This is a genomic window from Vibrio sp. A2-1, from assembly GCF_021728355.1.
Classification (GTDB): Bacteria; Pseudomonadota; Gammaproteobacteria; order Enterobacterales; family Vibrionaceae; genus Vibrio; species Vibrio splendidus_K.
In genome coordinates this window covers 1-57671 of record NZ_JAKKCO010000014.1, presented here as the reverse complement: position 1 = coordinate 57671, position 57671 = coordinate 1, and the positions used below count along the sequence as shown (strand labels likewise).

The following is a 57671-nucleotide window of genomic DNA, read 5'->3' as shown; positions in this document are numbered from 1 at the left end:
ATGCCGCTGAAGGTGGCATGGACATCGATGCCGAGCTAACAGAAGTACCCGATCCAGGCCCAACCATTAAGTCTGGTTTACATTTCCTATTGCCTATCGTGGTGCTTGTTTGGTGTCTGACTGTAGAGCGATTCTCTCCAGGTCTTTCTGCCTTCTGGGCAACGGTATTCATGATCTTCATTTTGATCACACAGCGTCCTTTGATGACTCTGATGAACAAATCGGACGATCTTGCAGAGCAAACTAAAGCCGGTTTCGTTGATCTATTAGAGAGCTTGGTTTCAGGCGCGCGCAACATGATCGGTATCGGTGTAGCAACAGCTGCAGCGGGTACGGTTGTCGGCGTGGTGACTCTGACGGGTATCGGCTTGGTAATGACGGACTTCGTTGAGTTCATCTCAGGCGGTAGCATCATTCTTATGCTGCTGTTCACTGCGGTAATCAGCTTAATCTTAGGTATGGGCTTACCAACAACGGCGAACTACATCGTTGTATCAACGCTGATGGCTCCGGTAATTGTTACCTTAGGCGCGGCGCATGGCCTGATCATCCCTCTGATTGCAGTTCACTTATTCGTGTTCTACTTCGGTATTTTAGCCGATGATACGCCTCCAGTTGGTTTGGCAGCTTTTGCGGCCGCCGCGATTGCAAAATCAGACCCGATTCGAACCGGTATTCAAGGCTTTACCTATGATATCCGGACCGCGATCTTGCCATTCATGTTCATTTTCAATACTCAACTACTATTGATGGGCATTGATTCTTGGTGGCATCTATTCCTCACTATTTTCTCTTCTGTAACTGCGGTACTTATCTTTGCCGCTGCAACGCAAGGTTGGTGGTTTACCAAGAACAAATGGTGGGAAACGATCCTATTATTGGTTCTAACTTTCTCTTTCTTCCGCCCTGGCTTCTGGTGGGACATGATTTATCCAGAGAAAGTTCTTTCACCTGGAGTTGAGATCGCTCAAATCACAGAAGGTCTATCTGTGGGACAATCTCTTGAGTTAAGAGTGGGTGGCGAAAACTTAGAAGGTGACTATTCTGAGAAGACGGTTCGCCTTCCATTTGAAGATTCTGCGACAACAAGTGAAGACCGCATTGCTTCAATGGGCTTAATGCTGACGAAATCTGAAGGCAAGATGATTGTCGACATGGTTGAGTTCGGTAGCCCAGCAGAAGCGGCTGGCATTGACTTTGATTGGGAAATTAAATCAGTTATCCAAGACGCAGAAAGACCAATGAAAGAGTGGGTATTCTTACCATCCCTACTGATTCTAATTGGCTTAGCGATGAACCAAAGAAGGCGTGCTCGTAAGGATGAGATTAGCGCGTAATGGATAGAGCCAAGTAGTGCTCACTCTATTTGGCTTTATTACATGGAAAGGATAATCACAGCGCTTGGTCAATACTAAGCGCTGATAAAAAAGAGAAAAACACATGTATAAACAAATCCTTGTTCCTGTTGATCTTAACGACAAAGGCTTTTCTGACAAAGCTGTTGAATTAGCGGTATGGCACGCAAAGCACAGTAATGCTGAAATCCACATCTTGAACGTATTGCCGGGCATTCACATGTCGATGGTTGCGTCTTACTTCCCGAAAGATGCAGCAAACCAAATGAAGCTCGATGTGAAAAATCAGCTGAAAGAGTTTGCAGACAAGTACATCGACGATGAAGTAGTTTATAAGGTTCACGTTGCAGAAGGTAAAACCTACACAACGATTCTAGATTACGCAGAAAAGCTTGGGGCAGACCTGATTGTGATGCCTAGTCATAAGCGCTCGAAAATCGACAAAGTGGTACTGGGTTCAGTGGCGAGTAAAGTCGTACAGAATTCACCAATCAATGTATTGGTCATCAAACCTCAAGGCTAATGGCTTCTGGCAGATAAGCTAAGTCGAACTACAGACAAAACATCTAAAAAGGTTGGCTCAAAGCCAACCTTTTTTATGTCTGAAGCTGAGTGTATAACCGCTTACTGCGAATTAACTGACGAGATTCTGCGGCTTACCAGAAACAAAGGCATCAATGTTATCGATTAAGATATCAGACAGCTTTTGAATTGAGCTATCACTGCCCCACGCCACATGTGGCGTTAATAGTAAATTTGGCAAATGACTGTTAGCCAGTAATGGATTCGAGTTGTCAGCCGGTTCTTGTGTGAACACATCCATACCCGCGCCCGCAATCTCTTGATTTGTCAAAGCTTCAACTAAGGCTTGTTCATCCACGAGTCCACCACGACCAGCATTAATTAACACCGCATTTGGTTTCATCATGGTTAGCTCCCGCTCTGAAATCAGATCTCGAGTCGCTTTGGTCAATGGGCAATGTAAGCTGATTGCATCGGCTTGTTGTAACAACGTATCAAAAGGCAGATACCCTTCTCGACAAGAGTCAGCCCCTTTACGCTCAGCAAAGATAACATTCATACCAATCGCTTTAGCCAATGCCGCCGTTGCTTGTCCTAAGCCACCACTACCGATTAAGCCTAATGTACTGCCTGCAACATCTTGAATAGGATGAGTAAAGAAGCAGAATTGTTGATCCTTTTGCCACTCGCCGGCTTCGATGTCTTGATGGTAACCAACGAGATTACGCTTTAACGCAAATAGCATCGCGATAACATGTTCAGGTACCGATTGAGTCGCGTAGCCTTGTACGTTTGACACCGCGATGTTGTTACTCTTACAGTAGCCAACATCGACATTGTTCACACCTGTAGCTGAAACGGCTATTAGCTTAAGCTGTTGTGCTTGAGCTAAATTCGATTCGTTGAGCACCACCTTATTGGTAATAATCACATCAGCGCCTTCAATTCGTTCAGACACTTGCTCCGGCGAAGTAAAATCATACTCAACCCACTGATGTTCAAAGCTGATAGGTTTTAAATGAATTTGAGATGGGATGGTGGCTCGGTCGAGAAAGACCACTTTCAACTTCGGCATTGTACGTCCTTGTATTGGTGTTGATTTAACCATTCTAAGCTTTTAGCTTGTTGTAGTCTGGAAGCTCTGGCGCAATTTCAAAGTGCTGTTCAATTTGCGGTGATGCTTGAGGATAAAATTCACACGGAACAAAGGCTTTGAAAAGCTGATTATTAGCCGGATGATAAAAGCTCAGTTCACACGCGTGCAGAGCTAACCTATCACTATAGTTAAACGCATCTGGCGTTGCATAAAACTCGTCGCCAACGATTGGATTCCCTAGTTCCATGCAGTGAACACGTAACTGATGAGAGCGGCCAGTGATCGGCAGCAACTTCAACAATGCCGTTTGAGCCTCTTGTCGCTCCACCACATAGCGAGTCTGTGATGGCTTGCCATCCTCGAAGCACACCTTTTGTCTTGGTCGATTTGGCCAATCACAAATGAGCGGCAGATCAATCAAACCTTCTACTTCTTCTACTTCTTCTACTGAACCCCATACTCGGGCGTAATAGAGTTTGTGTGTCAGTCGATATTGAAATTGCTTCTTCAAATGACGCTCAGCTTGTTTGTGTTTAGCGAGCAGCATCAAGCCCGATGTCGACATGTCCAGTCGATGCACCACCTGAATCTCCGCAAATTCGACAACCAACCGACTCCACATACTGTCGTAATGCTCTGGCAATCTCCCTGGCACCGAAAGCAGGCCTGCAGGCTTGTTCACCACAAGAATATCGTCATCTTGATAAACAATATCAATCCACGGTTCACGCGGTGGTGTGTACTGTTCTAACGCCATTAAAGCCTCTTAATTACTGGTTAATAAATAATTTACGGTTAATTCGTTTATTAATAAATACAATTTTCAACATTTCCGTACATAAAAGTTGACGACCTTGCAAAACATGGTATTGATAGGGTAACGGATTATAAGAAGTCAGCATCAAAGGAAAAATGATGGAAAGTACGGTTAAAGCCACCACAGAAAAAACACCAACCTCAACTCCCCTATCAAGTTTAATTAAGTCTCTTGGCCCAGGTATTATGATGGCCGCAGCAGCTGTTGGTGGCTCTCACTTAGTCGCCTCAACCAAGGCTGGTGCGATTTATGGTTGGCAGCTTGCCGCGCTCATTATCCTCGTTAATATCTTCAAATACCCATTCTTCAGAGCCGGTATCCAATACACACTGGGAACAGGTCAAAGCTTGGTGGAAGGTTACTCTAACCTAGGCCGCCCATACCTTGTGATCTTTTCGATACTGAGTGCTATTTCCGCAGTCGTGAATACCGCAGCCCTGTTGTTATTCAGTGCGAGCCTACTCAGTTATTTTATTCCTTTCGATTTAGCCACCAGCACCTTGTGCATGATCGTTTTAGCGACCTGTTTGATCATTCTTTTTGCGGGCCATTACCGCGCGCTCGACACTCTATCTAAAGCGATCATGGCGATCCTGACCATCACAACCTTAGCCGCTGTTGCGATTGCTATCGGCTCTCCAGTCGAACCTGACGCCGCTTTTGTGCCACCATCACCTTGGTCATTGGCTGCTATCGGATTTATCGTGGTGACTATGGGTTGGATGCCTGCGCCTATCGAGATCTCAAGCATCACCTCTATGTGGCTAAAAAGCCAAAAAGAGAAACAAGACGTGACCGCTCAATCAGCACTGTTCGATTTCAATGTAGGCTACATTGGTACGGCACTGCTTGCATTGGTATTCGTTGCTTTAGGTGCGCTGGTACTTCACGGCTCGGGAGTTGAATTGTCTCGCTCTGGCGTTGGCTTCACTCATCAGTTGGTCGGTATTTACGCCTCAACAATTGGTGAATGGTCTCGTCCACTGATCGCAATCGTCGCCTTCTTCTGTATTTTTGGCAGTACCATTACCGTTATCGATGGCTACTCACGCGTACTTGCTGAATCACAGCGTCTACTGCTTAAAAAAGAGAGCAGCCCAAGAATGCTACAAGGGTGGATAATCATTGTATCTATCGCTGCGCTAGCAATCGTAATGTTCTTTAGTGCAGCCTTGATGCCAATGCTCGATTTCGCGATGATACTCGCCTTTATCACGACCCCATTCTTCGCATTACTGAATTTCATTTTGGTGAGCAAAGCAGAGCTACCTAAAGCGCTTGCGATTGGCACTAAGCTAAAATGGTTGTCTGTAGCAGGTCTGGTTTACCTATTTGGCTTCTTAGCTCTGTTCGTTTGGTGGAAATGGTTGATGTAATCAGCTATCCAAATTATTAGCCAAACTCTTAAACGAACTATTAACCAAACGGTTAACCAAGCTACAGATACAAATAAGGCCTTCGTGATGAAGGCCTTATTTCGTTAAAGCGTCAAGCTAGCGATATTCTAGTTCTGGCTTAGTTGTGAGAAACCACAATCAAGCGTAACGAATCCAGCTGAACCTGAGCTTTACTGATGTAACCCGTCAGTTCATTGATTTGAGCTTCGATAACTTCTAGCTCTTCATCACGAATGTTAGGGTTCACCGCTTTAAGCGCTTGTAGACGCTCTAGTTCACCGTTCAAGTTGGTTTGCATATCTTTCTGGGCTTGCTGACGAACTTCTTCAACCTTCGGCAGTACATGCGTCTCACCAGCTTCAATTAGCTTGTGAATTTCACCCTGTACTGAATTCACCAACTTGCTTGCCAAGTGACGGTTCACAGGGCTTAGCTGACGGTTAAAGCTATCGAACTCAACCTGAGCAGATAAATCGTTACCACGACCATCCATCATCAAACGAATCGGCGTCTTAGGTAAGAACTGGCTGATACCGCTGCGCTTTGGCGCTTGTGCATCAACAAGGTAAACCAGCTCAAGCAGGATAGTACCAACAGGTAACGCTTTGTTTTTCAATAGCGATACCGCAGACGCACCCACACCTTCGCTCAATAGCAGATCAATACCGCCCTGAATCATTGGGTGTTCCCAGCTAATGAAGTTCATGTCTTCACGAGACAGCGCAGTTTCACGATCAAACGTGATGGTTGCACCTTCATAAGGTAGGCCTGGGTAGCTTGGAACCATCATGTGCTCAGATGGCGTTACAACTAGCGCATTTTCACCCTTATCGTCTTGGTTCAAACCAATGGTATCGAACAGACTCAGTGCAAAAGACACTAGATTAGTATCACCGTCAGTCGACGCGATCTTTTCTGCAATCTCATGCGCTTTTTCGCCGCCATTGGAGTGCATTTCTAGTAGGCGATCTCGGCCTTTTTCTAGATCCGATTTCAGGCTTTGGTTTAGCTTCGCTGATTCTTCAATCACTTCATCAAGCTGCTCGGTATTACCAGATGCCAGCATTTCGATCAGTACATCAGAATACTTATCGTAAACTGTGCGACCTGTAGGGCACGTCTCTGCAAATGCGTTCAGACCTTCATCGAACCAACGCGCTAGAATCGCTTGCGATGTGCCTTTTAGGTAAGGAACGTGAATGTCGATATCACGCAGCTGACCGATACGGTCCAAACGACCAATACGTTGCTCAAGCAAATCTGGGTTGAACGGTAAGTCGAACATCACTAACTGGTTTGCAAACTGGAAGTTACGACCTTCAGAACCGATCTCGCTACAGATAAGAACCTGAGCACCGCCCTCTTCTTGAGCAAAGTAAGCCGCCGCTTTATCACGCTCTAAAATAGACATGCCTTCGTGGAATACCGTCGCACGCACGCCTTCACGCTCACGTAGAGCTTGTTCCAGTTGCAGAGCCGTACTCGCACGTGAAGCGATCACTAGGATCTTTTCGCTGCGCTTGTCTTGGATCTTTTCAATCAACCAGTTCACTCGTGAATCGAACTGCCACCAGCTTGAATCTTCACCTTCAAACTCTTGGAAAATCTCTTCTGGGTACAGCATCTTCATCGCACGAGCTTCAGGGGCCATTTTGCCACCGATCATGCCTGATACACGCATAGAGGTTGTGTACTGCGTTGGAATGTCCATCGGCAGTAGGTTTACATTACGCTTAGGGAATCCTTTGATTGCTGCACGTGTGTTTCTAAATAGAACACGACCCGTACCATGGCGGTCCATCAGGTTATCAATTAGCTCTTGGCGCGCTAACGCTTGTTCTTCTTCGCTGCTATCACCTTCGATGATACGGAACAAAGGCTCAACATCTTGCTCAGAAAGAAGCTCTGTAATCTGATTTTTGGCGCTATTTTCAAGCTTCACGCCTGAGAACAATGCCGTGACTGCATCAGCAACGGGCGCGTATTGATCTTCTTCTTCAACGAATGCTTCGTAATCATAGAAACGGTCAGGATCAAGCAGACGCAGACGCGCAAAGTGACTCTCACGACCCAGCTGTTCCGGTGTTGCGGTTAACAGTAGTACACCAGAGGTATTTTCAGCCAAACCTTCAACCACTTGGTATTCGCGACTTGGTTTGTCTTGGCTCCACTCAAGGTGGTGCGCTTCATCGACAACCAACAGATCCCACTCGCCTTCAAGTGCTTGTTCGTAGCGCTTACGGCTCTTACGTAGGAAATCTAAAGAACACAGAACGTATTGCTGTGTATCAAATGGGTTATCTGACTCCGCGAAGGCTTCAATACAACGCTCTTCGTCAAAGATAGAGAAGTGCAGGTTGAAACGGCGCATCATCTCTACTAACCATTGGTGTTGCAGAGTTTCAGGTACCACAATCAGAATGCGTTCAGCACGGCCAGACAACACCTGTTGGTGAATGATCATGCCTGCTTCAATGGTTTTACCTAGACCCACTTCATCAGCTAGTAAAACACGTGGAGCGTGACGACGACCCACTTCATGAGCAATGTACAACTGATGAGGAATCAAACCAGCGCGCATACCACACAAGCCACGCATCGGGCTCTTATGTTGCTGGTATTGATTGCTTAACGCACGGTAACGCAGTACGAAGTTATCCATACGGTCGATTTGACCTGCATACAGCTTATCTTGTGGTTTGTTAAAGCGGATCTGGTTGCTTAAGAATATTTCACGCAGAGTCACCTCTGTCTCTTGAGTGTCTTCACGAGTGCCCAAATAAGTCAGTAGCCCCTTATCTTCGATAACTTCTTCGACAGATAGAGACCAACCTTCTTGGCATTCGATGACATCGCCAACATTAAACGTTACTCGGGTTACGGGAGCATCAGTGCGTGCATAGACACGATTCTCTTCTGATGCTGCAAACATTACTGTCACTGTTCGAGCGTCCATTGCTACAACGGTACCTAAACCTAAATCGCTCTCCGTATCGCTTATCCAGCGTTGCCCCAAAGCAAATGTCATGAATCGACTACCTCAATCTTATAGTTGGAATTTGGTCATTTGAACTGCAATTTTAAACAAGAACGTTTTCGCTCCTGAATTAAAAATATAGCCAAAGATGCCTAGTTTGCAGCCACTTTTTAAGTGCGCTCTCGATAATAAATATCTTGAGGAAATGGTGCAGAAAAAGGTCGCTAATCTTACTCGATGCTGTGATTTAGGTCACGCCTAAAGGACATGATTTCATACTTTTTTTCTGTTTTCGCTAATGCAATCAAACTGTCAAAAAATCATGGTTAATCTACAGGTAGCAGATTGCTGCTCTCAAATGAATACTCGATATCCACCCACAACGATATGGCGATATTTCTCTAGATGAAGTTTAGGTGAGTAGTTGACTATCACCGGAATGAGATACTAATCTTTATATGAGCTTTATCTACGTTCAATGAATGCAAGGCAAGCCGCACGTCGGCAAGGAGATGCTATGGGCGAGACCAACCGGAAGCTATTTGTTTTAGACACTAATATCCTACTTCACGAACCCTTCGCTATATTTTCTTTCCAAGAGCACGATGTCGTTATCCCCATGACGGTGCTAGAAGAACTCGACAGAATCAAAGACAGTAAAAGAGACGTTGCTCGAGATGCGAGAATTGCGATTCGAACGCTCGAAGACTTGTTCAGGGAAGCCACACCAGACCAAATATCGGAAGGCATTCCTTTTTCTAAAGACATAAACGCATCTGGCAGTATTTCAATACTCGCTGATTACGAACTTCAAGAAAGCATCAAAGCCTTCGCCGATGACAAGGCAGGCGATAACCGAATCCTCAACGCAGTCCTCTACCTTCAAAACAAACGCGCGCCACGCGAAGTGGTTCTTATCACTAAAGACATCAACATGCGCTTACGAGCCAAAGGCGCTGGGGTCCGCTTTGTTGAAGACTATCAAACTGATCAATTGATTGATGACATCCAATACCTCACTAAAGGCTTTCAACAACTCGAAGGCTCATTCTGGGATGGCGTCGATAACGTCGAGAGTAGAAGTTTAGGCGGAAAAACGCTGCACACGCTAGCAAGAGCACCTTTCGATCCAACCTTCCTCAACCAATATGTGATTGACGAAGAAAGTGACTTTGCTGGTCGTGTAGAAGAGATTGAGGCCGAACGCATTACGCTCAGAGATCTCAGTCGAGAAAGGTTAATGAACCGCAAGACATGGGACATTACACCTAAGAATGTCTATCAAGGGATGGCGATTGATGCACTGCTCGACCCTGATATTGATTTGGTGATTCTCACCGGCGCTGCAGGTAGTGGTAAAACACTGTTAGCCATGGCTGCCGCACTTGAGCAAACCATAGAGCGTAAACAATTCGATAAGGTCATCGTAACCCGAAACACGCCCGATATCGGTGAGTCGATTGGGTTCCTTCCCGGCACCGAGGAAGAAAAAATGCTGCCTTGGTTAGCGGCAGTGACCGATACACTGGAAGCTCTGCACAAGAACGATCACTGCACCGAAGGGTCAATGAAGTACATCTGTGACAAAGCCAATATCCAGTTCAAATCGATTAACTTCATGCGAGGCCGCTCAATTCAAAATGCCTTTGTCCTTTTGGATGAGTGTCAGAACCTCACCGCTTCACAAATCAAAACCATCATCACCCGTTGTGGTGAGGGTACTAAAATCGTCTGTTCAGGTAACCTAGCTCAGATAGATTCTTCTTACTTAACCCCTGTAACTTCAGGCTTAACCTACATGGTCGAGCGTTTTAAAGACTTCGAAGGCAGTGCCAATATTCACCTCAATGGTGTAGTACGAAGCCGACTGGCAGAATTTGCTGAAGAGAACATGTAACGATTCGGTTTAGTAAATAGCGATCCAGCAACAGAAAGCCCAGAAACAGAAAAGCGCCTCACATTGGAGGCGCTTTTAGCTTTTAACTTCTAGCTTCTAAGAAACTGAAACTCTAATCAAACGAGGTTAGCCTGAGTTACTCAGTACCACCTACTGTAAGAGAATCTAGTTTCAATGTTGGTTGACCAACACCGACTGGAACGCTTTGGCCGGCTTTACCACACACACCAACACCACGGTCAAGGCTAAGGTCGTTACCTACCATAGACACTTGCTGCATCGCTTCTATACCAGAACCAATGAGCGTTGCACCCTTCACTGGGTGAGTGATTTTGCCGTTTTCAATCATGTACGCTTCAGAAGCGGAGAACACGAACTTACCAGAAGTAATATCAACCTGACCGCCACCAAAGTTTGGTGCGTAGATGCCTCTTTCAACCGTTGAGATAATCTCTTCAGGAGTATGCTCACCTGGCAGCATATAAGTGTTGGTCATGCGCGGCATAGGAAGGTGTGCATAAGACTCACGACGACCATTACCTGTAGGCGCTACACCCATTAGACGAGCATTAAGCTTGTCTTGCATGTAACCTTTTAGGATGCCGTTTTCGATGAGCGTGTTGTACTGACCGTTTACACCTTCATCATCAACGTTTAATGAACCACGAAGATCTGTCAATGTACCATCATCAACGATCGTACATAGGCTTGATGTGACTTGCTCGCCGATCTTACCTGAGAATACTGAAGATTCTTTACGGTTGAAGTCACCTTCTAAACCGTGGCCTACCGCTTCATGCAGAAGAACGCCCGGCCAACCCGAACCAAGAACGACAGGCATAGCACCAGCAGGTGCAGCAACCGCTTCAAGGTTAACTAACGCTTGGCGGATTGCTTCATCAGCAAATTGATAAGCAACCTGAGAACCATTAGCATCACTTAAGAAGAAATCGTAACCAAAACGACCACCGCCACCAGCACTGCCACGTTCACGACGATCGCCTTTCTGAGCAAGTACGCTAATAGACAAGCGAACCAGCGGGCGAATATCACCAGCGTAAGTGCCGTCCGTCGCCGCAACCAGCATCTGCTCATGCACACCGCTTAAACTCACTGATACTTCAGTGACCATCGGCTCTTTAGTACGAATGTAAGCATCAAGCGCTTTAAGCAATTCTGTCTTTTGCTGCTTTTCCCAGCTTGCTAGCGGGTTTACCGCGTCATAATAAGCTTGGTTAGAGTTACGCTTGAAAGCTTGTACCTTGCCGTTTTGGCCTTGCTTAGCGATACCGCGAGCCGCAATTGCACTCTGTTTAAGGCCATCCAATTGGATTTGATCAGAGTAAGCAAAACCGGTTTTTTCACCAGATACCGCTCGTACACCAAGACCACAATCGATATTGAAAGAACCGTCTTTAATGATGCTATCTTCTAGCACCAAAGATTCATGCCAGCTTGACTGAAAGTAGATATCAGCATAATCAATTTGGCGGGTAGCAATGCTCGCCAATGTATCTGCGATATTTTGCTCCGTCAGCCCTGTGGGGTTCAGTAGTGCTTCTTCAATTTGATTAATGCTCATAAATGGCTCTTGTTTGTAATTAAAATTGATTGGTAAATCGAGAGTGTTGCGCGATTGGCATATTTTGCCTGATTGATTCGCAACTGAATGTGTCTATCTCAACCACCATACTTTTAGGATCTTGGTCTAGTTGTGCGACCACTCGTCCCCATGGATCAACCACCATTGAGTGTCCCCATGTTTCTCTTTGGCAAGGATGTTTGCCACCTTGCCCTACCGCTACAATCCACGATTGTGTTTCGATCGCACGGCACCTTAATAAGGCTTCCCAATGCGCTTGACCAGTCACTGCTGTAAACGCCGCTGGAACGATAATGATCTGCGCACCTTGCTTACGTAACTCTGAATACAAGTGTGGAAAGCGCACATCATAACAAATACTCAAACCTAAGCGACCAAAAGGCGTTTCTGTCGTCACAACTCGGTCACCCGGAGTGAAAATATCGGACTCTCGATAACACTTATGCGCATCGGCTACATCAACATCAAACATATGTAGCTTGTCGTAATGAGCCACTAAGCTGCCAAAATCATCAATCACCAATGTTGTAGTAGTCACGCCTTTGGTCGTACTTATCGGCATGCTACCGACAATAATCCAGATTCGATGAAGCGTAGCTAACTCAGACAGTTTCTTCTGTAATGGGCCATCATTTAAGGGCTCTGCATACTGGTGATAATCGGCTTTACTGCCAAAAACTAATGCGTTTTCAGGGCAAACAACCCACTTAGCCCCTAACGCTTTGCACTTTGCCACTTCTTGAACAAGGTAGTCAAAGTTCAATTCAGGGCTGGGGCCAGATGTCATTTGAATCAACCCAACACTATCCATGTGTCTCGCTCCTTCATTCATTATGATTCAGAAATCGGCATTTGACCGTATATTAACCGACTGGCTTGTTAACAACTACTCAGCTAATTTTCTCAATTTTTCGGGTAGCTGGAACTCGCCAGAACTACGAGAAAGCTCACTCACCGTAGGTGAATCCAATGGGCCTTTTACCGAGTAATTAACTTGGGTAAAGACCTCAACCACTGGCGAAATAACGGTAGTTACCGCCAATACGTACAGTGCGGTTTGCGGAGTCACAGCAAACGCCGTTAATACCGGAATACCCGAGGTAATATCTGGGGTAAAGTTCACTTCAGCATCAACCTGACGCGTATTCAAGTTAGCGATACCTTTGATCTGCATCTCGCCTGCGACGGCATCCATGTTTAAGTCATTCGTCAGGAATATGCCATTTTGAATTTTACCCGTACCTGTGATGCTGTTGAACGCCATGCCTTTATCAAACACATCAGAGAAATCGAGTTGCATCTTACGAATGATTGAATCTAGGCTAAACAAACCAAGCAATCGAGCAGCACCACTTACGTCTGAAATAATGCCTTTGCCGAATTTGGTTTCAACGTTTCCGTCAAGGGTATCCATTTTAATACCCCAAGGAGATCCATCCCACTGCAGTTGACCTTCCAGCGCGAAAGGCGCTTTTTGAATCCCTGAAGTAATACCAAAACGTTCCATTAATTCACTGTTGTTTTCGCCTTCAACATCAACGGCTAGCGATGAATGACTCTTATCGCCTTTCAACTCCCACCAGCCACTCACATCCGCTTTGTTTCCGCCGCTTCGAACCTGAATCTTCTTCCACTCAATACGATCGTCTTGCCTAGCCAGTTCAACATCGACCTTACCGACCTTATAGCCTTGCAACCAAAAATCGTTAAGGGTCAATTTTAGATTTGGCATCGCATCATGGATCTTTCTATCCAATTCAGAGATCAATGGGGCTTCTTGCTCTTTTCGTTGAAGCAATTGTTCTTGGTTTTTCTTGTCACTCCACTCAGGAACGTACAAATGTAGGCGATCCAGCGAAACCGTTAAATCGTATGGCGGCAGATAATTAATATCCCCTTCGATCTCTTGGCTAGACACTTCCATCTGCCACGCCTGTTTGTTCTTACGAGCGCTAAAATCGACATCATTCCAAGGAATACCACCTAAGATCAGTTCCTTACTCTCGAACGTAATGCGACTTGGTGCAGGGATGGTTGGCGTGTTCATTTGACTGAGCACAGCATCCGAAGGCTTCACAGGTTCCATCACTACCGATAACCAATCATCGGCATTGAACTTGTCAGTGCGAATTAACGCATGATGGCCAACAACAGGACTAATTTTATAACCACCCCGACCAAGCACTAAGTTAGTCGCAGTTAACTTGGGAACATCGCCTGTAATATCAATTTCAGCCTGATATTTGGTGCTAGGGAGCTGTAAACGTGCAGTAATCGCTTCTTGGTTACCCGATGCTTGTAGCCTTGCTGAGCCACTTTCTAATGATTTTTTCGCCAATGGGTATGGGTAATCACTGGCCAAATACTTAAGATCTGACTGCAAATCCAGTTGGTAGCTAAAACCGATATCGTTGAGCTGAATATCAATCTGACTTTGCCACTGAGCATGACCCGATAAACGGCTTAACCATTGCTCGCCAATATAAGGCTCTAGAGGCTTAACGTCCCAATCGCCCAATACATCGATATCAACGGTATATCCAGGCCCATCATTGAGCCCTTTAAAGTCAACGGAAATACCTTGCTTTAATAAATCGGCAGCGAGACCGTTGGCCGTAATCACATCATTATCAAATTCAATACGTCCTGTCGTGTTTTCAAGCACCATTGGCGGAGCTTCAATCTCTACATGGTTATCTTTGAGATCAGCATAACCCCACGCTCTTGGCTCTTTTTCGGAATCAAAAGGAATATTGAGTTGAAATTCAGACGATACATCGCCACTCACTTGCAGAGCCGTTAAGGCTGCACCGACTGAATCGACTAATGGAGAAGCGGTCATGTAATCGCGTACTGCATTGCCCGACGCGGTGGCCTTCGCTTCAATTTCAATATGACCGCCTTCCCCTAAATAAGGAATGCGTCCTGTGATTCGGTCTGCCGTCACATCCATCAATTGAGCGGAACGAGAATCTAGATGCATCGCATCATTTTCAAATAACAGATCAAGTTGAAGATCGGTAATCAGTGGCCAGCCGGTGTCAAAACTAAATTTCGCGTTCTCTAACCCAACCCAAACTTGGAAAATACCATCGTGGTTGGTGTAGGGGTACTGGGCTAATTCACCATGCCAAAGTAACTTAACAGTGTCGGCTTTACCGGCTTGAATCGCAGTAGAAAGGTAATCAGTTAAATCTTGGCCAAGCGCTAATGTCGGTAAGTAACGCCATGTTTCGCCTACATTGTAAGCGTCCGCTTCACCATAAAAAGACAGGTATGGGCTTGCATCATTCGGGAAATCTAAGCGAAATGCGCCCAAAACTTGTAAATCTGGCGTTGCTGCCGTGATTTTATCGGACCAAAGCTTCCAACCGTTTTCATCTTGTTGCCAAACAATATCAACCTGACCTTGTTTGATATTTAGAGGGGCTTGGAATACATCGCCATAAGGAAACACATCATCGATAACATGCAAACTGGCTTTCGCTTCTGATGCAGAACCAAAAACACTCCCTGAAACTTGACTAAAACCCGGGACTAATTCCCATTGCTCGATAGCCATATCAGAAAAACTCGCAGAATAACGTAAGCTTTCAATACCTGAATCCATTGACACACGAATATCAGAAACCAAACCACCAGGAGCCAACGAGTTAATCATTTGGGTGGACTGTTCAGAATCCGGCAACAACTTAATCAACGGCGTTAGTGTTGCAACATCAAGCTCAGAAACATTGAGTTGCCACGGACCTTTGTTCCACTTAAATGCGACATCAAGTTCAGGCCAAGGCGTGTCATCGGTTCTCAAATTAAGTGAGTGACCATTTACTTGCCAACCATCTTCCAATGGAGAAAGCTTAAACACACCCGATTCAATCATCAAATCGTGGCGGCCACCCTCGTTCCAAGTCAGTTCAGAAGGTAATACCTCAACATAAGCATTAACTGGCTTACTGTTTTTCAACGTTAACCAGCTATTAAGGCTGACCGTACCGGTTTCAACACCTGACTCCGCCTGCATGTAGCGGGTTAACCAAGGCTTCACCGAGATATTATCCGCGCTCACATAGAACTCGCCCGTCATATCGGTCAACGATCCACCATCAACAAAGTTAGCACTCACTGACAAGGAATTTAGGTTGGCGTCTTTAATACTCACCACACCTTCCGCAAGGTGATGTTTACCTGAGTTTTGCCATTTTAAAGTTTCAATGTCGAGTTGACGGTCTTCGTCAGAAATAGTCCGATATGCAAGGGTTGAATTTTTAGCGGTAACATCCACTAACGTTTTCAACAACAAGTTATCCAGCTCTTGCATAATTCGCTTTGAAGAGTTCGATTCTTTGGGTTTATCTTTGCCGTTTTGCCCAGCAAACAAATCAATAGAGCGGATATCAAGGTACATTTGATTCATGACCAGGTCGGCCACAACCGGACGCATCTGAACAAGCGATTGAATCAAGTCAAACTCGACTTCAACACGCTCAACAGAGAAGGTCACATCTTCAGCATTTGGAAGGCTGGCTTTAACACCTTGTAGGGCAATAGAAGGGTGAGTGTTGCGCCAAAAACCACCCACATCTTGAATAGAAAATTCAAAACCGGAATGTTGATTTACCCAAACTTCAATTTCAGATTGATACTTGTTTAAATTGGGTAAGGCTACACGCAGTGTAGTAACGGCAATGGCTAGCGTTACTAAGAGAGTAACCACTAACCATAAACATGCACGAAGAATCAGAGTAACGCTTGAGCTCACAAAATATCCATTACATCATAACAACATCAAACTGCTCTTGTATGTACAGAGGCTCAGCTTGGATTTTAACTTGTTTACCAATAAACACCTCAAGCTCCGCAAGCGCATGAGATTCATCGCCCTCTAGCGCCTCGGCAACGGCAGCTGCCGCATAGACCACAAACTTATCAGCGTCATACGCACGATTCACTCGCGTGATCTCTCGAAGGATTTCATAACAAACGGTTTCAACTGTCTTCACACTGCCACGCCCTTCACAGGCAGGACAACTCGAACACAGAATATGCTCAATGCTTTCACGAGTACGTTTACGCGTCATCTCAACCAAGCCAAGCTGTGTGAAGCCATTGATATTGGTTTTCACACGATCTTTGTTTAGCGCCGCCTCTAAAGAAGTTAGTACTCGCTTACGATGTTCCTCAGACAGCATATCGATAAAGTCGATAATGATGATGCCACCTAAGTTACGCAAACGCAGCTGACGAGCAATGGCTTGCGTCGCTTCTACGTTGGTGTTGAAAATCGTCTCTTCTAGATTACGACGACCAACAAAGGCACCAGTATTGATGTCGACTGTCGTCATCGCTTCCGTTTGGTCGATAATCAGATACCCACCAGACTTCAATTCGACTTTACGATCCAAAGAGCGTTGAACTTCGTTCTCGGTATCGTACATATCAAAGATAGGCTTGTCGCCTTCGTACAACTCAAGCTTTTCAGTCAGCTCTGGCACGTACTCAGAAGTAAATTCTTTTAGGTTTTCATATTCTAAACGCGAATCGACCTGAATTCGGCTCAACTCAGTACCAACAAAATCACGCAAGATACGCTGGCTTAAGCAAAGTTCACCGTATAGACGAGTACGAGCTTTGTGTTTACCACGGCGCTCTAACACTTTTAGCCACAATCGCTTCAAGAATGCCGCATCTTGTGCCAACTCATTCGAGTCTGCGCCTTCTGCTGCAGTACGGATAATAAAGCCACCATGTTCGTCACAGTAACGAGACACGACTTTTTTAAGGCGGTTACGTTCAGACTCACTGTCGATACGTTGAGAAACGCCGACATGGCTTGCGCCCGGCATAAAGACCAAATAACGAGACGGTAAAGTAATATCAGTCGTTAAGCGGGCACCTTTGGTACCAAGAGGATCTTTGACGACTTGAACCACAATGTCTTGTCCTTGGCGAACAAGCTCAGAGATGTCACGAACCTGAAATTGCTTCTTTTCGTTTTCAGCGACACATTCAGTGTGTGGAACAATATCAGAGGCGTGTAGAAAAGCTGCTTTCTCAAGGCCTATATCCACAAAAGCTGCCTGCATTCCCGGAAGAACACGGCTTACACGTCCTTTATAGATATTTCCTACGATACCGCGTCGAGCATCTCGTTCGACATGGATCTCTTGAAGAGCCCCCCCTTCAATCATGGCCACGCGAGTTTCACTCGGGGTCACGTTCAGCAACAATTCAGCACTCATGGTGCACCTCAGATTAGTAATTATAAGAATTCTTGCAGTAGCTGGTCCGTTTCATATAAAGGCAAGCCGACAACGGCGTAATAACTACCTTCGATTCGGGTAACAAAGCGCCCACCCAAACCTTGGATCCCATAGCTACCGGCTTTATCGCATGGCTCCCCTGTTTGCCAGTATTGTTCTATTTCTTGTTCACTGAGGGGTTTAAACCATACGTCGGTAATAATGATTTCTGTTCTTTGTTTTTCTTCTGAAACCACAGAAACTGCCGTCATCACTTGGTGACGCTCGTTTGCTAACTGAGTAAGCATGCGCTTAGAGTCGGCAAAATCGGTGGGTTTCTCGAGCACTTGCCCTTGGCTTACGACAACTGTGTCAGAACCAAGAACGACTGTTTCAGAATCAAGAGAAATAGCATCAGAGCCAAGAGCTACGATGCCAGAGCCAACAGCTACATTATCAACACTAGAAACTACATTATCAGAACTAGGAACGACATGCTGCTTTTCAGAAGGGTTATCTTTCAATAAAGACAACGCAGCTAAGGCTTTATCTAAAGATAGTCGCTTAACATACTCTTCGGCGGTTTCTTGGGCGTGTTTACACTCTTCAACATCAGTTACCAGGACAGAAAACTCATAACCAAGTTGAGATAGCAGTTCTTTGCGGCGTGGTGAACCGGATGCCAAAACTAAATGCTTCTTTTCCATTGTCACTCTACCTTACATGCCAATGACGACGTACGCGTCTCATTAATAGAAACATCCAAGGCCAAAGTATACAGTTAATCAATGCGCTCCATAACGATAATGGATTGAAAACGACATCTTGGATCAAATATTCACCAAAGAAGATCAACACCTCAAACAATACCGTTAACGCGGCAATAATCATCGCTTGTTGCCATAGCGCCATATTACGAATGACTAGGAAATTCATCGCAATAATGTACATAACGATTGCCATCATCATGCCTCGAATACCTAACGTCGAGCCTATCAATAAATCCCACAATAAGCCCAGAATCAAAGCGCTACCCACGTTAACACGGTGAGGTAGAGCCAAAACCCAGTAACAGGTAACCAGTAGTAACCAAGATGGTCTAAATAGATCCAAACTACCAGGCCAAGGGATCGTTTGCAGAATTAGTGCTACTAAAAATGAGCAGCCAATGACTACCTTGCTTCTTAAAACGCTATTGGCCATCTTCGCCCTCTAACAATGCTTGTTCTATGCTGGATTGATCCGCTTGCATCTGTTTGTTTTCATCAGGCCATACTAGCAGCAAGTATCTGAGCTTATCGAACTCAACCACAGGCTCCGCTTTGATAACGGCAAACTCACGTTTCGGGTCGTAATCAACGGCAGTAACGTAGGCGACTGGGTAACCTTCTGGATATACTCCACCGAGTCCAGATGTCACCAATAGATCTTCTTCTTGTATATCGGTACTGGTTGGGATGTGCTCTAGTTGGATCTCATCAATCATGCCATTGCCCGAAGCTATCACTCGAATATCGTTACGGATGACTTGAACAGGAATCGCATTGTTTGCGTCAGTCAGTAACAGGACACGACTATTGTGAGCAGCAACAAAAGTCACTTGGCCGACAATGCCTTTTTCGTTGATCACTGGTTGACCTTCATACACCCCATCAATCTGACCTTTGTCGATCACAACTTGATGACGATATGGTGAAGTGTCTACCGCCATAACTTCTGTGACGACTTTCTTCTCATCACGGATAAACGGAGATCCTAACAACTTACGGAGGCGCTTGTTTTCTTCTTGGTATTGCTCAAGTAGAATCAGCTCGCTCTTCAGGCGCAAGACTTCTCGTTTAATATTATGGTTGGATTCGATCAGGCCTTTACGAGTACTAAAACGATCGTAGACACCATCGAACATAGTACGAGGTAAGTTGGCTGCATATTGAATAGGTGCAACCATGCTGTTCAATAGATAGCGTACATTTGAGAAAGCATCTAAACGACTATCAGCCAGCATAAGGCTGGCTGATAAAATTACAGCAAAAAACAGGCGCAATTGTAGAGAGGGACCTCTACCAAAAATTGGCTTCATTCTATATTTGGTCCTAGAGCTACATTTGATCCTATAGACAAGGTCCTAGGCTCTTTACATAAAACTAGATAAGAAAAGAGCCTAACACTAGATATTATTCTTCGCTGAACAGGTCGCCGCCGTGCATGTCGATCATCTCTAGGGCTTTACCGCCACCTAGAGCAACACACGTTAATGGCTCTTCTGCCACAACAACAGGGATCCCCGTTTCTTCAGTAAGCAGACGATCAAGGTCTTTAAGCAGTGCACCACCACCTGTCAGTACCATACCGTTTTCTGAGATATCAGAAGCAAGCTCTGGCGGACACTGTTCAAGTGCAACCATCACTGCAGATACGATGCCAGATAGCGGCTCTTGAAGTGCTTCAAGAATTTCGTTTGAGTTCAGGCTAAAGCTACGAGGTACACCTTCAGCAAGGTTACGACCACGTACTTCGATCTCATCGACTTCATCGCCAGGGTAAGCTGAACCGATTTCGTGTTTGATCTTCTCTGCTGTCGCTTCACCGATCAAGCTGCCGTAGTTACGACGAACGTAGTTGATGATCGCTTCATCAAAACGGTCACCACCGATACGTACAGAAGACGAGTAAACCACACCGTTTAGTGAGATAACCGCAACTTCAGTCGTACCACCACCGATATCAACAACCATTGAACCCGTTGGCTCAGATACACGTAGGCCAGCACCAATCGCAGCAGCCATAGGCTCATCGATTAGGTAAACCTCACGAGCACCAGCACCTAATGCTGATTCACGGATAGCACGACGCTCAACCTGAGTTGAACCACAAGGTACACAAACCAAAACGCGAGGGCTTGGTTTAAGCACACTGTTGTCATGCACTTGCTTAATAAAGTGCTGAAGCATTTTTTCGGTTACGTAAAAGTCAGCAATTACACCGTCTTTCATTGGGCGGATCGCTGAAATGTTACCAGGCGTACGACCAAGCATTTGCTTAGCAGCGTGACCAACAGCAGCTACACTCTTTGCAGACCCCGTACGATCTTGGCGAATAGCGACAACGGAAGGCTCATCAAGAACAATGCCTTGGCCTTTTACATATATAAGGGTATTGGCTGTACCTAAATCAATCGATAGGTCGTTTGAAAACATGCCACGAAGTTTTTTAAACATATTCTTCGCTCATCCTGCAAGAATTAGAAGACAAAAATTGCACTAAATGTACCAATGCCTTGCTGTCACGGCAAGGCATTGAAGTATAAACATGGACTGAAACCCGCAATTTCTTACAGATTCCTAACTTAAGGGGCAAAAATTATATTTTTACTGACCTGTTAACCCACTTTCACCTCGGTAGATCACTCGATCGTTACCGCGGTAGATGCCAAATGTGACGACGGTGGAGGGATCTTCATCACCTAGCTGTCTCCAGTTGTAGCGCAGCCATGGCTGATCTTGATCGCTGCCTGAGCATGCAACAGGATTCTCGCCAGATTTAGCCTGTGGTGTCGACGCATCCATTCTTAACCACAATCGTACCTGCTCACGTGGCGCATCTGCACCAGCAGGCGTATTTTGATTCGCTGTTACTTCTTCTTCGCCATCATCAACACTTCCACTGCCATTGAGTGAAGCTAGTGTAGTTTTGACTGTATTACTGGTCCAAATGACTTGCTTACAGAAATTTGAACCATTAAAGGTGCTGCGATCATCATCGTCATTCACAACAAAGTCACTACCATCCCAAAACTCAGCACGAAGTGGAATCGTCAAAGTACTACCGGAGTTACCGCCAATATCATCAAGCGCCATTCGGCCATATCTAAAATCTGGCTGTTCATCAAAGAGTGCTTCATCATTGAATGAAATACTCCCATCAAAGCCTTCGACCTTAAATTGAACATCATCAACCTTAGTGGTTATTTCCAATCCAAATTCACTATTATCCAAATTGAAGGGACCATCAGGAATTGATGTATATGGATTAATGTTGGTGACTATCTTTTCAAAACTAAAATCAGATAAAGATAATGCAAGCTTGGAGGTATCTACGCCCCCTTCATTACTAAGATTCCAGTCCGATTTATCTCCCCAATGTCCACCATTCCAATTCACTCCAGCTAGAACTCGATTAGACATATCGTCACTTGAGGTCCGTGCTAAATAAGATAAATCTGAAATCAAACCATCATCAAACAAGCCATAATTATATGTCGGAGATCCACTTATGCTTTGAGCTTGAACTTCCAAATGGTGCCCGATAGATTGGCTCATATAAGCAAAACCATCATGGTTTACCATGTACTCCCATTGAGATGATACTTTTCTCATTTTTAAATAAGCTGGGAAAAATCGCCCTACATTGTCTAAAACAGCTGGCTGGATAACAAAACTATGACTACCTAGATACTCTGTTGGTGGAGCTGCAACTAGCTCAAATACCCCCACCTCATCTACTGTTTGAGAAATTTCCATGTTTCCACTAGGTGTCAAAACATGTTCATAATCTGTTTCAGATAAAGATACTGTTGGAGTGTGGTTAGCATTACCAAAAGGGTATTTCACGTTAGCCGTTAAGCTAACTTTTTCGGAAGCATCTGTACGGTAGTTCTTGATAATGCTTGGGGTTGAGTTTTGATCTGACCAAGCAAGGGCTTGGATATTGTAAGTAAATGCTTCTCCAGCAGCTACGAAACCACTGCAAGTTAGGGGATCCTCACAAGAACCAACAGAGGTATTCCCGTCAACCGAGACGTAAGAAGAAAGCTCATAAGGGAAGCTTACAAACGAGTCCGTACCAATTGCTCCCCCATTATTGTAGGAAGCATTCAAGCTGACCAGCCCAGCTTCTGGGTAGTTCAATTTAAAGTCAGCAACCCCTGTACCTTTAAACCACACCGGAATTGTCGTTACTGAATTTTTAACTTCATATTCGTTCCAGTGGCCAAGGTCATCTTTAAATTCCACTACAACAGGTTGATCGTTAAAATAATTTTCAGAATTCGTTGGATCATCATAATGAATTGAAAAATCAATATCTTTGGCGCGACTAAAATCATTATTCTGAGCATTACAAAATTTTAGACTAGAAAGCGGATGAGAGCTATCTGAACCATCAAGCGGTTTATTTGCATATTTATCGCTTACAGTTACAGTTAACCCACTAGTCTCAAATTCAATATTACAATTTGAGGCAGATAACTCCCCATTGACCCGACAAAGCACATTATTCAGTTCAGATGGAGGTGTATCTGTATACCCAATACCGAGCTCAGTTTTAAGCGCCTTATTACTTCCAAGTTTAAGAGCTACTTGACCTGTAAATGTACGTGAATCACCATCAATCCAATATGCTCCGTTTGATGTGGTTATCGGCTTTAAGGTGACTGAGATAGGTTCGTCAAATAAGTTACAACTGTCATCTGCACAAGCTTTTAATATTATATCTTCTGGTTCACACGTGTTACCTACACCCGAGTGTATAAACTCAAAATGATGAAGCCCATCATTAAGCTTTTCATACTGATCGGCACAAACCTGTAAGTTATCAACTTCATGAACGTTGGTAGCTTGTCCTGTCGACCCCGTAAGAGACAATCTAAAGTTATTAGGTACACCGGTTTGCCCATAACCATCCATAACATCAATTCGACTAATAATGGATTCCCAATCGCTACCATTCAGAATATCTATAGAAAAAAACACCTGGCTTTCCGTGCTATCTATAGTTACTCGGTATCGCCTTTTCTGACCATTATCTAACGTGTCGGAATCATAGTACCCTGTAATATATTCGTACCCGCTGCTCCATTGACCTTCAGAAGTCAGTTTCCCAGAACCACGTACAGCAATAGCATCTGAAGTATCATTCGGAATGTTAGATGGTGGATTTACCGCTCCCTCCTTGGAAAAGTTGCCGTACTCATCAATACCAACGCCTAGCCAGCCACCTGCAAAACCTTCAATTCCAGGTTTCAAACCGTAACCTAAAGGGCCACCAAAGGCCCCCGCGCTAGGAGGAACTGAAGCATCAGACAACACAATAGCCATACCGTCACCACCAGAGCCCGGCCGAGCATAATGATCAAACTCTATACTCACGTAATTATTTTTGGCTGGGAATAAATATTGGTAGCTTGCTGCTGTTGATTGTTGACGCTTATTTTGGTTCAACACTAATCGACCACCAGCTATTTCAGGTAAATCACTGGTTCCATAAGAAGTCACAGACCAGTTTTCAAGAGAGCCGTTAAAATCCTCTAGTGGCAAAAGTTCACACTGGTTTGGAACTGGAGAGCCACACTCATGCCGTTGTTGATATAAAAACGCCACTTTTTCATTATTTAAGGTTCGATCAAACACTTGAACTTCATCAATAAAACCATCAAATGAGCGACTAGTAAAACCAACATCGTTACCAATAGTTAATGGGTGACCATTAGTTTTTAGTTTCGGGTTTCCATTATTAGAAAGCTGGGAATCACGTTGACCATTTATATAAAGTTTAGCTTGATTACCTCGCTTCCAATTATAAGTAATTACTACATGAGTCCAAGGAGCATCAGTCCCTACAGGCACAGTGAAGTTACTAGTTAATGTTTGACTATTATCATTACCGTTATTGTTCTCTTCCCAATACCAGAAAATTTTTCCACTACTATTTAAGTGAAACTCGTAGTTTGTATCTTTAGCAACAATTGTATATAAGTCGTTGCCACTTGGCAGGGAGATCGGTTTAATCCAAGCTGATACTGTTAAGTTTTCTGAGATATCAAGCTCAGCATCACTAGGAACTTCAACATATGAATTATTATCATTGCTAAACACTCCATATTCGCAAGTGCCAAAATTAAAGGAATTGACAGTTAATGCAGCTTCACCATTCCCGACGTATGGGCCGTTTACAGCTTTACCATTATGATTACCCATTTCATCTTTGACGTCATAGGCATTAGCTGACCAATTATTCCCTTCGAGGTGATACTTAGCCACAGGGTCAGGTAGCGTTAATTTATCACAGGCATTTCCAGGAACAATTTTATGCAAACAAACCCCATCAACTACACTTGTATTATTTTGTGGGTAACTAGGAAATTGCAGTTCAGCCCAACCGTTAGCAGTCGAAGCGATTGCATCACCGTATATGTGTGCATTCTTTAGAGAAAGGTGATGAGTTTTTGTTGTAACACTCCCCTTCACTTCTGAATCCGTTACACTCAAAGGCCCTAAGCTTGTTACAGTAGTCTCACCAGCAACAAAAGAAGCAAGACCTATAGTTGCGTTATTTTCAATAGTAATCGTATTGACACTTCGATTTGACACATCTCCTTCTACTGTAGAACTATCAATAGTAATTATGAAAGCCCCATCGACAGAGCCTTTCACAAGTGAATTAGAATCCAGAGTTAAGCTGCCTCCACTAAAAATATTTCCTGGAAGACTTAACTCAGAAAACAAAGATGCTCCACCACCAGCACCCGATAAAGTAGTTGTACCCTCATTGCCAGAAAAAAAAGCAACCGGTTTAAATTCAGTATTTGTTATATTAAAAATCAGTTTAGCTTTAACAACACTATTATCATAAAGATTAATAGTGGCATTACGTGAAGAAAAAACCCCGTCGCATCGATACTCTCTAGCCCACCTAGAACCACTTATAGATATAGGCGCTTGTCCTCCTCCATTATATTTACATAGCTGATTAAAGTCAGATTCAAGCTCTAAGTTATAAGTTGCGCCATAAGATAATGAGGAAACAAGGAAAGTAGTAAATAACAAAAAAAAATGACACAGTTTAACCATAAAATTCTTTCTCATAACTCTACTTCCTTCACCCACAACTCTTGATTACGTTGAACCTGGCTAACACTGGAACCACAAATAACTGCAGACTCTAAAACATAAAAAACGAAGCCATCTAACTCTCCCCGATTTGAACATTGCAACAGATTTAGAGAGCAGCTCATCGAAGCCTCATCAACCATAGAGCTCGCTACAGTAAAAATGCTACCACCGGGTTCTAAATCATTGCTATTACACACAGTAGCAACAGCAGAGGAAGCTTGAAGGTCTGGATCCGGATAAAATTGCGTCATCACATACTCATTAACAGAATGGCTCAATAGCCACGCTTGTGTCCCAAGCAAAACTCGAGTGTTTGAATCACTATCAGACCAACTAGTTCGACTCAAGCTTGTCGCTAAAAAACCCAGTACCACTATGACAAAAATGACTATGATTAGCGCACTGCCTTTTTGGGATAATTTACGGGACATTAATCACCTGTATATCTTGCTCGAATACTGTGGATTCATTGTTTTGTGCAAACTCGAGAATCAATTCAACGACACCATTTCTCTGAACATCCGTAGGCTGATAACTCAAAGTACTATTCTCACTCATAACTCGGTCGCTTATTGTGACACCATTACGCGTTAACAAATTACTGCTCGCAAGGCAGTACTCTACGAGGTTATTTGAGTCAAAAATGTAGTGCCTTTTGCCTACAGATTCACTGATAAGAGTGTTAGCACCATTTGGAATGGCAAAATAGGCGGAAGATGCACTAGGAGGAGTTACATTGTTAAGAGGGTATATATTATTTAAATCGTTGATATCAGTGTGAGGACGCGTCGGGTTTATCACTAATGACATGGATTGTAATGAGCTACTTGTTGCTCCCGAATCACTAACCAAGAAGTTAATATCAGCTCCAGAAATGGCATAAAAACCTGAATCAACAATTGGATAGAATGATACACAATCACTACTCACAGAAGCTGGAAATAAATTAGGTACAGCGTGCCTCACTTCACGAGAAAGCTTTTCCAATACAAACCTAGCTTCAGTTTGTAATCGAAATCGCTCTACAGAACCAAAATAACCTCTCATACCGAGCTCAGTAAAATTAGCGACACCAAGCAATACAATACTTGAGACGACTATGGCCAAGATCATCTCTATTAGCGTGAACCCTTTGCCCTTCATCAATAGTCCCCTCTATAAGCAACTAAGGTGATAGACGGATTATTACTTGCGGTGATTGTTAGCGTCATTTTTTGCATTGAAGCCGTTGGGTTATTGTCATCAACCGTTAGATTTACATTAAAATTAGTATAAGAGCTGCCAAGATCTATAGGTGTTCCAGAGCTTACTGACCCGTAATCACGAGCCAAAAGATCTGTCATAATGCTCTGACCTAATGCAGAAGCTCGGTTGGAATAATTCACTTGCCCTGAAAGAGCGGATTGTGGCGCAAGAAAAGTTGAGAATGCGAGCATGGCAAACCCTAGAAGTACGATCACGATAATCGACTCTATAAGTGTAAAGCCACTATTTACATTCTTCATGGGCATACCTGATTACTTGGGTAAACAAAACCTTGAGAGTTGATACAAACCCAAGCTCGGTCTGAACTATTATTAGATGAGATTATAATTTGAACACCAGGTGAGGCGGTATTTTCAGGGTTACCTAAAAGATTGAATGCGATTGGAGAAGAGTAGCTAGAGGTCGGTACAGACGAGAAGCTATAATCATCACTAGCGATAACATCACTTCTCGTTTCAGATGTGTTGTCACAAGCAGATTGCGAACCGATGCAATTATTCTCAGCCACTAGACGTAAGCTTTCAGCACCTGACACAGACATGTCCATATTAGATTGCATTCGATTCAACTGAACTTGCCGAACAACAGAAGAAACCTGCTCTTGAAGAGCATAAAGTTCATAGCTTTGGCGTCCTCCAAAACGGCTGATGGCTGTAGCTAAAATGATAGCAAGTAAAAGAATGACGACAATTAATTCCACTAAGGTGAAACCGCTGTTTGACTTTAGTTCCATATAAGCCCTAAGTGATTAATTGGTATATCTAGATTATAAGGTAAATGTGGAAGGAAAAAGAAGAACCTGTAATTAAAACATATTGAATATAAAGAAAAAGACCAGCCGGAGCTGGTCTATAATATAAATCTAGTTACCTGTACCACCACAACCGTCAGCCGCATCACCTAATTTAACGGTAGTCGATGCAGCACTAGCCGCTGTCGTACCTGTTGCTTCAGTATAAAGTACAATACACTTGTCAGTCACAGTTGCTCCTTTAAAAGCAAATGTTAAGCTTGGGGTTGCTGGAGCAGAAGTGCTTGCCACAACATCCCAATCAGTACTTAAACCAACTACAGCAGCAACAATACCAGCCTCATTAGCAGTAGGGTAACCATAGGCAGTAGTAATACCTTCAACGTCAGGGTTAGTCGTAGAATCTAAAGCCTCTTGCCCTTCAACTGCTGACTTTCCGTAAACGATACCAGATGCACCATCAATTGCACCTTTCAAACCTTGCAAAGATGATGCTCGAGCATCATCTTGCAAGTTCAAGAAACGTGGTGCCGCAGTTACAGCAAGAATACCCAGAATAACAATTACAACCACTAGTTCGATTAGGGTGAAACCGCCTTGTCTTTTCATAGTTAAGCTCTCTCTATGTTTAATTTTACGCAGACTTACTGCAAAGTTACGGTCACACGACCAGTTTTAATTTCGTAAACAAATTGGTGCTCGGTATTACCTTCTAACTGAATGTAAGTACACGTTGCATCACCTGAATTCGCTTGCGCTGAATATTTGTAATTTGAGTCGCTAGCAACATCTGAAACCGCACCTACTTTAGGTGGATTTTGCAGTAAGTTTCCCATCAACTCAGAACAGGTTTCATCTGAAATATCTTGTGGTGCAGTACTCGAATCGTTGTTCAGAGTCCATGGGTAGCCATCTCTAAAATCGGTATCGACATTGTTACTGTTCTTTGATCTTGTTAACCAAAAATCAACACCATCATAATTTACAGTATTGTATGTTTCAACACCAATCTTCTCAGATGGTCTAGCTTCAGCTTCCCATTGTGCTCTTGCCGACAAAACAGCGGTTGCAAAACCACCAGCGACACCTTCAATGCTTGATTTTTTAGCCTCATCTGTCACGTCGAGGAAGCGGGGTAAAGCAGCGACCGCCAATAAACCAACGACCACGATGACGATGACTAATTCGACAAGGGAGAAACCCTTTTGATTTTTAAGCATTTTCTACCTACTCATCTAATTATTAACGCGCATTATACATTCACGCACGTATAAAACCACAGAAAAACTGTCAATATTTTCACAAAGCCAAAATATTGGCTTTTACACTAAATCTTTCTTTTTTGAGCAATATATCTATTTGATACTTATCACTATAGTGATAACGGCAATGAAACTGTATGTTATCACTTTTATCTTCAACACTCGGTGAACTGAGCCCTAAAATGCTCTCTTGAGGGTATAATTCCTCAAGCCAATAATGACAGTCTCGCTCATCTCCTTGAATCGGCATTATCCAGCCTGTTCGGCTATAACTTTTAGGATGTTCCGAGCCATTGTCTTGCTTAGCACCCGATAACAAATACTGTTGTTTGAACAAATTTGCTTGCTCTAAAATCCGCTTGCTCGCGACGATCAATGCCGTATTAGTCGCTTCTTCTTCTACCGTTTTAAAGGCAGAGAGCACACCCACGATAAGAAAAAGAATAACGACACTCCAAATAACAAAACGTGAGCGTTGTAGGTTATTTAGCATTCCCTAGCCTTTGATTGCATCCAGCATTCCCCACATAGGTAGGAAAATACCCAGAGCTAAGATCAGCACCATACCAGCCACAACCACCAATAAAATAGGTTCGATCCTTGCGGTTAAGGTCTTTAAGTCATAATCGACTTCTCGATCATAAAAATCGGATACCTCAAGTAGCAGCTCATCAATACGACCTGTTTCTTCACCCACCGAGATCATTTGTATCACCAGTGGGGTGAAAATTTCGCTATTGATCGCTGTTGAAGAAACCGTACTACCGGCTTCTATTGCGGCTTTCATAGCTTGTACTCTCAACTCAAGGAATCGGTTATCCAACGCTTCCGCAGACAACGACAGTGATTGGTTCAGTGGTACACCGGCTTTTAGCATCAAGGCGAATGTGCGTGAAAAACGCGAAAGTAGCGCTCGATTCACTACCCCACCAATCACGGGTATTTTTAAGCGTAACCTGTCCCACTTTTCCAATCCTTTGTCTGTCTTAACCCATGCTTTAAAAGCAAAAATAAGACCAAAGATAACGGCGAGCATTAAGCCCCAGTAATTAACAAAGAACTCCGACATACCAATTAAGATACGAGTTGGAAGCGGCAAGTCGACACCAAAGCGCGCAAACATACTAGAGAACTGTGGAATAACCTTAATATTGAGAATGAACATCGCGACCAAAATAAAGCTGATCACAAAGGTTGGATAACGCATCGCAGTCTTGATTCTCTTACGAGTCTCTACTTCTTGCTCATAGTATCCAGCCAATTGCAGCAAAGATTGGTCTAGACGACCGGTATTCTCACCAACCCCTATCATAGAGACAAACAGCGGACTGAACACCTTAGGATGCATCTGCATTGATGCTGATAATCCACGACCATTGGTTAACTCAGCAACCACGTCTTCTAAGGCCGCTTTCAACTGCTTGTTTTCACAGTTTTGGGTCAGGCCTTTCATCGACCTTAATAGTGGTACACCCGCCTTGGTTAGGCTGTATAACTGTCGACAAAATAGAACCAAGACTTCAAGCGGAACATTTGGTGAAAACAGACTCGATACATCCATATCCAGTACTGAACCACCACTTTTGCCCAGTTTGATTGAGGTGGGAATAATCCCCTTACTCATCAAACTTTCTGCGGCAAGATCTTCGTTATTCGCATCTAACTGGCCAGTCACTTGGCTGCCATCAGAACTGCGACCTACATAACGATACGTTGGCATATCACTCTTCCCCTACAGATAAATTGGGTCAGTGGCACCGGAAGCATCGCCTTCACCAAGGTGCATGATCTCATCGAGACTCACGACACCTTGCAAAGCTAACTCCATCGCAGAAGCCAACAACGGTTTGTAGTTTTTAGACCGCCTTGCCGTTTGAGCAAAGCCAACCGCATCATTCGCTCTGAGGGCATCCATCATGTCTTGCTCTAGCTCCAACATTTCAAATACACCAATACGCCCGCGATAACCGGTTAGGTTACAGTTCTGGCAACCACGACCTTTCATGAATGGCACAGCCACTTGATTAGGGAAACGTACGCTCAACCACTGCTTACGAGGTTCATCCAATTCATCCTCAACCTTACAATCAGTACACACTTTACGAACTAATCGCTGTGCCACCACCGCTCTCACGGCACTTGCCACGAGATAACCGGGAGCACCCATGTCCATCATACGCAGCGCACTGTCTACTGCATCGTTGGTATGCAGCGTACTTAAGACTAAGTGACCTGTCAGTGCGGCTCTCAAACCAATCTCAACGGTTTCGTGGTCACGCATCTCACCAATAAGGATGATATCGGGATCCTGACGAAGAAAAGTTCTGAGGATAGTAGAGAAATCGAGATTGATCTTAGGGTTTACCTGAACTTGGTTCACTCGAGGAAGGCGGTATTCCACCGGATCTTCCGCGGTAATGATCTTTTTGCCCGGCTCGTTTAATTCGCTTAGCGCACCATATAAGGTCGTCGTTTTACCAGAACCCGTCGGGCCAGTAACCAAGATCATTCCATGAGGACGGCGTAATTGTTGGCGAAGACGAACAAGAAGATCATTGGGAATACCCGATGCTTCTAGCTTACGTAAGCCTGCTGATTGGTTAAGCAAACGCATCACCACAGACTCACCATGCTGAACTGGCATGGTCGACATACGAATATCGACCGACTGGCCTTTGGCTCGAATGTTAAAACGACCATCTTGAGGAAGACGCTTCTCTGAGATATCGAGGTTTGCCATTAACTTCAAGCGCAGTACGAGTGCAGAAGCAATATTGACTTCATTCAGCAGTGTTTCATGCAGCACGCCATCAATACGCTGACGAAGACGCAATACGTTTGAATCTGGCTCAATATGAATATCAGATGCACCAACTTGGATTGCATCTTCAAATAGCGAGTTGATCAGCTTAACGACCGTCACTTCGTCACTGTCTTCACCTGCAATATCAAAATCAAAGGCGTCATTGACTTGGTGCTCGGCATGAAGCTGTTCAGCGAAAGACGCAATTTCTTTGGTTCGGCGGTAATAGCGATCAAAGCCATCCACTAATTGTCTTTCTTGAGCGACAACGAACTCAAGCGCGTAGTCACCTAGTTGGCCAAGTAATGATTCCTGAGCAAACAGATCCGCAGGATCACTCATTGCGACACGTAACGTATCGCCTTGGCGTCCAATCACCAATGCACGAAGACGACGAGCATGTACTTCAGGTAAAAGCTGCACCGCTTCAACATCAACAACCGCTCGACTTAAATCAATGAGAGGAATAGCGAGTTGCTGAGACAAGAAACTCAACATCTGTTGTTCTGATAAGAAACCAAGTTCAATCAGCGCATCACCCAGCTTACGACCGGTACTTTTTTGAGCAGCAAGAGCTTGTTCAACTTGGGCCTCAGTGATGATTCCCTCTTCGACGAGCAAATCACCTAGCCTTTTTCTTAATCTAATTTGCATCGCCACTCTCCTCTAAAGCTTTGATTATGTTTAAGCGGTCACGCACAAAGTTTTGCGATTGAGATGAGATTCCAACTCTGGTTAAGGCACCTTGGTATGACTCTTTTGCAGCAGAAAAATCAAGTTGACGCTCTTGTTGAATCGCAAGGCCAAGCCACCAGCGAGCATTATCTGAATCAACCTCAACTAACTTTTGGTAACTCTCGAGCGCGATGTCTTCTTGCTGAGATTTTTGACTCAACGCCGCACGCATTGCTAAATAATCTTGAGTAGGATTTGGTGGCAGGTGGATTAACGGGCTTAAAGCCGCTTCTGCTTGGTTAGCTTTAACCAGCAGTTTAGATAAACCCAACCGTAGCTTTTCGCTATTGATATTAAGTTTGATACCAGATTGAAACAACTCGTAGGCTTTGCGAGTGTCACCCTTGCCAAAATAGAGAATCGCGAGTTTCTGACGAACCTCTTCATTTCGTGGCGTATAACGCAAGGCTTCGGTGTAACCTTTCAAAGCACCAGTAAGATCATTCGCATCAAGTGCCTTCTGAGCTCGCCCTTGTGCATTCACTGATAATTGCTCAGGCGTTAGCTCTACCTGCTCAATCAACATTTCGCTATTTTCTGAGCTGTCAGAAGATTCTTTCTCATTAAAGATAGGAGCCGGATCTTTTTTTGCCACGCTAGCAACGTAAATCGGCTTTGGAATGTCAGTATTAGTCGCTTTAGCCGTGCTTAACGGTTTAGGCGTAACGTTAGGGGTTGTCGTTTTAGAAGTACTCGACCTTGTCGTTGACTTAACTTGAACGTTATTTACCGCTACTGTGTTTTCTGCTGAACGGGGCATTAAATCTAGCGTCACTAATTTCTTGGTTGGCGATGAGAGTGTTTGAGTGACAACATCCTGCATTTCTCCAGAACTCTCTACGACAGAGACCTGGACTTGAGCATCTCGAGTTGAGATTGAATGTTCAACAGTTGGGCCTTGTGATATTGCCCAACCGCCCATCGCTAAGCTCAGAGTGAAACCAGCCACTAACCAAACCAATGGGGAGCGTGTTTTCACTTTAGGCACCACTGCCGCTTCAATCGACGTCGCTGACTTTTTCTTTGCCAATTCAGACAAGGCGTTATTTATGACGCTCATAATTAATTCCAACCCCACAGTATTGGCGTTTTAAATTTAGGCTTACATACATCGTAAGTTTCATGCATGGCTGAAAACAGGTGCTGATTGTCGATACTTTTCTTATCTTCACTGAACGAGAGCAAAAGAGCCTTATGGCATAGTTGATTTATCAATCTTGGAATACCTAACGAGGAGCGACAAATCGCCTTTTTTTGATTCAAACTGAACAATCTAGGATTACCACCAGATTTAACAATCCGATTATCAATATACGCCACCGTTTCATCGAGAGTCAGCGGCCTCAGTGTTGAACTAAACGTGATTCTTTGACGAAACTGCCTAAGGTGATAAGCCTCTAATCGAGCATCTAACTCAGGCTGACCTAATAAAACAATTTGCAGCAGTTTTTTATCTTCAGTTTCAAGGTTACCGAACAACCTTAATGTTTCGAGAGCTTCATCCGATAGAGCTTGAGCCTCATCAAGAATCGCTACCACTCTTAAACCTGAGTTGTGTAATTCAATGAGCTTATGCTGAATATTATCAACTAAGGTTGCTTCATTATCGATAGTCAAACCCAGCTCTTTAGCAACGGCTTGGCGTAAATCAGCACCAGAGAGCACAGGGTTTGGTAGGTAAATAAGAGCAGTACAATCATTTAGGTGATTGACCAACATCCGACAAACCATGGTTTTTCCAGTACCAACCTCTCCGGTGACCTTAATCACGCCCTCGCCCATTTCTAACGCCGAGATCACCGTTTGAATCGCTTCGAAATGAGGCGCTAAACCATAAAATAAATCGGTATTCGGCGTTAAAGTAAATGGCAGTTGTTCAAAACCAAAGTGAGCTTGATACATAAGTGACCTAGCTTAGTTAGATGCTGCCAATCTACATTGAAAAAGTAAGCGATTACTCTTCATCAGGGAACCACTGCTGCAGCAGATCTCGAGAGCGTTCTAACTCAGTTTGCCAAGTATTCACGCCAACAATCGTTGGTTTTAGTAAGATCACTAACTCAGTTTTTTGCGTCAACTGACTGGTATTACGAAACAAATGACCGAGTGCTGGGATATCGCCAAGGAATGGTACTTTCGACGTGATATCACTGGTGTTTGATTTCATTAACCCACCAATCACCACAACATCACCATCTTGCGCACGAATCACTGAGTCAGATTCACGAATAGAGCTTTTTGCCAATGGAAGTGAAACAATACCTGTAGTTGAACCAAGGTTAAGCTCTTTCACCTCTTCTGCAACCTCAATAACGGCAGGATGAACATGCAAAAACACACTGCCTTTATCATCGATCTGAGGGGTCACATCCAGAGAAATACCAGAGAAGAATGGGGTTAACTCAACCTCAGGGGCCACATTCGCGTTATCACCACTACCAACTGCACTTGATAAGTCAGTTACGTAGTATTCGTCGGTACCCACTTTTATCACTGCTTTTTGGTTATTCGCAGCCGTCACCCTTGGGCTAGATAGGACGTTCAAGTCACCCTGTGTACCCATAAAACTCAATACCGCCTCAAAGCTACCACCAGAGACAACAAGGTTAGATTGACCACCTAAAGCAGCGCCGATTGGGTCCATGCCTGGCAATGTACTTGGGATAATCGCACCAGCGGCATCTTTAACAATAGAGCCCATACCTATCGTATAGTTAGTACCATTCGACGAGAACATCTTGGTCCAGTTGATGCCTTGTTGATAGCCATCACTTAAGGTCACTTCCATGATTTTGGCTTCCAAGATAACTTGGCGCTGCAAACGCTTCTGAGAAATACCTAAGAACTCTCGAACCTCACGAATTTCGTCGGGGTAAGCACGAACCGTAATCACACTGGCTTGCGGCGTTACCACTACACTTTGCCCGTCACCAGAACCAATGAGGTGAGCAACTGCCGCTTCAAGCTGTGGCCAGAAATCACTTTCAGAGGTCGTTTCAATCTCAGTACCACCGTTCGATGTAGAATTCGATGAGTTAGAAGAGTTGGATGAATTTGACGAGTTTGAGTTCGAGCTTGAAGAGCTCGATGAATTAGAGTCAGAAGTCGTGATCGTTCCGGTGGTGATGGTCGTCAATGAACGACCTGAACGCTTCACTTGTAAGTAATCAACTGGGATCGTCACTGTGCGTAGACCAGCAGGATAAATCTGAATAACTTTGCCGCGTTTTTCTATATCGTAGCCATACATATCCTGAGCAACAGCCAACACTTCGTCTAACGTCACATCTGTCAGGTTTAAAGTCAGCTTCCCGGCAACGCTTGGGTGAATAGCCGCGCTGTATTCAGTGCCTTTTACCAAGCTAGCAAAAAAGGTTCTCGCTTCAACACCTTTAGCTTGAATACGAAAACGCTTAACGGTTTCCATACCCGGAGACATGGCATCCGAATTAAGCTGAGGCATCAGGTCATCTTGTACCGACGAAGGAAGATCACGAAGCGCTTTGCTATTCGCTTCATTAATTGATTCGTTTAAAGACTCTTTGATCTCAACGGGATCTCTATGTCCCATCGAACAGCCGACTAAAGATGACACTAGGATTGCTACTACAAGTTTACGCATGTCTTCACTCTAACCTTAATTATTCTTAACATCTAAAGAGAACATCTCTAATTTCCACTGCTTAGAGCTTCTCTGCAGAGTGACGTATTCTGGATCTATGTTCTTAACTCGGTACCCTCTGATCGTTTCTCCTTGACCGAGAATCTGACCATTCATAATGGCATAGCAAGGTGTATCGCCTTTGCACACAATGCTTTCTAGAGAAGGTAAGCGATAACGAGTTGGCGCCTTTTTAGCTGACGTTGTTTTTTGTTGTGGCGTCAACCAGCCTAATGGCGCCGTAGGATCCTGTTCGGCCCAAGCCATTTGGCTACTAAAAAGTAATGACAACAAAAGAGTTCTAACCACCGATAAACTCCTGTCTAGTACCTAGTGTGTAAACCTCAAACACCAGTCGAGCTTTAGGGTATTCTTCGACCGAGTACTGAAATGTGCGCCAGTAATAACTGACAGGAAGAGACTCAAGCGCTTGAAGATAAGCGGAAATATCAAAGTAACTGCCCGTTAATTCCATTCTTACAGGGTGAAGAAAATAGCCGGAATATTCACTGGTCTCTTGATTATTCGAAATTGCTTCTGGTTTTAACGACTCTAGCGATTCGAGCTTAAGTCCATTTCCGGCATTAAGAACACTCTCCAATAGTTGAGACATTTGAGAAGGCGTGATCAGTCCATCGACAATCTGGGAAAGCTGAAGTGACAGATCTTGGCTCTCCACCAGCAGTTTTTTGTACTCTCGATTAATGTCTTTGTCTGGATCTTTGTTTAACTTAGCTTGAAGAACGAGCAACTCACCTTGCTGTCTCTGGTTTGCCTGAGTCAGATTCATCGTCTTAGCATTTTTAGCCTGTAAATCGAGATACGCTGGCTCAACCAACAAGGTGAACAACAACATAGATAGGCCAACAAAACCACACACGAAAAGTAGCCATTTTTCTCTCTGACTTAATGCAAGAAACTTATCGCTGAGCTGGTTCCACTGCTGCATTATTTACTCTCCCTGCGAGTACTTAGCTCAAACGTCACCACATCCTGATCATTGCGCCCAATTTTTAGTTTTTCAAAAGCACGTCCAACTAAATTAAGCTCACTTTTAAACTGACCAATCCAGTTAGGAACCACATTTGCGTTACGAGCAAAGCCACTAAGATCTAAAGTCTCGTGAGTCATGTAGATGTGCGAAAGAGAGATGTCATTTCGGCCTAATTTAGCTAAGGAATTCATGACGCCAGAATACCCGACTTGTTGTGATTCGTCGTATTGTCCTACCGCCTTCAAAGCCTCTTTTTTAGCCTGAGTCTCACGTTTGAGACGCGCAACTGCCGCCACTTTCTCTGGAGACGGTTTATGCTGAGTTAACTTACTATTCAATTGGTTAACTTGCTTGTTAAGCTGGTTCGAGTCATGTTGCAAAGCTGTTAGGGTTTTATCTAGATTAGAAGCTTGATACTGCATTACAAAGTAACCACCAAGTAGCAGCACACAAACGAGCCCCCAGCTCGCAACAACATTCGTCAGCGTAAAATATTCTTTCTTAGGCTTGAGGTGTTCAGGGTAAAGATTGACATTAAAAGCCTCTTTTTCAGCCGCAAGCTTAACCAACAAACTCTCTGAATTATCACGCTCACCTTCAACGAGCAGAGAAACGGTCGAACTCAATGTGTTATTTAACGCGCCTTGTAACTCAGACTCATCTTCCTCATCACAGCAGATTTTCAACTGATGAAGTTGAGTACCTTTAATTTGAGAAGAAAGGTAATCAATCGAGCGTTGGAGTTCTAGAGCAAGGCCATCTAACTGGAGAGCGCTTGATGCAACACCCGTTAAAGGTGGAACAACACTACGGATGGTTCTTTGAAAGCAAACGGTATTTTCAACAAACGCACCCAGCTTAAAGTGTGAATTGGCGCTGCGCTGTAAAAGGATGAAATTAGACAGTTCGCCAGCACTGTAACCCCAGATTTCATCTTCAGGAGCAACACCTATTAATTCAACCTGAACCGAATTAGCAATATTCAAAAGCTTGTCTAACAGTTTTTTAGGTAGAACATACACTTGCAGCTTATTCGACGTCGGTAACGCGACCGCACTTGCAATAATTTCGGTCACTCTTTCAGATACAAGATCTTTGAGTAAAAAAGGCAGGGCAACCGACCATTCACTCTCTGGAATATCCGGTTTATCAATTTGGTAGGTTTGGTAGTAGTTAGCACAGACAATCAGCTGGAGGCTATTACTAGTAAACGCCTCACTGCTAAGCGATTTTTTTAGCGCACTCTCCCAGTCCCCATTAACCACGGGAATGCTAGTTACTTGAGGTTCTTGTTCTGTCGATGAAATATAAATGGCATCGTTGCCTAACATGACAACTTGAGAGCTGCCTTTATTATTAGTTGGCTTTATCTTGTCTAAAATCGCTTTAAAATTCATTGTTAACTACTACTCTTACGCCATCGATTTCTTCGTCCAACTTTCACAACAGATTCCGCTTTCTCGACCTTTTCAGCTTGATTAGGCAAAGGGATAATTTGTTGTTCTTCGTCGAAATATCTCCCTTGATAGCCGTTAATGCCTAACTCTATCAAGGTGTTCTTTTCTTGTTTTGTCTCGACTCCAACGGCAATAACTTGAGTTGGAGAGTCACCGCATGCCCCAATTAAGCTTCGGACAAACAGTTGGTTCTCATGCCTTTGATCGATTTTCTTTATTAAGCTTCGATGAAGCTTAATGTAATTGACCTTTAAGTCTTTTATATAGTGAGTGCTAACAATGGTTCGTCCAGCTTGGCCAACCACAACTTTACACCCTAAACCTCGCAGCATCTTTGCCACCGGTCTCATATAATCAAGGTGGGCAATCAAGTGCCCTTCAGGAAACTCAAACGCAAGCTGAGAGCGATGCTGAGCAGAGAGCTGTAATAACTCACTTCTAAACCACTTAAAATGCTGTTTATTCGCAAATGGAGTAACATTCAGATTCACCGAATAGTTGAGAGGCTGAGTTGACTCTTTCAGCGATTTCAACAAAACCTTTAGAACCGATTGGTCCATTTGAGCTTGATAACCCACTTGCTCCACCGCAGGCATAAATCGAGACGATTTCAATAAACCTTTATCAGGATCCTGAATTCTAGTGAATATTTCTCTATGTAATTCATTGGCTTGACCAGATTCTGGCATAAGATAACATCGCTGAGCAAAGATTACTAAATTTTCAGGAAGCAGCGCTTTATCCAATAATGTTCTCCAACGAACACTGCCTCTATCCAACTCATTTGTATTCTGCTTAGGGTAACGGCTCCAGTTATTAATACGCTCCAGCTGGGCACTCTTTAATGCCGTTTCAGTTTCATCCATGATCTGACTGTGACGCTCACCTTCGGTATACATGGTTACGCCAATATGGCACCAATTATCAGAATCTAAAGGTTCCGGTGGGGTTATCTTGTCTAACTGCCTTAAACACTGAGCCGCCAAGGTAGCAATATCTTTAGCCCCTTGATGCGGAATAAATACGGCAAAATCAGCATCGTAATAACGAGAAAAAATAACATCAGGGTAGCGTTGAACAATATTCGACAATACTTCGCCAACTTCGATAATAAAGCCGTCAGTGATTTGCTTGTCATTAGCATCACGGACTTGCTCCCATTCGTCGATACGTATCAATAACACACCACCTCGAGCACCGCTTTCATGCAAAACCGATTCAAGCTTGTTATCGAATAAGACTCGGTTTGCCGTGCCTGTGAGTTTGTCTAGGAAGGTATGGGTACGGATAAAGGTATCGAAGCGGCTTCTTTCTTGACGAGCATCTTGCAGCTCTTCGATCAAGACATCCAAGGCTTCACTTGCCGTGTATGGCCATTCAAGTTCATCTCCCTTTGCATGAGCCTCAACTTGCCCAGCGAGGATCATTCTTCCTCGCTCTTCCAAGATCTCAGAACCCATCAACTGTTCCTTCAACCAACGAACACCACGAGCCAGACAGAAAAGGATCAATGCAACCGCCAAAGTAATTGACCACATTGCTTCCATTGAGTAGCTATAACCAATATAAGGAGGCAGTGCTTTAAACTCGATTCGATAACCTTCATTGCGCTCTAGAATGAAGCTTCTTTCATAAAGACGATTGGGATCAATTTGTGGGGAGGTATCTTTGAAGCGATAAACGATGCCAGTCTGGTTCGAGAGTTTCATCTCAACAATATTGCTCGCCTGCAACATCTTAGGCATCCAACGCTGCATCGAATACGCGGCGTCAGGATCTTCCATCTCTTTATCTACAACGTCAACAATACCAACCAAATAATGGTCTAAATATTCCTGTCCGATACGCTTAAAGGAAAGTGTGCCACCAATAAAAAGAATGAACATCGCACTGATCACTATCACAGTGACAAATGCGACCAATCGAGTGCTCAATTTTAGTGTCGGGGTATATCTCATGAATAACGAAATCCTTTTCAACTCACATTATACCGTATTGCTACTTATACTATAAATTGACGTTGTAAATAAAGCGTTAAGAATTCTAGGTAACAAAAAGCCGCGATAAACGCGGCTTTTTCCAATTTAATACTGTCTTTATAATATATTAAAAACAGGGCTTAAAATGGGATGTCATCATCAAAATCCATTGGCGGCTCATTATATTGAGGTTGAGCCTGCTGAGGAGCTTGTTGAGGTGCTTTCGGCTGCTGTTGAGCTGGAGCACTGTATTGTTGCTGTGCTTGTTGCTGCTGTTGTGGCTGTTGTGGCTGACCCCAACTACCTTGCTGTTGGTTGTTACCCATACCACCTTGAGCAGGAGCACCGCCTTGAGCACGACCGCCAAGCATTTGCATTACACCGTTGAAGCCTTGAACAACGACTTCTGTTGTGTAGCGATCTTGACCGCTTTGATCTTGCCATTTACGCGTTTGAAGTTGACCTTCAATGTAAACTTGAGAACCTTTACGTAGGTACTCACCAGCAACTTCCGCCAGCTTGCCAAACAGAGCAACACGGTGCCATTCTGTTTTTTCACGCTGTTCGCCAGTTGCTTTATCACGCCATGACTCTGACGTTGCAATGGTAATGTTCGCTACTGCACCGCCATTGGGCATGTAACGAATTTCAGGGTCATTACCTAGGTTACCCACTAATATAACTTTGTTAACTCCACGGCTAGCCATGATTTGCTCCGTCTAAATTCATAGTCTCAGAAAAATTTTAGCGCACAAGAATAGCATGCTTTTCTGCAGTGATAAATCGCATTCCTATTCTCGCCTCACTACAAAGAATAAAAACGTAACAAATCATGATATTCAGAGCGATGTTGCTTTTTTCTCCACTTACAAACCACTCATTTACTTTGATAATTGATATTCAACGCAAGTCACTATGAAGGCGGTAGAGAAGCGAAGGCCTGCATGACAACGTGGAATCTAATTCTACTTAAACAGGACGTTTCAATGAGAAAATCTCGATACGCTCGCACTTTGCATTTTCTGTGCATCGACCCAAACGACACCTATCTACATGTAAAAGAGATAGAAAAGCACTTATCTATTATTCTCTACAAAATGACACCGGACGATTTGATGTTATTTGATCGCAAGCAGAGCAACCGAATTTTACTGGTTGATTACAAAGAGGTGCCTCGATTAATCAACCTTCATCCAAATCTACCTGTGATGTGGAAAAATCATGAGATCATTTTATTCAATGTCCCCAAAGCTCTTCCCACATCGGAGTTGATTACGTTTGGCGTATTAAAAGGTCTGTTTTACAACTCTGAAGAGAAAGCCAAAATAGCGAAGGGACTTGAAGAGGTCATTAATGGAGACAACTGGCTACCTAGAAAAGTGGCAAGCCAATTACTCTTCTACTATCGAAATATCGTGAGCACCAATACCACCCCTACTAATGTCGACTTAACAATTAGAGAGCTGCAAGTGATTCGCTGCCTTCAATCAGGCTCATCAAACACGCAAATAGCCGATGACTTGTTTATTAGCGAATTCACCGTCAAATCTCATCTTTATCAAATATTTCGTAAGTTAGCCGTTAAGAATAGAGTCCAAGCTATTGCATGGGCAAACCAGAACTTGCTTGCATAATTGATCAGCCTCTTAAACTGACGATAATTTTGAGGAAAACTCTAGTGAACCATACGGATTGTTGCTGAATTTTCGACATAACTTATGCTAGAGTTGCCCTCAGAAATATCAACCATTCAGGTTGAATCCATAATTATTATAGATAAAGGGTCTTACCATGATCAAAAAGTGCCTTTTCCCGGCAGCTGGCTACGGTACACGTTTTTTACCTGCAACTAAGTCAATGCCGAAAGAAATGATGCCTGTCGTAAACAAACCTCTGATTGAATACGGCGTTGAAGAGGCGATCGAAGCCGGTATGGACGGCATGTGCATCGTGACTGGCCGTGGTAAGCATTCATTGATGGACCACTTTGATAAGAACTACGAGCTTGAGCACCAGATCAGCGGCACCAATAAAGAAGATTTGCTGATCAATATCCGTGAGACGATTGAAGCAGCAAACTTCACGTACATTCGTCAACGTGAAATGAAAGGCCTTGGCCACGCTATCTTGACGGGTCGCGAGCTTGTGGGTGATGAACCTTTTGCAGTCGTGCTTGCTGATGATCTTTGTGTTAACGAACAGCAAGGTGTGTTAGCTCAGATGGTTGCGCTATACAAACAGTTCCGTTGCTCAATTGTGGCAGTCCAAGAAGTTCCAGAGGAAGAGACTCACAAGTACGGTGTTATCTCTGGCGAAATGATTAAAGATGATCTTTTCCGTGTTGATGACATGGTAGAAAAGCCAGAACCAGGCACTGCGCCAAGCAACCTAGCAATCATTGGCCGTTACATTCTGACTCCAGATATCTTTGAGCTTATCGAGCAGACTGAACCAGGCAAAGGCGGCGAAATCCAAATCACTGATGCATTGCTAAAACAAGCAAAAGCAGGTTGTGTATTGGCTTACAAATTTAAAGGCCAACGTTTTGACTGCGGTAGTGTTGAAGGCTACATCGAAGCAACAAATTACTGCTTTGAAAACCTATACAAAAAAGACCAGCAACAAATCGAGCTAGGTAAGCACTCAACAACAAAAGAAGCTTAATCGCTAATTTTGGCTTACTCGCTGTTTAGCTATTGATCGGTTTAACTATTTAACTATTTAACTATTTAACTATTTAACTATTTAACTATTTAACTATTTAACTATTTAGCTATTTAGCTATTTAGCTATTTAATTAATAGCAATTAGCGGTTGGTTAACAGCACATTAAATGATTCCAAGGGTGACTCAAAAGAGTCGCCCTTTTTTGTTTACTGTTTTTTTATCCAGTAAAACTTTGCACAAATCTCACTCTATGTAATACTTTAGCCACTTAAAATTACATGGTCTATTGAGATGGATAAAATAGAAATTAGAGGCGCTCGTACGCATAACCTCAAAGACATTAACCTAACCATACCCCGTGATAAGCTGACGGTTATCACCGGTTTATCAGGTTCAGGAAAGTCGTCACTTGCGTTTGATACTCTCTATGCGGAAGGTCAACGTCGTTATGTAGAATCTTTGTCTGCCTATGCTCGCCAATTTCTATCTCTTATGGAAAAACCCGATGTCGACCACATCGAAGGTTTATCTCCAGCCATCTCGATAGAACAAAAGTCGACCTCTCACAACCCTCGCTCAACCGTCGGTACCATCACTGAGGTCTATGATTACCTAAGACTGCTTTACGCGCGAGTCGGCGAGCCACGCTGCCCTGATCACAATATCCCCCTCGCGGCGCAAACCATCAGCCAAATGGTCGACAAGGTATTAGAACTGCCTGAAGGCTCAAAGATGATGCTGATGGCACCAATCGTCAAAGAACGTAAAGGTGAGCATGTAAAGACACTGGAAAACCTAGCTGCGCAAGGCTTTATCCGAGCTCGTATTGATGGCGAGACCTGTGATTTGTCCGATCCACCCACATTAGAACTTCATAAGAAGCACACCATTGAAGTCGTGGTAGACAGATTTAAGGTTCGTCCTGATCTTCAACAACGTTTAGCCGAATCGTTCGAGACCACATTAGAGCTATCTGGTGGCATTGCAGTTGTCGGTTGGATGGATGATAAAGAACAAGAAGAGATCGTGTTCTCAGCTAACTTTGCTTGTCCAAAGTGTGGCTACAGCATGCAAGAACTTGAGCCGCGCCTGTTCTCATTCAACAATCCTGCAGGTGCATGTGGTACTTGTGATGGACTTGGTGTTCAACAATATTTTGATCCAAGTCGAGTGATTTTAGATGAGAACCTAAGCATTGCAGAAGGTGCAATAAAAGGCTGGGATCAGAAGAACTATTACTATTTTCAGATGCTAACATCGCTATCAGACCATTATGGCTTTGATCTGTATGTGCCATTCAACTCTCTGCCTAAAAAGACTCAAGAGATCATTCTTAAAGGATCTGGCCGCACAGAGGTCGAATTCAAATACATCAATGATCGTGGTGATATCCGAGTCAAGCGTCACCCATTTGAAGGTATTCTCAACACGTTAGAACGTCGTTACCATGACACTGAATCGAGCGCTGTACGTGAAGATTTAGCTAAATACATTTCGACGAAATCTTGCTCTAGCTGTAACGGCACGCGTTTGAGGTTAGAAGCGAGAAACGTCTTTATTGGTGACACGACACTCCCTGAAATTGTTGAACTCAGCATTGCCGACGCACTGCAATTTTTCCAAGAATTAAAATTGGACGGTCAGCGTGGACAAATCGCAGACAAAGTAATGAAGGAGATCAATGACCGCCTGCACTTCTTGGTTAATGTCGGGTTGAATTACCTTAATCTATCACGCAGTGCAGAAACGTTATCTGGCGGTGAAGCACAACGTATCCGCTTAGCAAGCCAAATAGGAGCTGGCTTAGTAGGCGTTATGTACGTACTCGATGAGCCTTCGATTGGCCTCCACCAGCGTGATAATGAACGTCTACTGCAAACTTTGGTTCACCTCAGAGATCTAGGAAATACCGTGCTTGTTGTTGAACATGATGAAGACGCAATCCGTTGTGCTGACCATGTTATCGATATCGGCCCAGGTGCGGGTGTGCATGGTGGACACGTGGTCGCAGAAGGCACCATGCAAGACATCATCGAAAACCCGAATTCTTTAACCGGGCAATACCTGAGCGGCGCCAAAGAAATTGCGATACCAAAACAAAGAACGCCTATCGACAAGAAAAAGGTCGTCGAGATCGTTGGCGCAACGGGGAACAACCTAAAGAATGTCACTGCGACGATCCCTGTAGGCTTGTTCAGCTGTATTACGGGGGTATCGGGGTCAGGTAAATCTACACTAATCAATGACACCTTCTTTAAAGTTGCCCACACTCAATTAAACGGTGCTACAACCGCAGTTCCGGCGCAGCACAAAAAGATAAAAGGCTTAGAGCATTTCGACAAAGTGATCGATATTGATCAAAGCCCTATCGGTCGCACCCCTAGATCAAACCCTGCAACCTACACTGGCATTTTCACGCCAATTCGAGAGTTATTTGCCGGTACCCAAGAATCACGATCTCGTGGCTACAAGCCAGGTCGATTCAGTTTTAACGTTCGTGGTGGTCGCTGTGAAGCGTGTCAGGGAGACGGTGTCATCAAAGTAGAGATGCACTTCTTGCCAGATGTGTATGTGCCGTGTGATGTGTGTAAAGGTAAGCGTTATAACCGTGAAACTTTAGAAGTTCGCTACAAAGGCAAAACCATTGACGAAGTTCTAAAGATGACAGTGGAAGATGCTCGAGAATACTTCAACCCTGTTCCTGTTATCGCTCGTAAGCTGCAAACATTGATGGATGTTGGCCTTTCTTACATTCGCCTCGGACAAGCAGCGACAACCTTATCTGGTGGTGAAGCGCAGCGTGTTAAATTAGCGCGTGAATTGTCTAAACGAGACACGGGAAAAACCTTATACATTCTTGATGAACCAACAACAGGTCTTCATTTCCACGATATCCAGCAGCTATTGACGGTATTACATAGGCTGCGTGATCACGGTAATACGGTTGTCGTGATTGAGCACAACCTCGATGTCGTCAAAACAGCAGACTGGATCTTAGACCTTGGTCCTGAAGGTGGCCAAGGGGGCGGTGAGATTGTTGCAGAAGGTACACCTGAAGATGTGGCGTTAGTCGAAGGTTCACACACTGCTCGCTTCCTTAAGCCTATGTTAAATTTGAAGTAGGTGTAAAATAGCGCCCTGCGAGCAGACAGAAAAATGTTAAAGTAACAGAGCTTGTTTCAGAAGGAACAAGCTCTGTTTTTATAAGGTTAGGGATTTATGGCAACAATACACACTAGCGGTACCCAACTAGAAAATCAGGTAACTCAGCTACCACTCAATAAAGCATTTCTGGCTTCTTTAGCTGTTGTATTCTTGTTAGCCATGCATTTTTTCATGCCGAATCCTGGAGGCTCAGGCCTTGCGTTATCGTTTAACCCAACCACTTGGTTAGCTCTTAGCTTTACGTTAGCAATTGGCTTCTACCAACTCGCGACTAACCGAGTACTCAAATATTCCAAGTTAACCGTTGGTTTGCTGATCAGTTGCGTGATACTTACGCTACCCACGCTCTACAGTAACGCCTTTCCTCAAGCCGCATCTGGTCGACTACTGGGATTGTGGGCGGGCTTCGCTTTATTCGTCGTACTTCAGCAATTTAAGTTCAGCAATAAACACAAGCAACGCATGTTGTGGTTCATTGTGCTTGCTGTGGTTATACAAGCATTGTTTGGTTACGTGCAATATTTCTTACTGGAACCCGGCAATCTATTTGGTTACAACACTGCGGCTAATCGACCTTATGGGATATTCCAACAACCGAATGTTATGGCTAGCTTTTTAGCTACTGGTTTTGTGCTTTCAGCGTATCTTTTAGCGAGACAGCCCGCTAAATATAATCACAAAATTAGCGAGTCGTTCTTACTATACCTAACCCCGACCTTAACCGTACCTTTGCTGATCATCATCGCATCACGTACCGGATGGTTGGCTGCCGTCATTGGGTTTGTCTGCATTCTGCCTTATCTATACAAATTCTCTACCAAGAAACGCTTCTACGGATGGTGCGCATCAGTGGTAGTCGGTATCGTGGTCGCTTTTTCAGTGATCAGCCTCAGCGCAACTGATAGTTTCGCCAGTAAAAAAGCAAACTTAGAAAGTCCACGAGCCTATACCTTCCCACAAGCGCTCGATATGATGATCGAAAAGCCATTTACAGGTTATGGCTACGGAAAATTCGAATCCGAATACACGCTATACACGGCTCGCCAACATCAACTTAACTCAAATTATCATCCCGGCCTTCCTTCAATGGATCACCCACACAATGAGTTCTTGTTTTGGGGGGTTGAGGGCGGAATAGTACCAATCATCGGGATCTTGCTTGCTGCGTTCTTAGTCATGTCACGTATAGCAAGCTCAGCGAAGGGAACACGTCTAGCACTGCTCGCACTATTTATACCGATACTCTTACATTCTCAGCTCGAGTACCCTTTTTACCACTCAGCGATTCACTGGATAACCTTTATCATTTTGATTTACTGGGTTGATCAACGCTCTTCTCGACACTATCAACAGCCGTTTAGTATCGTTAGTAAAACCCTGTTTAGAGTGTCTAGCTTGGTGGTTCCGATCTTGGTGAGTTTCTATATGTTGAGCGCGCTGCATACCAATTATGTGCTGACTCAATTTGAACTTTCTAAACCCAGAAACCCGGATATTCTTAAGCAGGTAACGAACCCTGTAGTCTGGAAAGATCGCTATGATTGGGACGTATACAGCACCTATCTAAATATCGGCCTCTACAAAGCTGATCCTAGCTTGATCCAACCTTATATAGATTGGTCGTTAGAGATCATAAAACGTAAGCCAAGGCCAGCTTTCTACAGTAACCTGATTCTTGCGTATCAAGGATTGGGCGATCACAGTAAAGCAGAACAAATTCGTAGTGAAGCGAGCTTCTTGTTCCCAAATAGAGACTTTTCCAAGGTTCAATATAAGAAAATATCGGAAGCTGAAAATAATATTTCTTCTGCTAAATGACGCCAAGGAATCTAGAGTTAATTCACCATATTGACGTTTAGTCTAGACACAAAAAAGCGCACGATCTCTCGTGCGCTTTTCTTTTGAACTTGAGTTTATTGCCGCTATTTTAAAACGTCTTGCAACGCTTTTAAGCACAAAGCGACATTCTCTTTTCGAGCGCCATAACCCATTAAACCAATACGCCAAGCCTTGCCAGCCAAAGAACCAAGTCCCGCGCCAATTTCAAGGTTATATTCTTCTAGAAGTTGTGTTCTGATTTTGGCTTCATCGATTCCTTCAGGGAAATAAAGCGCATTGAGCTGCGGAAGACGACTCTCTTCATCAACCACAAACTTTAATCCTAGTGCTTCTACACCTTCTTTAAGCTCTTGGTGCATCGTATGGTGACGTGACCACGCATTATCCAGGCCTTCATTTTTCAATAAAACCAACGACTCATGCAGAGCATACAGGCTATTCACGGGTGCCGTATGGTGGTAGCTACGCTTGCCTTCTCCACTCCAGTAACCCAGTACTAAGCTTTGATCTAGGAACCAGCTTTGTACCGGAGTTTGACGCGCCTTCATCTTCTCAACCGCACGTTGAGAGAAAGTCACCGGAGACAGGCCAGGAACGCAAGATAGACACTTTTGACTACCTGAATACACCGCATCGAGTTGCCATTCATCGACCAAGAGTGGTACACCACCTAATGATGTCACCGCATCCACAATCGACAATGCATCAAACTGACGAGCTACTGCGGAAATAGCTTTAGCATCAGATAAGGCTCCAGTTGACGTTTCTGCATGCACAAATGCGACAGCTACAGCATCAGGGTTTTCTGCCAATGCCTTTTCTACCTTTTCAACGGAAACGGGCTTGCCCCACTCATCATCTACAAGGATCGCTTCACCACCACAGCGCACAACATTCTCTCGCATACGTTCACCAAAAACGCCATTGCGACAAACAATCACCTTCTCACCGGGCTCAATCAAGTTAACAAAACAGGTTTCCATACCTGCACTGCCTGGCGCAGAAACAGCAATCGTAAATTCATTTTCAGTTTGGAATGCATACTTAAGAAGTTGTTTCAGTTCATCCATCATCGCAATAAATAACGGGTCGAGGTGACCAATAGTTGGACGGCTCAAGGCCTGTAAAACTTGAGGAGAAATGTCTGAAGGCCCCGGCCCCATTAACGTTCGGTGTGGCGGATAAAAGCTCTCGATAGCAGTAGTGAGTGTTAAATTAGACATGTACATCCCTTACGTTAATGGTGTGAACAATCCACCCTAAAGCAAATCGATACCGTCATCAATTAGCTAAAAGTATTGAGGTCACACCAGTGTCACATAATTGTTAAAATTATTTTTTAAATATCTCCAGTTACGGATTGACATTGTTACCGCAAACACGTTCAATGAAATGGCTATCTAGCAGAAGAGGAGCACTGCCCAGGCAGATGTTTTGTGGAACCGCATTTCCAATACAAAGCATCAAGGGGGAGCAGTGCCGAGATAATAAAAGGATGCAGGACCTTTATTATCGGTTGAGCGGGCTGAATCCCGGCAACTGTCGCCATTTCTATATGGTGAAGAGCTTCTGAGGTTACTATTCTAATAATTCCTCTCTTTTTGCTCTAAATACTCTCTTCGAAAAACATCGGACGTTGGATTACCCAACCGTAATTTTATTTTAGGAAGTCGTGGGAGATATATCGTGAGTGCATCTAATGTAGCTGGTTCTTTTAATGTCGCTAAGTTTGGTGGAACAAGTGTTGCCAACTTTGAAGCAATGAGCCGTTGTGCTGCCATTATTGAAAATAACTCGAATACGAAACTGGTTGTGAGCAGCGCGTGCTCAGGCGTCACCAACTTGCTGGTTGAACTAGCGAATGGTGTCCAAGACAAAACTCGTCGTCAGGAATTATTGACGCAATTGACTGACATTCATAACGCGATTCTTGATCAGCTAGCTGACCCAATTAGCATTGAAAAAGATGTGCACTGCATTCTCGATGACATTGCGAGTGCAGCCGAAGCGGCATCATTCCAAGCCAGTACTAAACTCACCGATCATCTAGTGGCATGTGGCGAACTAATGTCGACACATATCCTCGCTCAAATCATTCGCGAGCGTGGCACACCCGCTGTCCGTTTTGACATCAGAGAAGTGATGCGCACCAATGATGACTTCGGCAAAGCTGAACCACTGTTAAAAGATATTGCAGCCTTAGCTCAACAGAAATTGATTCCACTATGCCAACAGCAAGTTGTCGTTACCCAAGGCTTTATCGGCGCCGATAGCGAAGGTAACACCACAACGTTAGGTCGTGGTGGTAGTGATTACTCAGCGGCACTGATTGCAGAATCTGTACAAGCGATTGGTTTAGAAATCTGGACTGATGTTCCGGGCATCTACACCACGGATCCACGTATCGCATCGAAAGCATCTCCTATCCCAGAGATCAGCTTCAGCGAAGCATCGGAAATGGCAAACTTTGGCGCGAAGATATTACACCCTTCGACTCTAGTCCCGGCACTACGCCATCAAATCCCGGTATTTGTCGGCTCATCAAAAGCACCAGAGCTCGGTGGCACATGGATTCGTCAACAAGTTGAAAGCTCCCCTCTGTTCAGAGCGCTTGCCCTACGCTGCAACCAAACCATGGTTACGCTACGCAGCGCCAATATGTTCCATGCTTATGGCTTCCTCGCAAAAGTGTTCGAGATCCTCGCTAAGCATAAGATCTCTGTCGATCTTATCACTACCTCAGAGATCAGTGTCTCACTGACACTCGATCAAACAGATACATCAGGTGGTGCTCCTCAGTTACCAGAGGCCGCTCGAATTGAGCTTGAAGAGCTGTGTTCTGTGGATATTGAACACGACCTATGCCTTGTTGCTCTTATTGGCAACAACATGAGTGAAAGCAAAGGCTATGCGAAGCAAGTATTCGGCACGCTTGAAGACTTCAACCTACGTATGATTTGTTACGGAGCGAGCCCACACAACCTGTGCTTCTTGCTTGATGAATCAGTCTCCAAGTTAGCGATTCAAAAGCTGCATCAAGAGCTGTTTGAATAAAACGACGGTTGCTCGATTAGTTTAAAATCACCAAACGGCAGATACAAAAAGGGTTGCTCTTAAGCAACCCTTTTATTTTTACGAATCAAAGCCCGTCATAGATTCAAACTAGTTAATGTTTGGACCTAACCACTTCTCAGCTTCCAACATATCCCAACCTTTACGATCAGCATAGCTATCCACTTGATCCTGTTGAATCTGGGCAATCGCAAAGTATCGTGAATCAGGATGCGAGAAGTACATACCAGACACTGAGGCACCTGGCCACATTGCGTAGCTCGTGGTTAGTGACATGTCGATTGCTTTTTCAACGTCCATCAACTCCCACAACGTGCCTTTCTCTGTATGCTCTGGGCAAGCAGGGTAACCCGGGGCTGGACGAATACCTTGGTACTTCTCTCGAATCAAATCGTCGTTAGACAAATTCTCATCAGGTGAGTAGCCCCAAATGTCCTTTCTCACTTCTTTATGCAAGTATTCAGCGAACGCTTCAGCCAATCGGTCAGCAACCGCCTGAATCATAATCGCGTTGTAGTCATCACCATTGGCTTTGTATTCATCAGCCAGCTCTCGCTCACCAATACCACCCGTTACTGCAAAACCACCAATCCAATCCGCTTTACCACTGTCTTTTGGCGCAATGTAATCTGACAAACAGTAGTTAAATCCTTTGGGCTTTTCGGTTTGTTGACGAAGGTTGTGCAGAACCTTTAACACTTCAGTACGCGATTCATCGGTATACACTTCAATATCATCGCCAACACTGTTTGCTGGGAACATGGCACACATACCGCGAGCTTCAAGTAGCTTCTCTTTCTGCACTCGATCCAACAAATCATTCGCATCTTTGAATAAGCGTTTCGCTTCCTCGCCCACTTCTTCATGATTGAGAATTGCTGGGTACTTTCCAACTAATGACCATGTCATAAAGAACGGAGTCCAGTCGATGTACTGACGTAAAGTAGCCACATCAAAGTCCTTGAAGATGTGTACTCCCAGCTTAGCGGGTGCTGGGGGAGTATACGCATTCCAATCGATAGCAACTTTATTGGCACGCGCTCTCTCTAGCGAGACTGGCTTAGTGCGCGGCTTTTTACGGTTGTGTTGATCGCGAACGCGATCGTAATCAATATCCAACTTCTCAACAAATGCAGGCTTCAGTTCGTTAGATAGTAGAGAAGTACACACACCAACAGCACGTGAGGCATTGTTTACGTAGACCACGGGTTCAGAGTAGTTCTTTTCAATCTTAACGGCTGTATGCGCTTTAGATGTGGTTGCTCCGCCAATAAGAAGAGGCAGCTTAAAGCCTTGTCTCTCCATCTCTTTAGCCACATGAACCATCTCATCCAATGAAGGAGTGATCAAACCCGAAAGGCCAATGATATCGACGTTCTCTTCTTTAGCTACCTTAAGGATTTTTTCACATGAAACCATCACGCCCAGATCGATAATTTCGTAGTTATTACACTGCAAGACAACGCCAACAATGTTTTTACCAATATCATGAACATCGCCTTTTACGGTCGCCAGTAAGATTTTTCCGTTAGTTGCACCAACGTCTTTGGTTGCATTAATAAATGGCTCTAGATGGGCTACCGCCTGCTTCATAACACGGGCAGATTTCACCACTTGAGGAAGGAACATCTTACCTTCACCAAAGAGGTCACCAACTACGTTCATGCCATCCATTAATGGACCTTCAATCACCTCGATAGGGCGAGAGGCATTAACACGAGCTTCCTCGGTATCTTCAACGATGAAATCAGTAATGCCTTTCACCAAAGAGTGCTCTAAGCGCTTTTCTACTGGCCAGGTGCGCCACTCTAACGCCGATTTATCTTCAACTTTGCCAACTGCACGCTCTAGATATTCAGTCGCGATATCGAGTAATCGCTCTGTTGAGTCGTCTCGGCGGTTTAGAACTACATCTTCAACGGCTTCACGCAAATCCTCAGGCACATTATCGTAAATCTCTAACTGCCCAGCATTTACGATGCCCATATCCATACCGTTTTTAAAACAGTGGTATAGGAATACTGCGTGGATTGCCTCACGAACGTAGTTATTGCCTCGGAATGAGAACGAAACATTAGATACACCACCAGAGATCATCGCATGAGGGAGATCGCGTTTGATGTCCCCTACTGCTTCAATGAAGTCGACCGCATAGTTGTTATGCTCATCAATACCAGTAGCTACTGCGAAAATGTTCGGGTCAAAAATAATATCTTCTGGCGGGAAACCTACTTCATCAACAAGAATATTGTAGGCATTAGTACAAATCTCGACTTTACGCTCTCGAGTATCAGCCTGCCCAAGTTCATCGAACGCCATCACGATGACTGCTGCGCCATAACGACGAACCAGTTTAGCTTGCTCGACAAACTTTTCTTTCCCTTCCTTCAATGAGATAGAGTTAACGATACCTTTACCCTGAATACATTTCAGACCCGCTTCGATAACTTCCCATTTTGAAGAGTCGACCATGACTGGTACTTTCGAGATCTCAGGTTCAGAAGCGCATAGATTAAGGAATTTAACCATACACGCCTCAGCGTCTAGCATCCCTTCATCCATGTTGATATCGATGATCTGAGCGCCGTTCTCAACTTGCTCTCGAGCAACACTCAAAGCTTCGTCGTAGAGCTCTTCTTTAATCAATCGCTTAAATCGAGCAGAGCCGGTAACGTTAGTACGTTCACCGACGTTCACAAATAGAGATTCTTTGGCAATCGTTAATGGTTCTAAGCCAGATAAACGGCAAGACACAGGCAAATCAGGTAATTGACGTGGAGTTACGCCTTCAACGGCCTCAGCCATGTGACGTATATGTTCTGGCGTCGTACCACAACAACCACCAATTAGGTTCAAGAAGCCACTCTCGGCCCATTCCTTAACGTGTTCAGCCATATCTTCAGGAGAAAGGTCATACTCACCGAACGCATTAGGTAAACCCGCGTTAGGGTGGGCGGAAACGTTACATTCTGAGATACGAGACATCTCACCAACGTACTCACGCAGTTCGTCAGGGCCTAATGCACAGTTCAATCCAAATGAGATAGGTTTAACATGACGAAGGGCGTTGTAGAAGGCTTCTGTTGTCTGCCCTGAAAGCGTACGACCTGATGCGTCAGTAATGGTACCGGAGATCATCACAGGAAGCGTGATGCCTACCTCTTCAAAAACAGATTCAACCGCAAAAGAACATGCTTTTGCATTTAACGTATCGAAGATAGTCTCGATAAGAATAAGATCTGAGCCGCCTTTGATAAGTGCTCGCGTCGATTCGGAGTAAGCTTCAACAAGCTCATCAAAGCTAACATTACGATAGCCCGGATCATTAACGTCTGGGGAGATAGAACACGTTCGGTTAGTTGGACCTAACACACCCGCTACGAAACGGGGTTTGTCTGGGGTCTTTGCCGTCCATTCGTCTGCCGCTTCACGAGCTAATTTTGCAGCTGTAAAGTTAATTTCTTCGCTAAGGCTTTCCATATCGTAGTCGGCCATAGCGATGGTTGTAGAGTTAAAGGTATTGGTCTCGAGGATATCAGCACCGGCTTCCAAATATTCCATATGGATATCTTTGATAAGCTTAGGTTGTGTAAGTACCAAAAGGTCGTTGTTACCTTTTAAATCACTATGCCAATCAGCAAAGCGCTCACCACGATAGTCTTGCTCTTCCAATTTATAATCCTGAATCATGGTACCCATGCCACCATCAATCAGTAAAATTCGTTGCTTCAACAGAGCGTCAATCTTTTGCCTTACATTACTTCCCACGGTACAACCTCATTCCTTTAATTATCTCTCCATCCTACCACACATTAAAAAGGAGTCTAGACGTCTAAAAGATGAAATTGATTACCAAGTCATGACAAAAAAATGTTTGCTATTTGAGCATGAGACAACGAAAATTCATATTCATACTTTGTTACATGTTGGGATCCCAATGTCGGTCTATTACACCTTATGCTTCTTGTCCGCAGCTGCCATGCTTATTGCTTTCGTGAATACCAAAATTGGTAAAATGCAGACAACCATCGCCATTACAGCTGGCTCGATGATGTTATCTCTATTAATTATCATTGCGGGACAAAACAATTGGTTCCAATTGGCTGACATCGCCTCAGAAACCGTTGCCAGTATCAACTTTGAAGATTTCCTCCTGAAAGGAATACTGGGATTCTTACTCTTTGCAGGTGGTTTGGGGATTAAGTTACCTAATCTAAAAGATCAGAAATGGGAAATAACGGTACTCGCTCTTGGCGCTACACTGTTTTCGACATTCTTTATTGGCTTTGTCCTGTATGGGTTCTGTCAGTTTATCGGTATTCAATTTAACCTAATTTATTGCTTACTTTTTGGTTCTCTAATCTCTCCAACCGATCCAATCGCTGTATTAGCAATAGTGAAGAAGCTCGATGCTCCCAGACGAATCTCTACTCAAATCGAGGGAGAATCTCTATTCAACGATGGTTTTGGCCTAGTGATCTTCGTTACCCTATTTACCATTGCGTTCGGTACAGAAGCACCGACTGTAGGTAGCGTGACCATGTTATTCGTCCAAGAGGCTATCGGTGGTATCGTCTATGGCTTTGTTCTAGGTTTAATATTCCATTACCTAATCAGCAACACCGATGACCACTCGATGGAGTTGCTATTAACCATAGGTATTCCGACAGCTGGTTATGCCTTTGCTGAAGTCCTACATGTATCAGGACCGTTAGCAATGGTGGTATCAGGTATCATGATTGGCAACTGGACGCGCTTTATTGGGTTCTCGAAAGAGAGTGAGGATCACCTAGACCACTTCTGGGAATTAATCGATGAATTCTTAAATGGCGTATTGTTCTTATTGATCGGTATGTCGATGTTGTTATTCAAATTCCACCAAGAAGACTGGATCTTAATGGCGTTCGCAGTACCTCTAGTGCTAAGCGCACGCTACCTAAGTGTTTTCTTGTCTTATATCGGATTCAAACGCTTTAGAACTTACAACCCTTGGTCAATCAAGATCTTAACTTGGGGTGGGTTGCGTGGTGGACTAGCTCTAGCCATGGCACTTTCAATCCCTTCAGGTATCTGGGTGATTGAAGACAAGGCAATAGATGTTAAAGAGATAATCCTCGTCATGACATACGCTGTTGTTGTGTTCTCAATCTTAGTTCAAGGTTCAACAATTACTCCAATGATAGAGAAAGCGAAACAAGCTGAGAAAGAGCTCGATTAACATCTCAAAAAATTAAACTAGGCTGCCTAATTTAGGTAGCCTTTTTTATACCTGATAAAAGTCAAATTCACAGATTCCCTCACTCAAGATCTAGTTAAAAGGTATACATGAACAATAGAACTTACTTCGATATTTTATGCACTAGTACTAGAGTAATCAGAAACCTTAATGTGGATTGAACACTAGATTTGGCCAGAACCAAAATAACTACAAAGGATGTTTAATCATGATACAGACGACATGATAAACAGCGATCTTAGCCAAAAATCTTACTGTCAGTGAAGCATACAAAGAACTCGTTCTTCTCCAGAGCTAGCGAGTCTATCCACTAGAACAGAGTTCAGTTGTATAAGCATTCCTTTCGGAAAAAATAATGAGACTCAAGGCCTAACAGCAATAGCTTTAGTCACTACCAGAAACTACGCAGCCAGATGAGTGCTGAACAGAAAGCTCTAATGTTCGACTAAGTCTTTAAATACGGCAAGGTTGTACTTATTAGGTATTAAGCGATTCAATTAATTAGGGGGAGCTAGAGGAACACTTAATATATCTAGCGTTACGTTGAAGGTGACAGTCATAGAAAGGCTCCAGCATTTCTGCTAGGACGCGCAGTCTAGAGCCTTAAATATCGCAGGGGTGGACTGAGCCAGCACTCCGGAGATTAGACCGGGCTGGCGATCCAGCTCCCAACATTGCTCCGTAGAAGCAACAGATGCAAAAAAGCCTCAGCATTTCTGCTGAGGCTTCGTATATGGCAGGGGTGGAGAGATTCGAACTCCCAACACGCGGATTTGGAATCCGCTGCTCTGCCAATTGGAGCTACACCCCTAAAACTTTTTACTACGTCAGATTCGAAAAAACCTCGCACTAGGCGAGGTTATCGAATAAGTGGCGGAGTGGACGGGACTCGAACCCGCGACCCCCGGCGTGACAGGCCGGTATTCTAACCAACTGAACTACCACTCCGCAGTGGTCAACTCACTAAGTGAGCGTCCATATCTCCAGGTCGG

The 57671-nt window shown here is 44.0% G+C and carries 41 protein-coding genes, 2 tRNA genes and 1 riboswitch (1 of these 44 running past the window's edge); of the genes, 10 read left to right on the top strand and 33 right to left on the bottom strand.

Features of this window, described 5'->3' with window-relative positions:
• Together L3V33_RS22515 and L3V33_RS22510 are read left to right on the top strand one after the other, a co-directional pair.
• Nucleotides 1-1337 carry the 3' portion of a TRAP transporter permease gene (locus L3V33_RS22515; RefSeq protein ID WP_114632941.1) on the top strand. The gene continues 1243 nt to the left of window position 1, outside the view, so only the last 1337 of its 2580 coding nucleotides appear in the window; its start codon lies off the left edge, out of view; the stop codon is at nt 1335-1337.
• 103 nt (nt 1338-1440) lie between these two features.
• Entirely contained in the window at nt 1441-1878 is a 438-nt protein-coding gene (locus tag L3V33_RS22510; RefSeq protein ID WP_004735912.1) for a universal stress protein, read from the top strand.
• A 111-nt stretch (nt 1879-1989) separates the two neighbouring features.
• Here the strand turns inward: L3V33_RS22510 and L3V33_RS22505 are convergent, their stop codons facing one another.
• Both L3V33_RS22505 and L3V33_RS22500 read right to left on the bottom strand, forming a co-directional pair.
• Entirely contained in the window at nt 1990-2952 is a 963-nt protein-coding gene (locus L3V33_RS22505) for a D-2-hydroxyacid dehydrogenase (protein ID WP_171329012.1), read from the bottom strand.
• 34 nt (nt 2953-2986) lie between these two features.
• The gene (locus tag L3V33_RS22500) at nt 2987-3730 is read right to left on the bottom strand and encodes a pseudouridine synthase (protein ID WP_237291227.1); all 744 of its coding nucleotides are present in this window, start codon (nt 3728-3730) and stop codon (nt 2987-2989) included.
• Nucleotides 3731-3888: 158 nt separating this feature from the next.
• Here L3V33_RS22500 and L3V33_RS22495 point away from each other — a divergent pair, with 158 nt between their 5' ends.
• Nucleotides 3889-5166, top strand: a complete 1278-nt coding sequence (locus tag L3V33_RS22495) for a divalent metal cation transporter (RefSeq protein WP_237291226.1) — start codon at nt 3889-3891, stop codon at nt 5164-5166.
• Between the two features lie 139 nt (nt 5167-5305).
• On the opposite strand, the gene rapA is transcribed toward L3V33_RS22495, so the two are convergent.
• Nucleotides 5306-8215: an RNA polymerase-associated protein RapA gene (gene rapA, locus L3V33_RS22490; RefSeq protein ID WP_237291225.1), complete on the bottom strand. Its 2910-nt coding sequence runs from the start codon at nt 8213-8215 to the stop codon at nt 5306-5308.
• Between the two features lie 466 nt (nt 8216-8681).
• Between rapA and L3V33_RS22485 the strand changes: the two genes are divergently transcribed.
• Entirely contained in the window at nt 8682-10061 is a 1380-nt protein-coding gene (locus L3V33_RS22485) for a PhoH family protein (protein WP_237291224.1), read from the top strand.
• A 136-nt stretch (nt 10062-10197) separates the two neighbouring features.
• Here L3V33_RS22485 and tldD read toward each other — a convergent pair whose 3' ends face one another.
• From tldD to L3V33_RS22355, 26 genes are all read right to left on the bottom strand, one after another.
• The gene (tldD, locus tag L3V33_RS22480; protein ID WP_237291223.1) at nt 10198-11643 is read right to left on the bottom strand and encodes a metalloprotease TldD; all 1446 of its coding nucleotides are present in this window, start codon (nt 11641-11643) and stop codon (nt 10198-10200) included.
• A gap of 19 nt (nt 11644-11662) precedes the next feature.
• The gene (locus L3V33_RS22475) at nt 11663-12475 is read right to left on the bottom strand and encodes a carbon-nitrogen hydrolase family protein (protein ID WP_237291222.1); all 813 of its coding nucleotides are present in this window, start codon (nt 12473-12475) and stop codon (nt 11663-11665) included.
• A gap of 75 nt (nt 12476-12550) precedes the next feature.
• On the bottom strand, nt 12551-16423 hold the full coding sequence (locus tag L3V33_RS22470; protein ID WP_237291221.1) for a YhdP family protein: 3873 nt from the start codon (nt 16421-16423) through the stop codon (nt 12551-12553).
• A 10-nt stretch (nt 16424-16433) separates the two neighbouring features.
• On the bottom strand, nt 16434-17903 hold the full coding sequence (gene rng, locus L3V33_RS22465; protein WP_237291220.1) for a ribonuclease G: 1470 nt from the start codon (nt 17901-17903) through the stop codon (nt 16434-16436).
• Between the two features lie 20 nt (nt 17904-17923).
• The gene (locus tag L3V33_RS22460) at nt 17924-18610 is read right to left on the bottom strand and encodes a Maf family nucleotide pyrophosphatase (protein ID WP_065207172.1); all 687 of its coding nucleotides are present in this window, start codon (nt 18608-18610) and stop codon (nt 17924-17926) included.
• A 7-nt stretch (nt 18611-18617) separates the two neighbouring features.
• A complete protein-coding gene (mreD, locus tag L3V33_RS22455; protein ID WP_004735926.1) occupies nt 18618-19106 on the bottom strand; it encodes a rod shape-determining protein MreD in 489 nt (162 codons plus the stop codon).
• Complete coding sequence (gene mreC, locus L3V33_RS22450) at nt 19096-19983, bottom strand: rod shape-determining protein MreC (protein WP_004735927.1); 888 nt, start codon at nt 19981-19983, stop codon at nt 19096-19098. The genes mreD and mreC overlap by 11 nt, the downstream gene beginning before the upstream one ends.
• Nucleotides 19984-20077: 94 nt before the next feature.
• Nucleotides 20078-21121: a rod shape-determining protein gene (locus L3V33_RS22445; protein ID WP_004735928.1), complete on the bottom strand. Its 1044-nt coding sequence runs from the start codon at nt 21119-21121 to the stop codon at nt 20078-20080.
• Between the two features lie 150 nt (nt 21122-21271).
• Nucleotides 21272-25765, bottom strand: a complete 4494-nt coding sequence (locus L3V33_RS22440) for a DUF6701 domain-containing protein (RefSeq protein ID WP_237291219.1) — start codon at nt 25763-25765, stop codon at nt 21272-21274.
• Nucleotides 25762-26223, bottom strand: coding sequence for an MSHA biogenesis protein MshP (locus L3V33_RS22435; protein ID WP_171312721.1), 462 nt, complete (start codon nt 26221-26223; stop codon nt 25762-25764). Before L3V33_RS22435 ends, L3V33_RS22440 begins: the two co-directional genes overlap by 4 nt.
• A complete protein-coding gene (locus L3V33_RS22430) occupies nt 26213-26935 on the bottom strand; it encodes a prepilin-type N-terminal cleavage/methylation domain-containing protein (RefSeq protein ID WP_171312719.1) in 723 nt (240 codons plus the stop codon). Before L3V33_RS22430 ends, L3V33_RS22435 begins: the two co-directional genes overlap by 11 nt.
• A complete protein-coding gene (locus L3V33_RS22425; protein ID WP_237291218.1) occupies nt 26935-27297 on the bottom strand; it encodes a type II secretion system protein in 363 nt (120 codons plus the stop codon). Before L3V33_RS22425 ends, L3V33_RS22430 begins: the two co-directional genes overlap by 1 nt.
• On the bottom strand, nt 27294-27791 hold the full coding sequence (locus L3V33_RS22420; protein WP_171312715.1) for a prepilin-type N-terminal cleavage/methylation domain-containing protein: 498 nt from the start codon (nt 27789-27791) through the stop codon (nt 27294-27296). Before L3V33_RS22420 ends, L3V33_RS22425 begins: the two co-directional genes overlap by 4 nt.
• Nucleotides 27792-27920: 129 nt before the next feature.
• Entirely contained in the window at nt 27921-28418 is a 498-nt protein-coding gene (locus L3V33_RS22415; protein WP_171312713.1) for a prepilin-type N-terminal cleavage/methylation domain-containing protein, read from the bottom strand.
• Nucleotides 28419-28453: 35 nt separating this feature from the next.
• On the bottom strand, nt 28454-29029 hold the full coding sequence (locus tag L3V33_RS22410; protein WP_171312711.1) for a prepilin-type N-terminal cleavage/methylation domain-containing protein: 576 nt from the start codon (nt 29027-29029) through the stop codon (nt 28454-28456).
• Nucleotides 29030-29108: 79 nt separating this feature from the next.
• Entirely contained in the window at nt 29109-29564 is a 456-nt protein-coding gene (locus tag L3V33_RS22405; protein WP_171312709.1) for an MSHA biogenesis protein MshF, read from the bottom strand.
• 3 nt (nt 29565-29567) lie between these two features.
• Nucleotides 29568-30791, bottom strand: coding sequence for a type II secretion system F family protein (locus L3V33_RS22400; RefSeq protein ID WP_017096095.1), 1224 nt, complete (start codon nt 30789-30791; stop codon nt 29568-29570).
• A 12-nt stretch (nt 30792-30803) separates the two neighbouring features.
• Entirely contained in the window at nt 30804-32528 is a 1725-nt protein-coding gene (locus L3V33_RS22395) for a GspE/PulE family protein (RefSeq protein WP_065207164.1), read from the bottom strand.
• Complete coding sequence (locus L3V33_RS22390; RefSeq protein WP_237291217.1) at nt 32518-33669, bottom strand: MSHA biogenesis protein MshN; 1152 nt, start codon at nt 33667-33669, stop codon at nt 32518-32520. The genes L3V33_RS22395 and L3V33_RS22390 overlap by 11 nt, the downstream gene beginning before the upstream one ends.
• Nucleotides 33670-33671: 2 nt before the next feature.
• Nucleotides 33672-34511 (bottom strand): AAA family ATPase, encoded by an 840-nt coding sequence (locus L3V33_RS22385; RefSeq protein ID WP_237291216.1) that lies wholly within the window; start codon nt 34509-34511, stop codon nt 33672-33674.
• A gap of 52 nt (nt 34512-34563) precedes the next feature.
• A complete protein-coding gene (gene mshL / locus L3V33_RS22380; protein ID WP_065207161.1) occupies nt 34564-36231 on the bottom strand; it encodes a pilus (MSHA type) biogenesis protein MshL in 1668 nt (555 codons plus the stop codon).
• A gap of 15 nt (nt 36232-36246) precedes the next feature.
• Nucleotides 36247-36579 (bottom strand): hypothetical protein, encoded by a 333-nt coding sequence (locus tag L3V33_RS22375; RefSeq protein ID WP_004735948.1) that lies wholly within the window; start codon nt 36577-36579, stop codon nt 36247-36249.
• Nucleotides 36572-37219 carry a type 4a pilus biogenesis protein PilO gene (pilO, locus tag L3V33_RS22370; protein WP_004735949.1) on the bottom strand — a complete coding sequence of 216 codons (648 nt, stop codon included), beginning with the start codon at nt 37217-37219 and terminating at the stop codon, nt 36572-36574. Before pilO ends, L3V33_RS22375 begins: the two co-directional genes overlap by 8 nt.
• A complete protein-coding gene (locus tag L3V33_RS22365; protein ID WP_237291215.1) occupies nt 37219-38661 on the bottom strand; it encodes an MSHA biogenesis protein MshI in 1443 nt (480 codons plus the stop codon). Before L3V33_RS22365 ends, pilO begins: the two co-directional genes overlap by 1 nt.
• Nucleotides 38662-38663: 2 nt before the next feature.
• Nucleotides 38664-40679 carry an RNase E specificity factor CsrD gene (gene csrD / locus L3V33_RS22360; RefSeq protein WP_237291214.1) on the bottom strand — a complete coding sequence of 672 codons (2016 nt, stop codon included), beginning with the start codon at nt 40677-40679 and terminating at the stop codon, nt 38664-38666.
• A 161-nt stretch (nt 40680-40840) separates the two neighbouring features.
• Entirely contained in the window at nt 40841-41407 is a 567-nt protein-coding gene (locus tag L3V33_RS22355) for a single-stranded DNA-binding protein (protein WP_017078845.1), read from the bottom strand.
• A 279-nt stretch (nt 41408-41686) separates the two neighbouring features.
• On the opposite strand from L3V33_RS22355, the gene L3V33_RS22350 reads away from it, so the two are divergent.
• From L3V33_RS22350 to L3V33_RS22335, 4 genes are all read left to right on the top strand, one after another.
• Complete coding sequence (locus L3V33_RS22350; RefSeq protein ID WP_017084684.1) at nt 41687-42334, top strand: LuxR C-terminal-related transcriptional regulator; 648 nt, start codon at nt 41687-41689, stop codon at nt 42332-42334.
• Nucleotides 42335-42491: 157 nt separating this feature from the next.
• Nucleotides 42492-43364 (top strand): UTP--glucose-1-phosphate uridylyltransferase GalU, encoded by an 873-nt coding sequence (gene galU, locus L3V33_RS22345; protein ID WP_065606690.1) that lies wholly within the window; start codon nt 42492-42494, stop codon nt 43362-43364.
• A gap of 294 nt (nt 43365-43658) precedes the next feature.
• Nucleotides 43659-46490: an excinuclease ABC subunit UvrA gene (gene uvrA / locus L3V33_RS22340; protein ID WP_237291213.1), complete on the top strand. Its 2832-nt coding sequence runs from the start codon at nt 43659-43661 to the stop codon at nt 46488-46490.
• Between the two features lie 96 nt (nt 46491-46586).
• Nucleotides 46587-48350: a PglL family O-oligosaccharyltransferase gene (locus L3V33_RS22335; RefSeq protein WP_237291212.1), complete on the top strand. Its 1764-nt coding sequence runs from the start codon at nt 46587-46589 to the stop codon at nt 48348-48350.
• Between the two features lie 104 nt (nt 48351-48454).
• Here the strand turns inward: L3V33_RS22335 and L3V33_RS22330 are convergent, their stop codons facing one another.
• Nucleotides 48455-49594, bottom strand: coding sequence for an alanine--glyoxylate aminotransferase family protein (locus tag L3V33_RS22330; protein ID WP_237291211.1), 1140 nt, complete (start codon nt 49592-49594; stop codon nt 48455-48457).
• A gap of 176 nt (nt 49595-49770) precedes the next feature.
• Nucleotides 49771-49948: riboswitch (Lysine riboswitch) on the top strand.
• A 109-nt stretch (nt 49949-50057) separates the two neighbouring features.
• Here L3V33_RS22330 and lysC point away from each other — a divergent pair.
• Nucleotides 50058-51425, top strand: coding sequence for a lysine-sensitive aspartokinase 3 (gene lysC / locus L3V33_RS22325; RefSeq protein WP_171312690.1), 1368 nt, complete (start codon nt 50058-50060; stop codon nt 51423-51425).
• A gap of 108 nt (nt 51426-51533) precedes the next feature.
• Here the strand turns inward: lysC and metH are convergent, their stop codons facing one another.
• Entirely contained in the window at nt 51534-55211 is a 3678-nt protein-coding gene (gene metH, locus L3V33_RS22320; RefSeq protein WP_237291210.1) for a methionine synthase, read from the bottom strand.
• Between the two features lie 169 nt (nt 55212-55380).
• On the opposite strand from metH, the gene L3V33_RS22315 reads away from it, so the two are divergent.
• Nucleotides 55381-56661 carry a sodium:proton antiporter gene (locus tag L3V33_RS22315; RefSeq protein ID WP_237291229.1) on the top strand — a complete coding sequence of 427 codons (1281 nt, stop codon included), beginning with the start codon at nt 55381-55383 and terminating at the stop codon, nt 56659-56661.
• Between the two features lie 752 nt (nt 56662-57413).
• On the opposite strand, the gene L3V33_RS22310 is transcribed toward L3V33_RS22315, so the two are convergent.
• Nucleotides 57414-57490: transfer RNA gene (locus L3V33_RS22310), tRNA-Trp, on the bottom strand.
• 60 nt (nt 57491-57550) lie between these two features.
• Nucleotides 57551-57627 (bottom strand) — tRNA-Asp (locus L3V33_RS22305).
• Between the last annotated feature and the right edge of the window lie 44 nt (nt 57628-57671).

What these genes read in the sequence shown, in the direction of transcription:
- L3V33_RS22510 (WP_004735912.1), top strand. Translation starts at nt 1,441, where the DNA reads ATGTATAAACAAATCCTTGTTCCTGTTGATCTTAACGACAAAGGCTTT.
- L3V33_RS22505 (WP_171329012.1), bottom strand. Translation starts at nt 2,952, where the DNA reads ATGCCGAAGTTGAAAGTGGTCTTTCTCGACCGAGCCACCATCCCATCT.
- L3V33_RS22500 (WP_237291227.1), bottom strand. Translation starts at nt 3,730, where the DNA reads ATGGCGTTAGAACAGTACACACCACCGCGTGAACCGTGGATTGATATT.
- L3V33_RS22495 (WP_237291226.1), top strand. Translation starts at nt 3,889, where the DNA reads ATGGAAAGTACGGTTAAAGCCACCACAGAAAAAACACCAACCTCAACT.
- rapA (WP_237291225.1), bottom strand. Translation starts at nt 8,215, where the DNA reads ATGACATTTGCTTTGGGGCAACGCTGGATAAGCGATACGGAGAGCGAT.
- L3V33_RS22485 (WP_237291224.1), top strand. Translation starts at nt 8,682, where the DNA reads ATGGGCGAGACCAACCGGAAGCTATTTGTTTTAGACACTAATATCCTA.
- tldD (WP_237291223.1), bottom strand. Translation starts at nt 11,643, where the DNA reads ATGAGCATTAATCAAATTGAAGAAGCACTACTGAACCCCACAGGGCTG.
- L3V33_RS22475 (WP_237291222.1), bottom strand. Translation starts at nt 12,475, where the DNA reads ATGGATAGTGTTGGGTTGATTCAAATGACATCTGGCCCCAGCCCTGAA.
- rng (WP_237291220.1), bottom strand. Translation starts at nt 17,903, where the DNA reads ATGAGTGCTGAATTGTTGCTGAACGTGACCCCGAGTGAAACTCGCGTG.
- L3V33_RS22460 (WP_065207172.1), bottom strand. Translation starts at nt 18,610, where the DNA reads ATGGAAAAGAAGCATTTAGTTTTGGCATCCGGTTCACCACGCCGCAAA.
- mreD (WP_004735926.1), bottom strand. Translation starts at nt 19,106, where the DNA reads ATGGCCAATAGCGTTTTAAGAAGCAAGGTAGTCATTGGCTGCTCATTT.
- mreC (WP_004735927.1), bottom strand. Translation starts at nt 19,983, where the DNA reads ATGAAGCCAATTTTTGGTAGAGGTCCCTCTCTACAATTGCGCCTGTTT.
- L3V33_RS22445 (WP_004735928.1), bottom strand. Translation starts at nt 21,121, where the DNA reads ATGTTTAAAAAACTTCGTGGCATGTTTTCAAACGACCTATCGATTGAT.
- L3V33_RS22440 (WP_237291219.1), bottom strand. Translation starts at nt 25,765, where the DNA reads ATGAGAAAGAATTTTATGGTTAAACTGTGTCATTTTTTTTTGTTATTT.
- L3V33_RS22435 (WP_171312721.1), bottom strand. Translation starts at nt 26,223, where the DNA reads ATGTCCCGTAAATTATCCCAAAAAGGCAGTGCGCTAATCATAGTCATT.
- L3V33_RS22430 (WP_171312719.1), bottom strand. Translation starts at nt 26,935, where the DNA reads ATGAAGGGCAAAGGGTTCACGCTAATAGAGATGATCTTGGCCATAGTC.
- L3V33_RS22425 (WP_237291218.1), bottom strand. Translation starts at nt 27,297, where the DNA reads ATGAAGAATGTAAATAGTGGCTTTACACTTATAGAGTCGATTATCGTG.
- L3V33_RS22420 (WP_171312715.1), bottom strand. Translation starts at nt 27,791, where the DNA reads ATGGAACTAAAGTCAAACAGCGGTTTCACCTTAGTGGAATTAATTGTC.
- L3V33_RS22415 (WP_171312713.1), bottom strand. Translation starts at nt 28,418, where the DNA reads ATGAAAAGACAAGGCGGTTTCACCCTAATCGAACTAGTGGTTGTAATT.
- L3V33_RS22410 (WP_171312711.1), bottom strand. Translation starts at nt 29,029, where the DNA reads ATGCTTAAAAATCAAAAGGGTTTCTCCCTTGTCGAATTAGTCATCGTC.
- L3V33_RS22405 (WP_171312709.1), bottom strand. Translation starts at nt 29,564, where the DNA reads ATGCTAAATAACCTACAACGCTCACGTTTTGTTATTTGGAGTGTCGTT.
- L3V33_RS22400 (WP_017096095.1), bottom strand. Translation starts at nt 30,791, where the DNA reads ATGCCAACGTATCGTTATGTAGGTCGCAGTTCTGATGGCAGCCAAGTG.
- L3V33_RS22395 (WP_065207164.1), bottom strand. Translation starts at nt 32,528, where the DNA reads ATGCAAATTAGATTAAGAAAAAGGCTAGGTGATTTGCTCGTCGAAGAG.
- L3V33_RS22390 (WP_237291217.1), bottom strand. Translation starts at nt 33,669, where the DNA reads ATGAGCGTCATAAATAACGCCTTGTCTGAATTGGCAAAGAAAAAGTCA.
- L3V33_RS22385 (WP_237291216.1), bottom strand. Translation starts at nt 34,511, where the DNA reads ATGTATCAAGCTCACTTTGGTTTTGAACAACTGCCATTTACTTTAACG.
- mshL (WP_065207161.1), bottom strand. Translation starts at nt 36,231, where the DNA reads ATGCGTAAACTTGTAGTAGCAATCCTAGTGTCATCTTTAGTCGGCTGT.
- pilO (WP_004735949.1), bottom strand. Translation starts at nt 37,219, where the DNA reads ATGCAGCAGTGGAACCAGCTCAGCGATAAGTTTCTTGCATTAAGTCAG.
- L3V33_RS22365 (WP_237291215.1), bottom strand. Translation starts at nt 38,661, where the DNA reads ATGAATTTTAAAGCGATTTTAGACAAGATAAAGCCAACTAATAATAAA.
- csrD (WP_237291214.1), bottom strand. Translation starts at nt 40,679, where the DNA reads ATGAGATATACCCCGACACTAAAATTGAGCACTCGATTGGTCGCATTT.
- L3V33_RS22355 (WP_017078845.1), bottom strand. Translation starts at nt 41,407, where the DNA reads ATGGCTAGCCGTGGAGTTAACAAAGTTATATTAGTGGGTAACCTAGGT.
- L3V33_RS22350 (WP_017084684.1), top strand. Translation starts at nt 41,687, where the DNA reads ATGAGAAAATCTCGATACGCTCGCACTTTGCATTTTCTGTGCATCGAC.
- galU (WP_065606690.1), top strand. Translation starts at nt 42,492, where the DNA reads ATGATCAAAAAGTGCCTTTTCCCGGCAGCTGGCTACGGTACACGTTTT.
- uvrA (WP_237291213.1), top strand. Translation starts at nt 43,659, where the DNA reads ATGGATAAAATAGAAATTAGAGGCGCTCGTACGCATAACCTCAAAGAC.
- L3V33_RS22335 (WP_237291212.1), top strand. Translation starts at nt 46,587, where the DNA reads ATGGCAACAATACACACTAGCGGTACCCAACTAGAAAATCAGGTAACT.
- L3V33_RS22330 (WP_237291211.1), bottom strand. Translation starts at nt 49,594, where the DNA reads ATGTCTAATTTAACACTCACTACTGCTATCGAGAGCTTTTATCCGCCA.
- L3V33_RS22315 (WP_237291229.1), top strand. Translation starts at nt 55,381, where the DNA reads ATGTCGGTCTATTACACCTTATGCTTCTTGTCCGCAGCTGCCATGCTT.